Below are 57,083 nucleotides of genomic sequence, written 5' to 3'. Positions count from 1 at the left end.
GTGACCGGTTGCGACAACCTGCGCAATTGCCACGCCCTGAGTGCCCCCAGCGGCGTCGATGAAGAAGACTACAGCTCGCTGACCTTGCATATCTGGCACCAGGCCGGTCCCCAGGGGTATTTGCGTTTGCGTTTTGACCATCGCGGCGAGGCGCTGGACCTGTCCACCTTGCAGCTGGATGGCCAGCCCCTCGGCCAACCCCTGACCCAGGATTTGCACGTCGAGCTGGACGATCAGGGCGGTGATCCCGAGGTGCAGTCCTATGGCGTGATCGAGGAAGCAGCGGCGCGGCGCTGGTTGCAGCGGCTGCGCAGTGGCCAGCGCTTGCAGCTGCCGGGTGATAAGGACGCGCATGTGTCGCTGAGCGGGCTGAGTGCCTCGCTGCTGTTGATGGATGCGGTGCAGGGAAGGGTCGATAACGTGACGGCGCTGGCCCGCCCAGGCAAGGGCGCGGCCAGCGCTGTTGCCGCGCGTTTGCCGGCACCGGTGCTGGGCAAATTCCAGCCGCCAGCGGCGCTGAGCGCCAAGGAACAACGCGCGCTGGCGGCGGTTGCGGTCAAAGCCATCACCCTGACCGATACCGACCTGCCGCCCGAAGCACAAGTCGGCGCCCTGAGTGCTCAGCTCGCCATGAGCGTGGTGCGCTATGACTGCGCGGCCTACAACTGCGAGTACGCACTCAGCAGTCGTGAGCGGCTGGCACCCTACACCGAAACGGCGCTGAACATTCAGCCGTTGCCGTTGGATGGCGCTGCGCTGCAAGGTTCGGTGGGCTATGACGAAGCCACGGGCACCTTGAGTTATTTCTACAAACAGCGTGGGATCGGCGATTGCGGTGCCGGCGGCGTCTGGGTGTTTGACGGCAAGCGGTTTCAACTGCGTGAGTTGCAGATGATGCCGCGCTGCACCGGGGTCGGTTACGGCGACTGGCCGGTGTTGTGGACCACGGCGCCTGCACCCTAGCCAGCGCGCAGGCAGGCCGCCTACACTGGGCGGCCACGTGTCTTTCAAAGGATGAAGCACCATGCACGCACCGGAACCCCATATTGTCATCCAGCGCTTTACCGAGGCCCACCTTGAGGGCGTCACCGCGCTCTACAACGAACCGGCGGTGTGCCGTCAGGTGCTGCAAATGCCTTTTCAGACGGTAGAAGCGTGGCGCAAACGCCTGGTCATGGACAACGAACGGCGTTTGCAACTGGTTGCGGTGCACGGCGGCGAGGTGATCGGGCAACTGGGGCTGGAGCAGTACCTGCGCGTGCGGCAAAGCCATGTCGGCTCGTTCGGCATGGGCGTCGCCACGGCGTGGCAAGGCAAGGGCGTCGGCTCCAAGCTGTTGACGGCGGCGCTGGACGTGGCCGACAACTGGATGAACCTGCACCGGGTGGAACTCACGGTGTACGCCGACAACGAAGCCGCGCATCGCCTGTACCGTAAATTCGGCTTTGAGGTCGAAGGGCGGTTGCGTGACTACGCCCTGCGTGATGGGGTGTTCGTCGACACCCTGAGCATGGCGCGTCTGCGCACCGCGGTTTAATCCTGCAAGGCAAACACCACCGCGGCCTGCGCATGCAGCGCGGTGGTGTCCAGCAACGGCAAGTCGCTGTGTTCGGGCTTGACCAACAAGCTGATCTCCGTACACCCCAGAATGATCGCCTGCGCACCGCGTGCCGCCAGGGCTTCGATCACCCGCTGGTAGGTCCGTCGGGACTCATCGCTGATCACGCCGACACACAACTCGTCATAGATGATGCGGTGCACGGCCTGGCGCTCGTCCGCCTCCGGCACCAGCACCGTCAGGCCCTGCGCGGCCAGGCGCGAGGTGAGAAAGTCCTGCTCCATGGTGAATGCGGTGCCCAGCAGGCCAACCGTCAGGGTGCCTGCCGCCACGGCTGCCGCGCCAGCCGCGTCGGCGATATGCAGGAACGGAATCGACACCGCCGCTTCGATACGCGGCGCCACCCGATGCATGGTGTTGGTACACAGCACCACACACTCGGCACCTGCGGCTTGCAGGCGGCGGGCGGCGTCTTCCAGGATCAGTGCGGCGTCATCCCAACGCCCGGCGTGCTGAGCCTGTTCCACCGGGCCGAAGTCTACGCTGTACATCAGCAGTTGCGCCGAGCGCAGCGCGCCCAGTTGGTCGCGCACCTGTTGGTTGATAAGGCGGTAATACTCGGCGCTGGACTCCCAGCTCATGCCGCCGATAAGGCCAATGGTACGCATGGGGTGCTCCTGAAAAAGACGATAGCCCCACCTTACTCATCGGCCGTGGATTAGTCATACGCAGTTGCCGACGAAATCACCGGTGCAGTTTTAAGCCACCCGCGCAGCGGCCGCATCTGCCATGATCGGGGTTCGTTACCTGGCTCACCCAAGGAAATCCGCAATGGACGATGTACAGCAACTGGGCGAGATGCTTCGTCATTACGCCGATAGCGAAGCGCACAAGAAACAGCAATTTGACCTGCAGTCGGCGCGTTGGGCGCAAAAGCTCGACGAGGTGTTCGGGCAGATCGAGCAATGGCTGCAGCCGGTCAAAAGCGTCGGCTTGCTGGAGGTTCATCGTGAGGCGTATGTGGCCAGCGGGCCGAGCGTGCCGGTGGAGACGTCACCCTTCAGCAGCGAAAAACTGATTGTGCAAATCACCGGCAAAACCGTGGAATTCGTACCGGACGTGATGGGCGCCGGCGGCCTGATCTCTGTGGCGGTCATGGGCCTGACCGCCGCCCGCCACGGCAGCGTCTCGCTGGTGCTGCCAGCGGATAAAAACGACTGGCTATGGAAGAAAACCAACGGCCTGAAAGACCCGGACACTTTTGCTTTCGACGCCAACTTCCTCGCCTCGCAGTTACAGAGCCTGATTCCGCGCGAACGCGGCTAAGAGGTCTACTGTCTTGATGCGTGGACGCTCTGCGGCGTGCTCCAGCTTCGTGCAGCGTTTACGCGGGCGGCATTCCTGTCAAACCAACGGATGAAAAAAAGCGCTATCGCGCCAGGATTGGCTATACCTACAGCTCAGTATTTCGATGATGACTGCCAAGGAGTTCAATGATGAAACTAAGGCTAATGATCAGCACGTTGTGCGTCGCATCAATCGGCATCAGCGGCTGTGCCAGCAAGGTGACGCAACCGGACGAGTACTCGGGGTTTCTTTCCGACTACAGCCAGCTCAAGGAAGCCAAGTCGCCGTCCGGCGCCGAGGTCATGCGCTGGGTCGACCCCACGCTCAACCTGAGCCACTACCACGCGGTGTACATCGAACCGACCCAGTTTTACCCCAAGCCCCAGGCCACCGCGAAGATCCCCGACAGCACCCTCAACGGCATCAATACCTACTACAACCAGGCGCTCAAGCGTGAGCTGGCCAAGTCATTGCCCCTCGCCAACGGCCCCGGCCCTGGGGTGATTGTGGTGCGCGCGGCGATTACCGCGGTCAGCAGCAAGACTGAAGGGCTCAAGCCCTATGAGTTCATTCCGGTGGCCCTGGTGGCTGCAGCGGTCAGCACCGGCACCGGCATCCGCGACCAGGAAACCACCCTCGGCACCGAGGCGCAGTTCCTCGATGGCGCCAGTAACAAGGTCATCGCGCAAGTGGTGCGCAAGGGCACCGGCAAACCGCTGGAAAACGACGCGCAGGTGATGAAAGCCGATGACGTCAAAGGCGTGATCGATGGTTGGGCATCGGACCTGCATCAGTCCTACCTCAAGCTGCACCAAGGCAAGTAGCCCGCGTTTCAATGGCCGCCAAACCACCGTAATACGAGTTGGCGGCATCCTCCCGGTCTAACTCTGTTGCGACCGGGTAAGCGATGTTACTTGAGCGGTGTCAACGGTGGCAGTTTCCATTGACCATTACCCACCTCTGGCTTGGGCAGGTAAATGCGCAGTACTGCGTAAAACGGGCCGGGTGGGGCTGGCAACCAATTGCTCTGTTCGGCTTTCGGCGGCTCGTGGTGCTGCAAGGCCAGGGTCAGGCCGCCATCGGCGTCCCGCTTGAGGCCAGGCAGCATGCGCGAGTTGATCAGGTAGCGTTTCTTGTGGTTGGGCACCAGCAGCTTGGTCTTGCCGTCGTACATGGTCAGCGACCAGAAGGCGTCGGCGGGTGGCAGTTGGTCCTTGGCAAAGTGCAGGGTGTAGCTGTGCCGGGCGCCGTTGGCGGGTTTGCCTTCGCTGTCGACAAAGTACTCAAGGTAGGCCGCCTCATCGCTGGAGTTACCGAAAACTCTCATGTCGGCGCCGGCATAGCGGTACAGGTAGTTGTTTTGCAGGTGGTCGCGACTGCCGTACAGGTCGGCGCTGGGCACCTGATGGGTATCGATCTTGTCTTTCTTGAACGCCGCAAATTCGGCGCGGGCATCGCTGATTCCGTCCTCCAGGGCCTTGCGCTGCTCGGCGGTCAAGTCCTTGACCTTGAACGGCGCGCCCGGGGCGATACCGATCTTGGCAAAGCGTGCCAGCAGGTCTTTTTCGCTGTCCTGCGGCGCGGCAAACGCCAGCATGAAGTTCAGGTAGCGAAACAGCTGCGGGCCTTCGGTCATGGTCGCCATTGGCTTGGGCCAGTCGATCCGCGGCGCCTTGGGTGGAGCAGCTTGCTTCACGTAGCTACTCAGCGGCTGCACTTTATAGCCGTTCTGGATCTGCTTGACCTTGCTCAGGTCCTTCTCATCAAACAACTGCGTGCGGTACAGGGCGTAGGCGATGTTGCTTTCGCTGTAGACCAAGCGATCCACGTTCACCGGTTGCTGACCTTTCCAGTCGGGCCCGGCGATCATGTAGTGGCCGCCGTTATTGCCGGTGCTGCGGGTGCCCAGGTAGGCGAAATTCTGGGTGTAGAGGTCGATCAACTGCACCGAGTAGTAGCGGTTGTCTTCGATCTTGGGCAGGGTCAGCACCTGCGGCTCGCTGCGCAGGTCCAGCCACACGAAGGAGTAGGGCGTGTCCGAGTTCGGGGTCACGAACGCGGTGTCCTTGGGGGTAAAAACCTGGGCGGTATTGCCGATGCGGTTGAACGGTGCCTTGAAGTTGGCACCGCCCTTGTCGACGGCCTGGGTATAGAGCGTCTTGTACATTTCAATGACCGGGTAGCCATACAGGTAGGCTTCCTTGGCGATGGCCCGGGCCTCGCTCGGGGTTGCCGTGAAGTCGGCCCAAGCGCCGCTGCTCATCAGTATCCAGAGGCTCGCCACAAGCAGGCGCGTCGGTTTTCCAATCATGTTGTTGCGTCCTTCCAAGAGTTCTTTTCTGGGGCGTGGGATCAAAGCGCCGAGTTAACCGTTTTATTGGCCGAACGTCACGTTAATCCCTGCAAACAACGTGAACTGCGGCTGGAACGCAGGTACCAGCCCTTGGGACAGGTTATGAATGTAACGTTTTGGTACTGCACCAGCGCACCGAGCAAGCCGGGCGGCGAGGCGTCGATGGCGATGGCCGCCAGCCGGTGAATCGAACAGGCTAAGGTCGATAATGCCGAGGTGTAGCCAGTGTGAGGATCGGGACGGGGGCTCAGCGGCAGCCCATGGCGACTGGCCCGAAAGCGTCTCCGCGCTCGGGCTGTCCTTATGCGTAAACGCTGTAGGACATGTCGATTGAAATTAGCAGCTAAACCCAGATGCGCTAGCAACCTGAAGGAATTAGTTGTTTAGGCGGGAAGCATCGATTTGACTTTATCGCGCAGCTGATCGATGGAGAACGGCTTGGCAATAACCTGCATACCGGCGGATGCGTCGATGTTTTCCGCGTAGCCGCTGGCAAACAGGATGGGCAGGGTGGGGCGCAGTTCACGTACTTTGGTCGCCAGTTGCTTGCCGTCCATATCGGGCAGGCCCACGTCGGTCATCATCAGGTCGATGACTTGGCTGGGGTTTTCGACCACCTTCAAGGCCTCTTCAGCGTCCGCTGCTTCAACCACCGAAAACTCCAGTTCTTCGAGGACATCGACGATCAGCATGCGCACAATGGCGTCGTCTTCGACTACTAGGATGGTGGAGGGGGCAGCGCACATAGGGAAAATTCCTGAGGAGTTGGAGAGGTAGGTCTTAGGTTATTTAACGACCACTCTGATCCCTGAGTCTTGTCGATCCAAGTAAGTTCCCTGGAATGCCAGCATTGTGACGGCAATGCGCGCAAAAGTCGCGCAAAGCAGGCTGAGCACCCGGCAAACAGGGCTTGCCAAGCGCTTAGCCGGGTTTATCGATCAGGTGAGGTCGTACTCGGATAAATCGATATCTGAATGCCTGCGCTCTCCTGTCGATACCTCCACCTTTTCTGCCGTGTAAGCCTTACGCGGCGGCTTCGCCGCCATCTGTACGCCAGCGGCATCGAAGCGAACGGGGTTGTAGTCAGGGAGGCCCGTGTATACGCCTCGACCGTCGGGCGTCACACTCGACAGCTGATACTTCACCACTGCTTTCTTCTGACCGTTGATATTTTGCTCAATATATTCGCGCTGCTTGGCGCCGCCATTCTTGAACATGCGTGCGGCGACATCCTCTAATTCGCCACCCCCGTACATCACCCCTAAAAAGCCTTCAGTGGGCTTATGGGTAAGCCTGGCAAGTTGTGCTGCAAAGGACTGCCCTGCGCCTTCTCCGGAATGGCACATCGTCAAACGGATTTCGGTGTATTTGTTCAGGTCAACGTTGTGCGCTTTCAAAACATCCAGGATTTCATTGGGGCTGAGCAGGTTACCGTTTACATCCATGTAGGCGGAGGTTGCTCCCGGCGGAATCGCCCCGTGGGCATCCAGCGTCAGCCGGAGACCGCGTTTTGTCATGTCTTCGGACATGCCCAGGCCATTGTCCAACACTCTGAAGTTTTGCATCTCACCGCCCATCGCGATGCTTTTGGCGTTAAACATGGGCAGTGCCGGGCCGTAAGCGCGGCCGGTAATTGGATGGAAGGCATACCACTTGCCATTGCTCAGCACTGCGCCGCATTCGAAGGCCTGTTCGCCGACTTTATAAGTGCCCGTTGCGACCACCCCGAGTTCTTTGCTAGCCGCCTTGAGCAGGTTATAACTGCCGGTCGCGCCCTTGAGCTGGTTGACCGCCTGACGACCTTTGGCCAACAAGAAGCGTACACCGTTGTCGCCCAGTTTCACGGCGCCTGCCGCCACATCCCCCAAACCACTCAGGGGGTTGAGTACACCAATCGTAGCCGCGCCAACCACTTTGGCGCCCTTTAGGATCTTGGTGCCCTTAGACAGAGCGGAGTGGCCAATCTTGATGAGTTTGCCGGCGGTCCCCAAACCTGCCGTTAGAAAGCCGAATACATCCAGCGTCAGATCGAAAGCGCCGTCGCCGTAGTTTCCATTCTGGAAATTGACAATGGCCGACCTGAAGGGGACCAGGTTCAACAAAAACTCGCTGAGGGGTTTGGGGCCGCCCTGTAGTTTGTCCAGGGTCGTTTGCCCGCGGGCTTGTTCTTTTATCGCGGGGTCGTCGAGTTCAAGGTGTGCAACAAAAGCGTCGGCAATCGCATGTGCACGCAGGCTGTTGAAGCTGTTGAGCGGTACGTTGCTGACTGGCTGTTCATGGGTAAGCTCCGACGGCATGCCGGCGGGCTTGAACTCTTTGGTCGCAGAGACCACGTTGCCTTGCCTTGATTCTTGAACTTTGGCCCGGTCCAGGCTCGTTCGTTTAATAGTGCCTGCATTGAAGTTGATGGCGTAGGCCTGTGCCACGCCTCTCAGTTCAGTTTTAAGGATCAGCTCCGGTTTATGCCGACCTGGGGTCGTCCCCCATAGATCGGTGCCCAGCGTGTAGGAGCCCTCTTGATAAAAGCTGATTTTTCCAGATCGAAGGCTGTCAGGTTCCTGCAACGTGAGCTCAGTGACCAGGTGTCTGATGGTCGTGCTGACGGCGTCCTTTTTCCGTTTGATTGAGGCCGCAAATTGCTCCTCGAAAGCCACCGAGGCGTCAAATTTCAGGTTTTCGTTCAGCGCCTTGATCGGTATGCGGGGGTCGCTCGACACCAGGGGCCTCAGGTTCGGTATGCCCATCATGGCGATGTCCAGCATCGAATGCGTTCCAACCAAGCCGATTTGTGACGATTCACCGTTGTATGCATCTGTACCGAGCACCTTCGCTTCGAACAGCGCCCCCAGATCGCCAAATCGGTTCTCCAGTTCCTTGAGCGCGATTTCCTTTAGCGTCGGTATCTCCCTATTCAGTTCTTTGCTGGCGGACAGACGCGCGTCAAGTTGCTGATTGAATTCGGTTCTGACGCGCTCGATCTGCTGCGGCATGTAGCTGTCGTCGGCGTTTCTGCTGATAACACCGTTGGCGACACCCCAGTCCACCAAGGCCTTGGTTTGAGCGTATTCGGTGGCGGGCGAGCGATCCTCGGTGCCTACCGGGTAGCTCATGACTTGAGCAAAGGTCATACCGGCCACCGCGCCCGGCCGCTCGGCTTCTATGGTTTGCGCTGCGATGGTCAGGCCGGTCCAGGCTTGGCTGCCGATTGTGACGTGATCGGGGATATCTTTGATTAAATACTGCGGGTTTTCCTTGGATAACAGCAGATACGCCCCGAGTTTGGCGGAATCCGTCGTCGCCCGTCCGTAATTGATCAGTCTACGAGTCAGGTGTTCAACAACTGTTGAGGGTGAACGCCCCAAAAATGCGGGTTGCATCAGGTCGATATCATCTTCTCGGTTGCGCTGACGCGAGACGCTAGCGTCGGGATCTAACCCAATGTGAATAGCCGCCAACACATAGTCGTAAATGCTGGCGTCGGAGAATGCCCCTCCAAAAAACGTTTGCAGGGCTGTCCCCAAGGCCAAAGCCTTTGGGCTGTCGAGTAACTTTTGCAGGGCCTTGGGAGGGTCTTGCAAGTCGCTTGGCGTTACCGAACTGCCGCTCAACAGATAACCGAGCGTGCGTTTGCCATCACGCGGCAGCGGCAAGCCTGGCACACCCGTATCTGGGGAGAAGAGAAAGCTGGCGAGCCTGACCTGGTCGTTTCGCGACATCGGTATTGGCCAGGAAAGCGCTCCACCGAGATTCCCGAGAACAAGTGACGCGGCCTTTTGCTCCAACACGTGCGCTAACGCGTTGGCCTCGGCGGGGCCGCGCGGCAGTTTGAAGCCGAGGTTTTTGATTAAGGCGTCCAGGGTCAAAGGCTTGTCTTCCTTCGAGACATAGGATGATTCCGGGTTCGGCGTCAGAACATGAGTGTGCAAACTGTGTATGAACCTCGCCCTGGGCCCGGGCGGTGCACTGATCGCGCGGAGCTTGCTGGCCAGGTTGCGCAGACTGCCCTGATCGGCCAGCAGTTGCCGGATGGTCTTGACTGGGGGAGGGGAAAGCGCCTCAGCGTTGCTTTGAAGTGTTGACTCTGCTGGATTGCTTGGCGGGCTTTGCGTCGGGTTTTCAGGCGTTGCGACGATAACGTTGCTCAGGAGGCTTACGGATTGCGGTGACACGTTGGCAATGCTCATTCGGATAACCCTTTTTAGTCAGAAATGGCAGCTCGCAAAAGATCCTCCGTGGTCTTGAAGCGCGATTCTGAGTGTGGGGAGGAGGAGAATCCGTTCCTGATTCGTTACTGGCATATGTATTCTTTTGTGTAATCGAGCTGACGAATTGCGACGTAAATCAGCAGGAAACTTATAGGAATGGCGTAGGCATTTGCGCCAAATCAACGCAGAAACATAGCCCTTGCCCCTCAAGTTCGGGCAAACTCTGCGTTTTTTCCCACTTGGACAAGGCATGCCCATGACTCCCGCGTCGTCAGTCGATGAAAAGAGCTTCCGAACACTGCTCGGCCGAAATGTGGCGTTGCCTCTTGGTGTGGGCGTGCTCAGCGCGGTGTTTTTTGTCTGCCTGATCACTTATCTGCTGTCGGTGATCCAGTGGGTGGAACACACCGACCGGGTCATCAACAACCTCAATGAGTCGTCCAAGCTGACGGTGGACCTGGAAACCGGCCTGCGCGGCTTCCTGATCACCGGCGATGAGCATTTTCTGGACCCGTATGAAGTGGCCAAGCCGCGGATCATTGGCGATTTGCGCAATTTGCAGGAGCTGGTAGCGGACAACCCGCAGCAGGTGGATCGCCTCAAGCGCCTGGAGTCGCTGCAAGCTGAGTGGAACAAGTACGCGCAATCGATGATCGACCTGCAACGCCAGAGCGGCGACTACCGCGCGGCGGTGAAGGCCGGCCGAGGCAAGGGCCTGACCGACGCGATTCGCCAGGAATACGCGGATGCGGTGGCGATGGAGCAGTCGTTCCGGATCGCGCGCAATCAGGACGTCACCCGTACCACGGTGATCAGCGTCACGCTTTACCTGGTTTTTGTGCTCGGGTTGAGTGGGGTGCTGGCGTACATCGGCAGAAAAAATTTACTTGCCCTGTCAGAGAGCTACAGCGCAAACCTCGCGTCACAACAGAAGATCGCGCGGCGTCTGGAGCAGCAGGCCTGGCTGCGCAACGGCCAGACCGAACTGGCCGAACAGGTGCTGGGCCAACTGACGCTGAACATGCTGGGCCGCAATATCCTGCAGTTCTTTGCCCAGTACATGGGCTCGGCGGTGTCTGCCTTGTACGTGCGTGAAGAGCACGGCGGTCTGCGGCGCGTGGCCTCTTACGGCTTCTCGCGTGACCAGGAGCAGCTGGAGCAGTCGATCTACAGCGACGAAGGCATCGTCGGCCAGGCCGCGCAGTTGGATCGCCTGATTCGCCTGGACGATGTGCCGGTGGGTTACTTCAAGGTCAGTTCCGGCCTCGGCGATGGCCCGACACGCAGCGTGCTGGTGGTGCCGACCAGCGATGATGGGCGGGTCAATGGTGTGATCGAGCTGGGCTTTCTGCGCGCGCTGGATGACCGCGACGTGGAGTTGCTGGAGCTGATTGCCGGCAATATCGGCACCTCCATCGAGGCTGCGCGCTACCGCCAGCGTTTGCAGGAAGTGTTGGCCGAAACCCAGCAGCTCAACGAAGAGCTGCAAGTGCAACAAGAAGAACTCAAGACCGCCAACGAGGAGCTGGAAGAACAGTCGCGCATCCTCAAGGAATCCCAGGCTCACCTGGAAACCCAGCAGGCGGAGCTGGAACAGACCAACGAGCAACTGGCCGAACAGGCCCAGACCCTGGCCGACCAGCGCGACGCCATGGACCGCAAGAACATCGAGCTGAACCAGGCCCAGGTCGAGCTGGAAGACCGCGCCGATGAGCTGCAACGCTCCAGCAAGTACAAGTCCGAATTCCTCGCGAATATGTCCCACGAGCTGCGCACGCCGCTGAACAGCTCGCTGATCCTGGCCAAGTTGCTGGCGGAAAACCCGCAGGACAACCTCAGTGCCGAGCAGGTCAAGTTCGCCGAGTCGATCTATTCGGCCGGCAATGACCTGCTCAACCTGATCAACGACATCCTGGATATTTCCAAGGTGGAAGCCGGCAAGCTCGACGTGCGCCCGGAGAACTCCAGCGTGGCCCGCCTGATCGATGGCCTGCGCGGCATGTTCGAGCCGCTGGCCGCCGACCGCAAGCTGGGATTCCAGGTGCAGGTGCAGGCAGACGCGCCGTTGATGCTGTTCACCGACCGCCAGCGCCTGGAGCAAATCCTCAAGAATCTGCTGTCCAACGCGGTCAAGTTCACCGAGCAGGGCGATGTAAGCCTGTCGGTGTCCCGCGCGCCGGGGGAGGGCATTGCTTTTACCGTGCGCGATTCGGGTATCGGGATTGCCCCGGACCAGCAGGAAAGCATCTTCGAAGCGTTCCGCCAGGCTGACGGCACCACCAACCGCCGTTATGGCGGCACGGGCCTGGGCCTGTCGATTTCCCGCGACCTGGCCACCTTGCTCGGCGGCTATATCAGCGTGACCAGCGCGCCCGGCAAGGGCAGCACGTTCACCCTGGTGCTGCCGGAGCAGTACGTGGAACGCGCGGAAGACGCGGCGCCGATCGAGCAGCCGCGCCAAGTAGTGACGGCCCCGGTGCCCACGCCGGTGGCGATTTCGCCGCTGCCGCTGGCCGACCTCGCGCACATCCCGCGCTTTGTCGACGACCGCGACAAAGCGCCGTTCACCACGCGTTGCATCCTGGTGGTGGAGGACGAGCCGAACTTTGCGCGTATCCTCTTCGACCTGGCGCACGAACTGGGCTACAACTGCCTGGTCGCCCATGGCGCAGACGAGGGTTACAACCTCGCCGAAGAGTACAGCCCCGACGCGATCCTGCTGGACATGCGCTTGCCGGACCATTCCGGGCTGACCGTGCTGCAACGCCTCAAGGAGCACGCCAAGACCCGACACATCCCGGTGCACGTGATTTCCGTGGAAGACCGCGTCGAAGCCGCCATGCACATGGGCGCCATAGGTTATGCGGTGAAACCGACCACCCGCGAAGAGCTCAAGGACGTGTTTGCCCGGCTGGAAGCCAAGCTGACCCAGAAGGTCAAGCGCGTGCTCCTGGTGGAAGACGATGACCTGCAGCGCGACAGCATTGCCCGTCTGATCGGCGACGATGACATCGAAATCACCGACGTCGGTTATGCCCAGGCCGCGCTGGACCTGCTGCGCACCAACGTCTACGACTGCATGATCATCGACCTCAAGCTGCCGGACATGCTCGGTAACGAGTTGCTCAAGCGCATGGCCACCGAGGATATCTGCTCGTTCCCGCCGGTGATCGTCTACACCGGGCGCAACCTGACCCGCGACGAAGAGGCTGAACTGCGCAAGTACTCGCGCTCGATCATCATCAAGGGCGCCCGCTCGCCGGAGCGCCTGCTCGATGAGGTCACACTCTTTCTGCACAAAGTTGAATCGCAGTTGTCCCATGACCGCCAGAAGATGCTCAAGACGGCCCGCAGCCGCGACAAGGTCTTCGAGGGGCGCAAGATCCTGTTGGTGGACGACGATGTGCGCAACATCTTCGCCCTCACCAGTGCCCTTGAGCACAAAGGCGCCGTGGTGGTGATCGGGCGTAACGGCCGCGAAGCCATCGACAAACTCAATGAAGTCGACGATATCGATCTGGTGCTGATGGACGTGATGATGCCGGAGATGGACGGTTATGAAGCCACCACGTTGATCCGCCAGGACCCGCGCTGGAAGAAACTGCCGATCATCGCAGTAACGGCCAAGGCCATGAAGGACGATCAGGAGCGCTGCCTCGCAGCCGGCTCCAATGATTACCTGGCCAAGCCGATTGACCTGGATCGTCTGTTCTCGTTGATTCGCGTGTGGCTACCCAAGATGGAACGCATTTAAGTGGAGCAATGTTTCTTGGATAAAAGCAGCGATATTGAGCTGCGCCTGCTGATTGAGGCGATTTACCTCAAGTACAGCTACGACTTTCGTGATTACTCCGGTGCGTCGGTGAAGCGGCGTGTGGCCCACGCCCTGCGCCAGTTTGACTGCGCGACGATTTCGGCGCTGCAGGAGCGGGTACTGCACGACCCGGCGGCGTTCATGCAACTGCTGCAATTTCTGACGATTCCGGTGAGCGAGATGTTTCGCGACCCGTCGCACTTCCTCGCGATCCGCCAGGAGGTGGTGCCGCTGCTCAAGACCTACCCGTCGATCAAGATTTGGATCGCCGGGTGCAGCACGGGCGAGGAGGTGTACTCCATGGCCATCCTGCTGCGCGAAGAAGGGTTGCTGGAGCGCACTATCATTTATGCCACGGACATCAACCCGGCGTCCCTGGACAAAGCCAAGCAGGGTATCTTTTCCCTGGAGAATGTAAGGGCTTACACTGCCAACTATCAGCAGGCCGGTGGCCAGCGTTCGTTCGCCGAGTACTACACGGCGGCGTACGACTACGCGATCTTCGACAAAACCCTGCGTGAGAACGTGACCTTTGCCGATCACAGCTTGGCGACGGATAGTGTATTCTCAGAAACTCAATTAATTTCATGCCGTAACGTACTGATTTATTTCAATAAAAAATTACAGGATCGCGCATTCGGATTGTTTCATGAGTCACTGTGCCATCGCGGTTTCCTGGTGCTCGGCAGTAAGGAAACCCTGGATTTTTCCGCGTACAGCAAGCAATTCGAACCCTTGGTCAAGCAGGAACGGATCTACCGAAAATCATGAACGACGCGCAAGCGACCCCGATTCGCGGGATTGAAGCCATCGTCGTCGGCGCCTCCGCCGGCGGCGTCGAGGCGTTGTTGAATATTTTCGGCGAATTGCCCCAGGGCTTTGGCCTGCCGATCATTGCGGTGCTGCACCTGCCGGATGAGCGCCGTAGCCAACTGGCGCAAGTGTTCGCGCGGCGCCTGCGGATTCCGGTACGGGAAGCGCAGGATAAGGAAGTGATCGAAGCGGGTACGTTGTACTTCGCCGGGCCCGGCTATCACCTCTCGGTGGAGCACGACCACAGCCTGTCCCTGAGCCAGGAGGACCGTGTGCACCATTCCCGACCGGCGATTGATTACCTGTTTTCCTCCGCCGCCGATGCTTACGGCAAGGCGCTGCTGGCCATCCTGCTGACCGGTGCCAACCAGGACGGCGCGCGCGGCCTGGCGCACGTTAAACAGTTGGGTGGCACCACGGTCGTGCAAGACCCTGATGAGGCACGGATCGCCGTGATGCCACGGGCGGCCCTGGCCTTGCAAACACCTGATCATATTCTCACGCTGAGCCAAATTGGCTCGTTGCTGGCTTTGCTGGAATCCTCCCCATGTTAAGTAATGTCCAGGCCAAACTGCTGATCGTCGACGATCTGCCGGAAAACCTGCTGGCCCTCGAAGCGCTGATCAAGCGCGAGGATCGCCAGGTCTTCAAGGCATTGAGCGCCGACGAGGCGTTGTCCCTGTTGCTGGAACACGAATTCGCCATGGCGATTCTCGACGTGCAGATGCCCGGCATGAACGGTTTTGAGTTGGCCGAGCTGATGCGCGGCACCGAAAAAACCAAGAACATCCCGATTGTGTTCGTCAGCGCCGCCGGCCGTGAACTCAATTACGCGTTCAAGGGCTATGAAAGCGGCGCCGTGGACTTTCTGCATAAACCGCTGGATATCCATGCGGTGAAGAGCAAGGTCAATGTGTTCGTCGACCTGTACCGCCAGAGCAAGGCGATGAAGCAGCAGGTCGAAGCGCTGGAGCGCAGCCGCCGTGAACAGGAGCTGTTGCTGACACGCCTGCAGTCCGCCCAGGCCGAGTTGGAGCAAGCGGTGCGCATGCGCGATGACTTCATGTCGATCGTCGCCCATGAAGTGCGTACGCCGCTGAACGGGCTGATCCTCGAAACCCAACTGCGCAAGATGCACTTGGCCCGTGATAACGCCGCCGCGTTCACCCTGGACAAGATGCACGCCATGGTCGACCGCGATGAGCGCCAGATCCAGAGCCTGATCCGCCTGATCGAAGACATGCTCGACGTGTCGCGCATCCGCACCGGCAAGTTGTCGATCCGCCCGGGGCGTTTCGACCTGGCGCAACTGGTGCGCAACCTGGTGGAGAATTTCGCGCCGCAGGTGGCGGCTGCCGGCTCCTCCATGCACCTGGTCGCCGAGGGTCCCGTGGAGGGCAACTGGGATGAGTTCCGCATCGAGCAGGTGGTCACCAACCTGCTGACCAACGCCTTGCGCTACGGGGCCAAAAGCCCGGTGGAGGTGCGCGTATACCGCGAGCATGGCGAAGCCCGTGTGGAGGTGCGCGATCACGGGATCGGCATCAGCGAAGAAAACCAGAAACGCATTTTCCAGCAGTTCGAGCGGGTCTCTGCCAGCCAGGTAGCAGCAGGTCTGGGCCTCGGGCTGTTTATTTCAGAGCAGATCGTTGCGGCCCATGGCGGCACCATCGAGGTCGAAAGCCAGATAGGCGAGGGCGCCCTGTTCCGGGTGTGCCTGCCCCTTGAGCAGTCGCAATGAAATCGATCGTCGCCCCGACGCAACCTCTGCGTGACCCCATGGTCGTAATTGCAGCTAATGACCGGACAAAGGCTTCCCATGAGTGAAGATGCACAAGATGTCGTTCTGATCGTCGAGGACGACGAATCCATTATGTTCGTGCTGGGTGAGTACCTGGCGGGTCTGGGGTATCGCGTCTTGAAGGCGATCAATGGCAAGGAAGCCTTCGAAATCCTCGCCACCAAGCCGCACCTGGACCTGATGGTTACCGATTACCGCCTGCCCGGCGGGATTTCCGGGGTGCAGATCGCTGAACCGGCGCTCAAGGTACGCCCGGAACTGAAAGTGATTTTTATCAGCGGCTATCCGCAGGAAATCCTCGACTGCAACAGCCCGATCACGCGCAACGCGCCGATCCTGGCCAAGCCGTTTGACCTGGACACGCTGCAAGAGCATATCCAGCGCTTGTTGGCGTAAAACCCTAGGGCTGCCTGGCAGCCCTAGTTTCTGATCATCTCGCGCACCTTGGCCGTCAACAACTCAAAGGTGAACGGCTTGGTGATCAGTTGCATGCCAGGGTCGAGGAAGCCACCGCGCACGGCCGCATGCTCGGCGTACCCGGTGATGAACAACACCTTGAGGTCGGGGCGAATCTGCCGGCCGATCTCCGCCAGTTGCCGCCCGTTCATGCCCGGTAAGCCCACATCGCTGATCATCAGGTCGATGCGTTGGCTGGACTCGATGATCGGCAGCGCGCTGTCGGCATCACCGGCTTCGACAAAGGCGTAGCCCAGTTCGCTCAGCACCTGGCTCACCAGTACCCGTACCGCCGGATCGTCCTCGACGATCAGCACGGTTTCGCCGGCGTTGGCGAATGGCAGCAGGGCAGGGTCCAGACGCACATCGGCGGTAAGCTCGCCAACAAAGCGCGGCAGAAACAGGCTCACCGTGGTGCCCTTGCCCACTTCACTGTGGATGGTCACATGGCCATGGGACTGGCGCGCGAAACCGTAAATCATCGACAAGCCCAGGCCGGTACCCTGGCCGATGGGTTTGGTGGTGAAGAAGGGGTCGAACACCCGCCCGATGACGCTCTCTGGTATGCCGCAACCGTTATCGCTGACGCTCAGCTCCACGTAGTCGCCGGGGGTGAGGGTGCCATAGGCGGCGGTGAAGACGTTGTCCAGGCGCCGATTGGTGGTTTCCACCACCAACTTGCCGCCACTGGGCATGGCATCGCGGGCATTGATGACCAGGTTGAGCAGGGCACTTTCCAACTGGTTGGGGTCGGCCTCGGCCGACCACAGCTGGTCGGCGAGGCGCATTTGCAGGGTGATACTTTCGTTGATGCTGCGTTGCAGCAGCTCGCCCATGGAGGTGACCAGCTCATTGAGGTTGACCGACTTGGAGTCCAGCGACTGGCGGCGCGAGAAGGCCAGCAGGCGGTGGGTGAGGCCGGCGGCGCGGTTGGCCGAGGTGACGCCCAAGTCGATCAGGCCGTCGAGGTCGTCCAACTTGCCACGGGATACGCGGCGGCGCAGCAGTTCGAGGCTGCCGATGATCCCGGTGAGCATGTTGTTGAAGTCATGGGCGATGCCGCCGGTCAATTGGCCGACGGCCTCCATTTTCTGGGATTGGCGCAGGGCTTCTTCGTTGTGGCGCAATTGCGCGGTGCGCTCCTCGACCTGCTGCTCCAGGGTTTCCAGGGTGCGTTGCAGGCGCAGTTCGCTTTCACTCAAGTCGATCAGGCGGTCGCGGGCTTCGTATTGCCTGCGCCGGCCCCGCAGGGCGGCGCTGACCAGGCTGATCAAGGTGATCGGGTGGAAAGGGCGCTCCAGGAACGTCACGTTGCCCAGCAGGCCGCTGAGGTGGGACGAGCCGTTCTGCTCGCTGCCACCATGGTGCGTCATCAGTACGATGGGCAAGTCCGACCAGGCTGGCTGCTGGTGCAAGTGCTCCAGCAGCGGCTCCAGGTCGACGCCGCGCAACGCTTCGGCGGCAATGATCAGCAGGCCGGCGCCGTGTTCCAGCGCCTCGCACAGCATCGTCAGGTTACTGGCGACAATACCGTTGTAGCCCGCTTCGTTAAGCATCATCAGTGCCAGCGTGCCGTCACGCCCCAAGGGCGCCAGGATGATTGCGCGTTCGGAAACGCCGGGAAGGCTGGGCACTATCCCTCATCCTTGAGCAGAGGGGAGCCGGCGCCCATGTAGGTCGGGATCCCGCGCAATACGCCCTGGAAGTTGTCCAGTGGTTCGCCGACCGTGAGGCCACGGCTGCTGATGCGGTATTCACGGATAGAGGACTCGTGGGAGCCGGTGCGTTTCTTGATGATCGAAATCGCACGGCGTACCTTGCCGAGGGCCTCGAAGTAACGCAGCAGAATCACAGTGTCGGCAAGGTAAGTGATGTCGACCGGGGCCTGCATATCGCCGACCAGGCCGTGCTGCGCGACGGTCATGAAGGTCGCGGCACCGCGGCGGTTGAGATACAGCAACAGTTCGTGCATGTGCAGGATCAGCGCGTTCTCTTCCGGCATGGCGGCCTGGTAGCCATTGATGCTGTCGATGACCACGGTTTTGATCCCGCGCTCGTCGACGCAACGGCGTACGCGGTGTGAGAACTCGCCGGGGGACAGCTCGGCGGCATCCACCTGCTCGATCAGCAGGTTGCCGGTCTCCTGTAGCGCTTCAAGGTCGATGCCCATGTTTTTCATGCGCTCGAACAGCAAGCCCAGCTCTTCGTCGAAGATAAACAGTGCGGCCTTTTCACCCCGCGCCACGGCGGCGGCGGCAAAGATCATCGAGATCAGCGATTTGCCGGTACCGGCCGGGCCGAGGATCAGGCTGCTGGAGCCGGTTTCGACGCCACCACCCATCAACGCATCCATTTCCCGAATGCCGCTGCTCAGGGTCTGGCGCACGTAGCCGCCACGGTGCTCGGCCGCCACCAGGCGGGGGAACACGTGTACACCGCCGTGCATGATGGTGAAATCGTGGAAGCCGCCGCGATACTTCTGGCCACGGTATTTCACCACCCGCACCCGGCGGCGTTCGGCACCGTAGTTGGGCGTGAGTTCTTCCAGGCGGATCACGCCGTGGGCCACGCTGTGCACGGTTTTATCCAGGGATTCGGTGGTCAGGTCGTCCAGCAGCAGCACCGTGGCGTCGTAGCGCACGAAGTAATGCTTGATCGCCAGGATCTGCCGGCGATAGCGCAGCGAGCTTTGCGCCAGCAGGCGGATTTCCGAGAGGCTGTCGATGACTACACGGGTCGGCTTGACCCGCTCCACCACCTCGAAAATCTGCCGCGTGGCCTCGCCCAGTTCAAGGTCGGAGGAGTACAGCAGGCTTTGCTGGTGCTCGGCGTCGAGCAGGCTCTCCGGCGGGGTCAGCTCGAAAATATGGATATTGTCGTCCAGGTCCCACCCATGGGACTTGGCACCCTGGCGCAACTCGCGTTCGGTTTCAGACAGCGTGATGTACAGCGATCGCTCGCCGTCTTTCGCGCCGGCCTGCAGGAAATGCAGAGCGACGGTGGTTTTACCGGTGCCAGGTTCGCCTTCCAGCAGGAACAGATGGCTACGCGAAAGCCCCCCGGAAAGAATGTCATCAAGACCTTCGATGCCGGTGGCCGCTTTTTCGGATAACTGCGCGTTGGATGTAGACAAGAAGTGCCCTCAGGTCACATGCGAGTAGAGGATGCGCGGCCAAGTGGACGCGCCATGTTCTCTTGACCGTAGCGCTGTGCCACGGTTCAACCTTTCCCCCAAAATGCCCGCAGGGCGCGTCTACAGGCCTTGTTGCAGCGCAGGATCGTCGGGGTTCTGCTGCTCGAGCTGGGCCAGCAGCACCTGCACATTCTGCAGTTGGCCGCTTTCTTTCCAATAGTTGATCAGCAGCACGCGTGCCTTGCGATTGGCCGGGTGGCGCTGGAGGATTTCTTCGAGTTGGCGCTGGGCGGCTTCCAGTTCCTGCTGGGCGTGCAGGGTGGTGGCCAGGTCGTAGCGATAATCCTGGTCGTCCGGCTCAAGCTCCACCGCCTTGGACAGGCCAAGCAGCGCATAAGGGCGCTCGCCATGGTGCAGCAGCCACAGGCCGAGGGCGTGCTGCAGGTAGGCGGACTCGGGGTGCGCCGCCAACTGCCGCGCCAGCAACTGGCGGGACTCGTCGGTCTTGCCTTGTTTATCCAGTAACTCGATCTGCGCGACCCCGGCTTGCAGGTTGTCCGGTTGCAGGCGCATGGCCTGTTCCAGGGCATTCTGCGCCTCGGGCAGCAGCGCGCTGTGGATGTACAGGCGCGCCAGTTGAATCCAGCCTTCGGCGGTTTCCGGCTGCGCTTTGAGGGTTTTCACGAACTCATCCAGCACCTGTTGCAGTGGGCCGAAGTACAGCCCCAGGGTGTCGGGGGAAAGCCCGAGCAAGGCATTGGCGGCGGCAAAGCGTACGTTCTGGTCGGGGTCTTCCAGTACCGGGCCGAGCAACAGCGTGCGCTGGCCGGTGGGCACCAGGCCGACGATGCTATGGATCGCGGCCTCGCGTACCTGCGGCGACTCACTCGTCAGGTCTTTGTCGGCCAGCTTCAGCGCCTGGGGGCTCGGGTAGTTGGGCAACTCGACGTGCAACGCGGCACGGCGTTCAGGGGACAAATCCTGGCGGCCCAACTGCTGATACAGCACGCGCGCCGCGCCAGGCTCACCGTTATGCGCCTGTTTCAAGGCTTTTGCATAACCATGGGCGATGGCAGCAGGCACGGCGACCGGGGTCGCGCGGGAGAAATACCAGGTGATCAGCACAATCAACAACAGGGCGCACAGGCCGACGATGGAGTAACGGCGTGACTTTGACATGCAGGCGTCCGAAAGCTTGAGCAGCTAGAGCAAAGCCATCAGCTTCGGTCAGACCAGGGCAGGTGTCAAACCGGCTTCAGGTCAGCACGTAATCCACCGGTTCCAAGGCCGGCGGCAAGTCGGTTTCGCCGAGCGCGGCGCGCACTTCGCGCTCCAGGGTACGCAGCAAGGCGTTGCAGGGCAGGTCGTTTTCATCGAAGCCGAACGGGTCTTCGAGGTCATCGCCGATTTCATCCAGGCCAAAGAAGGTGTAGCTGACGATGGCGGTAAACACCGGTGTCAGCCATCCCAGTGGTTCGGCCATGGCAAACGGCAGAAGAATGCAGAACAGGTAGATGGTGCGGTGCAGCAGCAGGGTATAGGGGAAGGGCAGCGGCGTAGTCTTGATCCGCTCGCACGACGCCTGGACCTGGCTGAGGCTGACCAGCCGGGCTTCCAGCTGGGTGTAGCGCCATTCGCTGAGTACGCCTAGCTCGGTCAACACAGAAAAGCGCGCGCCCACTTGTTGCAAGACCTTGTCGGGCAGGTTGGGATGCTGAGGCTCCACCTCCGCCCAAGGCGCGATTGCCCGCGCTTCGTCTTCATGGCGCAGGCGCGCAATCAGGCCGTGGGCAAACCCACACAGCGCGCGCAGCAGATTGGCGCGTTCGAGCGGGTCTGTGAGTAGCTGGGTTTCACGAATCAGCGAGCGCACATCGATGATCATCTGCCCCAATTGCTTGCGGCCTTCCCACCAGCGGTCATAGCAGGCGTTGTTGCGAAAGCTCATGAAGATCGACAGCGACAACCCGAGCAGCGTGAAGGGCGTGGCGTTGACCTTGGAGAAATACGCCGGGTGCAGGGTTTCCACCAACACGATCACCGAGGCCAGCAGCGTGACCAGCAAGCTGCGCAAAGCAATGCGCTTGGCAATCGAGCCTTTGAGGGAAAACAGGATGCCCAGCAAGTTGGGTTTGGGACGCACGATCATGGCGGGGCGGGGCTTCTCAGGTGGCGCAGGCCCTCAGGTTAGAAGCTGATGCCAACGCCGTCCAATCGCTTGGGCTGACCGGCTGATCAGCCGCGTCGATGATTGGCCAAACCAGTCAGCTATATTGAAGGCTTTGACCATTGCCGCTGTCGCGCGCGGGGGCGACTATTTCGCCGATTCGGGCACAGTTCACGTCAAGGACACAATAATAATGCAGATTGAAAACAAGGTATTCCTGGTCAGCGGCGGCGCGTCGGGCCTCGGTGCGGCCACCGCTGACATGTTGGTTGGGGCCGGTGCCAAGGTGATGCTGGTAGACCTGAACGCCGATGCGGTGGCGGCCAAGGCCAAGCAGCTGGGCGAGAATGCCCGCAGCGCCGTGGCGGATATCAGCCAGGAAGCCGCTGCTGAAGCGGCGGTACAGGCTACCGTAGCGGCCTTTGGTGGCCTGCATGGGCTGGTGAACTGCGCCGGTATCGTGCGCGGTGAAAAGATCCTCGGCAAAAACGGCCCTCATGGGTTGGCAAACTTCGCCCAGGTGATCAACGTCAACCTGATCGGCAGCTTCAACCTGCTGCGCCTGGCCGCAGCGGCCATTGCTGAAACCGAGGCAAGTGCCGATGGCGAGCGCGGCGTGATCATCAACACCGCTTCGGTGGCCGCGTTTGACGGGCAGATCGGCCAGGCGGCCTATGCGGCCTCCAAAGGCGCAATTGCCAGTCTCACGCTGCCCGCCGCCCGTGAGCTGGCGCGCTTTGGTATTCGCGTGATGACCATCGCCCCGGGCATTTTCGAAACCCCGATGATGGCCGGCATGACCCCGCAAGTGCGCGATTCGCTGGCGGCTGGCGTGCCATTTCCGCCGCGCCTGGGCAAACCCGGTGAATACGCCGCGCTGGTGCGGCACATCATCGAAAACAGCATGCTTAATGGCGAGGTGATCCGTCTCGACGGTGCCTTGCGCATGGCTGCCAAGTAAGGAGATTGCCCCATGACTGATCCCATCGTGATTGTCAGCGCCGTGCGCACGCCCATGGGCGGCTTCCAGGGCGACCTCAAAAGCCTGACCGCGCCACAACTGGGCTCCGCCGCGATACGCGCCGCCGTGGAGCGGGCCGGCATTGCCGCCGATGCGGTGGACGAAGTGCTGTTCGGCTGCGTACTGCCCGCAGGCCTCGGCCAGGCCCCGGCACGGCAAGCCGCACTGGGCGCCGGGCTGGACATGGCGACGCGCTGCACCACGCTCAACAAGATGTGCGGCTCGGGCATGCAGGCCGCCATCCTCGCCCATGACGCGCTGTTGGCCGGCAGTGTCGACGTGGTCATCGCCGGCGGCATGGAAAGCATGTCCAACGCGCCTTATCTGCTCGATCGCGCACGCAGCGGCTACCGCATGGGCCACGGCCGGGTGCTCGACCATATGTTCCTCGACGGCCTGGAAGACGCCTACGACAAAGGCCGCCTGATGGGCACCTTTGCCGAAGACTGCGCCGGCCTGAATGGCTTTAGCCGCGAAGCCCAGGATGCGTTCGCCGTCGCCTCCCTGACCCGCGCACAGGATGCCATCAGCCACGGCAGCTTCGCCGCCGAGATCGTCCCGGTACAGGTCACTGTCGGGAAGGAACAGAAAACCGTGCTGCACGACGAACAGCCGCCCAAGGCCAGGCTGGACAAGATCGGCAGCCTGAAACCGGCGTTCCGCGAAGGCGGCACTGTGACGGCGGCCAACTCCAGTTCAATTTCCGACGGTGCGGCGGCCTTGTTGCTGATGCGTGAGTCCGAGGCGCACAAGCGCGGCCTCAAACCGCTGGCGGTGATCCGCGGGCATGCAGCATTCGCCGATGAGCCTGGGCTGTTCCCCGTGGCGCCGGTGGGTGCAATCCGCACGCTGATGAGCAAGACCGGCTGGACGCTCAACGACGTCGACCTGTTCGAAATCAACGAAGCTTTCGCGGTGGTCAGCCTGGTGACCATGAGCAAGCTGGAAATCCCTCACGCCAAGGTCAACGTGCACGGCGGCGCCTGCGCGCTGGGTCACCCGATTGGCGCGTCCGGCGCGCGGATTGTGGTGACGTTGCTGTCCGCGCTGCGCCAGAAAGGTCTCAAGCGTGGCGTTGCCGCCATCTGTATCGGTGGCGGCGAAGCCACCGCCATGGCCGTTGAATGCCTGTATTAAGGATGTTTTATGCTGCCCAATGACGAACAACTGCAAATCAGCGAGGCGGCCCGGCAATTTGCCCAGGAACGCCTCAAACCATTCGCCGCCGAATGGGACCGCGAGCACCGTTTTCCCAAGCAAGCCATCGGCGAAATGGCCGAGCTGGGTTTTTTCGGCATGTTGGTGCCGGAACAGTGGGGCGGATGCGACACCGGCTACCTGGCCTACGCCATGGCGCTGGAAGAAGTCGCCGCCGGTGATGGCGCCTGCTCGACCATCATGAGCGTGCATAACTCGGTGGGCTGCGTGCCCATCCTGACCTTCGGCAACGACCAGCAGAAAGAGCAATTCCTCAAGCCGCTGGCCAGTGGCGCCATGCTCGGCGCATTTGCACTGACCGAGCCGCAAGCCGGCTCCGATGCCAGCAGCCTGAAAACCCGCGCGCGCCTTGAGGGCGACCACTACGTACTGAATGGCTGCAAGCAATTTATTACCTCCGGGCAGAACGCCGGCGTGGTGATCGTGTTTGCCGTGACCGACCCGTCAGCGGGCAAGCGCGGGATCAGCGCATTTATCGTGCCCACCGACGCGCCGGGCTACACCGTGGCGCGGGTTGAAGACAAACTCGGCCAGCACGCGTCCGATACCTGCCAGATCCTGTTTGAGGATGTGAAGGTGCCCGTCGCCAACCGCCTGGGCGAGGAGGGCGAAGGCTACAAGATCGCCCTGGCCAACCTGGAAGGGGGGCGCGTGGGCATCGCGTCGCAGTCGGTCGGCATGGCGCGCGCCGCCTTTGAAGCCGCCCGCGACTACGCCCGCGAACGCGAAAGCTTCGGCAAACCGCTGATCGAGCACCAGGCTGTTGCGTTTCGCCTGGCCGACATGGCCACGCAAATTGCGGTCGCACGGCAGATGGTGCATTACGCCGCCGCGCTGCGCGACAGCGGCAAGCCGGCGTTGGTGGAAGCTTCGATGGCTAAGCTGTTCGCCTCGGAAATGGCCGAAAAAGTCTGTTCGGCCGCCTTGCAAACCCTGGGCGGTTACGGTTACCTGAGCGACTTCCCCCTGGAGCGGATCTACCGCGATGTGCGGGTCTGCCAGATTTACGAAGGCACCAGCGATATTCAGCGCATGGTCATTTCACGCAATCTTTAAGGAGCCGATACATGAGTTACGACACCCTTTTGCTCGAAGTGCAGGGCCGCGTCGGGCTGATTACCCTGAATCGCCCGCAGGCGCTGAACGCGCTGAATGCGCAACTGGTCAGCGAGTTGAACCAGGCGTTGGACGGCCTGGAAGCCGACCCGAACATCGGCTGCATCGTGTTGACCGGCTCGAAAAAAGCCTTCGCCGCCGGCGCCGATATCAAGGAAATGGCCGAGCTGACCTACCCGCAGATCTACCTGGACGACCTGTTCAGCGACAGCGACCGCGTGGCCAACCGGCGTAAGCCGATCATTGCCGCGGTTAACGGCTTCGCCTTGGGCGGCGGCTGCGAGCTGGCATTGATGTGCGACTTTATTCTGGCCGGTGACGGCGCCAAGTTCGGCCAGCCGGAAATCAACCTCGGCGTGCTGCCGGGCATGGGCGGCACCCAGCGCCTGACCCGCGCGGTAGGCAAGGCCAAGGCCATGGAAATGTGCCTGACCGGGCGTTTTATCGATGCGGTGGAAGCCGAGCGCTGCGGGATTGTGGCGCGCATCGTGCCGGCCGATGAGTTGCTGGAAGAGGCCTTGAAGGTCGCCACGCTGATTGCCGGCAAGTCGGTGCCGATCAGCATGATGGTCAAGGAGAGCGTGAACCGCGCGTTTGAAGTGAGCCTGTCGGAAGGCGTGCGCTTTGAGCGCCGGGTATTCCATGCCGCGTTTGCGACGCAGGATCAGAAGGAAGGCATGGCGGCGTTTGTGGGCAAGCGGGCGGCGGAGTTTAAGGACAGATAGGGTTTTAGTCGGTGTTTGGGTAACGGCTGATATGGTTCCCGCTCTTACAGCGGATCCCTTTTGAAAAGAGCCCAAAAGTAACCAAAAGGCTCTTGCCCCATCACTCGGCACCTCGCTCACGCTTCGGCGTGCCCGCCCGCAGACTGTAGAGCAAAAGCGCGGTTTGTGGGCTGGCTTGGCGCCTTGAACCTGACCGGAGTTACGTCTGTTGATTGCGGTCAAAATGTGGGAGGGGGCTTGCGCCCGATAGCAGTGGGTCAGTCACAGATGCATTGGCTGACACACCGCTATCGGGAGCAAGCCCCCTCCCACATTTGAACCGAGTACGGCCTCAAGGATCAGGTCGGCTGCCAGGCCGCCTCGCTTGTCTGTGTTTTTGATCCGGCCCTTACATCCTTTGCGCTGACGAAGTCAGCGATCTTTTGATCTGAAGCTTTTGATCGTGATCTTGATCTTAGACGCCCCATCAAAACACGCTGGCCGAACGCAGGCTTTGGAGCGTGGGCAACCCGGCAGGACGCCGGGTTAGCCGCGCTGGGCCAAGGATGGCCCATCGCGGCGGCCCACGCTCCAAAGCCGGAGTGAGGGCACACCGAGCATGAGCGAGGTGCCGAGTGTTGGGGCAAGAGCCCTTTGGTTACTTTGGGGCTCTTTTCCAAAGTGACCCGCCGTAAGGGCGGAACCAATATCAGCCATCACCCAAATAACGGATATACCCCCCCATCAAAGCTGATAATTCCTCAACTCCCGAGCAATCACCATCCGCTGAATCTCACTAGTCCCCTCATAAATCTGCGTAATCCGCGCATCCCGGTAGTAACGCTCCACCGGATAATCCTCCAAATACCCATACCCCCCATGAATCTGCATCGCTGAAGAACAAACCTTCTCCGCCATTTCCGAAGCAAACAGCTTGGCCTGTGACGCCTCCGACAAACATGGCTTGCCCGCCGACCGCAGGCGCGCGGCGTGCAGGATCAGCAGGCGCGCAGCATTCAAGCGGGTTTGCATATCCGCCAGCAGGTTGGCCACGCTCTGGTGCTCGATAATTGCCTTGTCGAACTGCACCCGTTCGCGCGCATAGGCCAACGCGGCCTCAAACGCCGCTCGGGCGATACCCAGTGCCTGGGCCGCAATACCGATGCGCCCGCCCTCCAGGTTCGACAGGGCGATAGCCAGGCCTTTGCCACGCTCACCCAACAGGTTGGCCTCGGGCACTGTGCACTGGTTGAGGGTGACGGCGCAGGTGTCCGACGCGCGAATGCCCATCTTGTGTTCGGTGCGGTCGACCACAAAGCCCGGGGTGTCGGTAGGCACCAGGAACGCCGAGAGGCCTTTCTTGCCCAGGGCCGGGTCGGTTACGGCAAATACGATCGCCAGCTTGGCGCGCTTGCCATTGCTGACAAATTGCTTGGCGCCATTGATCACCCACTGGCCGTCGTGCAGCTCGGCGCGAGTGCGCAGGTTGTGGGCTTCGGAACCGGCCTGCGGCTCGGTCAGGCAGAAGCAGCCAATCGCCTGGCCGCTGGCGAGGTCAGCCAGCCAGGTGTGTTTCTGCGCATCGCTGCCGTAGTTGAGAATCGGCCCGCAACCGACTGAATTATGGATACTCATCAGCGCACCCGTGGCGCCATCGCCGGCTGAAATCTCTTCAACCGCCAGCGCATAGGCCACGTAGTCGACATAGGTGCCGCCCCATTCTTCGGGCACCACCATGCCCAGCAGGCCGAGTTCGCCCATCTTCGCCACCAGCGCGTCGTCGATCCAGCCGGCTTTCTCCCAGGCCTGGGCGTGGGGCGCGATCTCGCCCCGCGCGAAGTCGCGTGCCATGTCGCGGATCATTACTTGTTCTTCTGTGTATTCAATGTCTTGCATGATTTAGTTCGCAACCTGCTCGAAGTTATGGAAGAAGCTGTCGACATGGGTGTTGTCCAGCCCATGGAGCGTCGGCGGGTTCCAGCGCGGGAGCTTGTCCTTGTCGATGATCAGCGCGCGAACCCCTTCAATCAGGTCGCCACGCTCGAACCATTGATGGTCCAGGTGCAGCTCCAGGGCAAAGCAGCGTTCCAGCGGCAGGCGACGGCCGCGTCGCAGCATTTCCAGGGTCACGGCCATGGCCAGGGGCGAGCGGGTCTGCATGAGGTGGGCCGTGTTGAGAGCCCATTCATGGCTGTCGGCAACGGTGACTTGCTGCAGTTGTTCGACGATGCTGGGCACATCGGGCAGGGCGAAGAAATGGTCGATGGCCGGGCGCAGGGCCGCCAACGGCGCGTCGGGCAGCTGCTGCACGGCCAGTTTGGCGAGTGCACCCTGCAAATCCTTGAGGGGCGACTCGTGCCAGTGCAGGTGGTCGAGCGCGTGGTCCAGGGCCTGGAGTTTATGACTGTCTAGGTACCAGTCCGCCAGGCCGCAGTACAGCGCGTCGGCCGCGCGGATCTGCACGCCGGTGACGCCGAGATAAATCCCCAGCTCGCCGGGAATGCGCGGCAGGAAATAACTGCCACCGACGTCCGGGAAATACCCGATCGCAACTTCGGGCATGGCCAGGCGGCTGCGTTCGGTGACCACGCGCAGATCCGCGCCTTGCGCCAGGCCCATGCCGCCGCCCAGGACAAACCCGTCCATCAGTGCCAGTACGGGTTTGCGGTAATGATGGATGGCCAGGTCCAGGGCATATTCTTCGACGAAGAAATCCTGGTGCAGGCTGTCGCCGTGTTTGAAGCTGTCGTAGAGGGAGCGGATGTCGCCGCCGGCACAGAAGGCCTTTTCGCCGGCACCGCGCAGGACCACGGCGTGCACCTCGGGGTCGTCAGCCCAGGCCTGCAACTGCTGCGTCAGGCTGCGCACCATGCCCAGGGTAATGGCATTGAGCCCGGCGGGGCGGTTGAGGGTCAGGTGGCCAATATGGTTACGCACGTGGGCCAGTACGTCGTGCTGCGGTACATCGGCGCTGCTTGCTTGGGATGAAACCTGAGCAGTCATCTGTAACTCCCTGCTTTTATTGTTCTTTATCTAGATGTTCGCGGACGAACCATCGCCTGATCGTACCAGTGCAAATTTGCCCCGTACAACCCGGAATCGTGCAGGTCGTTGTTGCATTTATGCAGCAGGTTGAACCCCGGCTCAGGGTGCCCGGCTGGCCAGCACCTCACCGATGCTGCGGCGCCTGGCGTGGCCTTCGGCGGCGTGGATCAGTTGCTCCAGCTCCGTGGGGGCCACGTCGTAGAACTGTTCCATGTCGGCCAGTGCCAGTTTCAGGTCGGCAGCGGTGATGGCAGGGTCTGGACCGGCCTTCGCGACAGGCAGGATGACCGCCGGGGCTTGCGCTGCGCCCTTGGGGTAGCGGGTGCGTGTGGCGTTGTTGTAGGCCAGCGCGCAGGTCAACAGCGCGCCGGCACCGAGCAGCACGGCGCCCAACTCATGCCAGCCCAACGCGGCGGAGGCGGGGTCGGCAAGTACCAGGGTCATGGCTAGGCCACCGGCCGGTGGGTGCAGGCAGCGCAGCCAGCACATCAGCACCACGGCCATGCCGGCCGCCAGGCATGAGCCACCCAGCGTACGCCCGAGCACGCGAGCCACGAGCAAGGCCACCACCCCGGCGCACAGGTAGCTGCCGATGATCGACCAGGGCTGCGCCAGCGCGCCGGATGACACCGCAAACAACAACACGGCAGACGCCCCCAGGGGGCCGAGTAAATGCAGCGCCACCTCCATGCCAAATACCTGGGCACACAGCCAGACACTGAACAGCGTACCCAGGGCCATGCCAATGGCGGCACGGCTCCATTCTGTGGGGCGGGTGTTGATAGCAGCAGGTAACCAGCGAGCAAGCATCGAAAGGCAATCCATAAACGGCAGGCAAAAAAAAGGCTTGTCTGGTTGCCCGGAAAAGCCCTTTGAAAGTTCCAACATTTGGGGGAAGGAACCTGCGCAGTGTGCCGCGTCAGCCCCCGTCGCGCCAATGCATATTAATGAGGCTCACCTACAAAAATAATGGAGTGAAGCACGGTGCGATCAAGGCGGGATGGGGCTATTGAGCTTTCCCAGCACGCGGTTGTCGGTGTCTTCGTTGATCAGGCGTTTGCGCAGGTTGGCCTGCAGCCCAGGGTCGCTGCCCAGCGGCCCGTTCAGCGCGACCAGGGCATCGCGCAGTTCCATCAGCCGATGCAGCGGCGGCACGGGCAGATAACCGACGTGCACTTCATCGAGCGGGTCTTCATCGCGGGCGAGGGCCGCGCAGGTGTCGCGTGAACTGTCATCTGGCACGGCATCGTCCTCTTATGCAGTAAACCGCAGTGGCTACGGCGGCTCAGCGCGTCCTTGTTGTTATCCATAACCCGTGGCGGTAGAGGGCTACCGCACATGCCAATCGAGTTTACCGTTGGGTTCCGTCGCCGGGAAAGAGAAATGGCACCAGCCATTACGCATAGCTACGTAGGAGTTTTCTGCGCAGGAGGCGTCAAGGTCGCGGGGTTTGGGCCAGGTGCAGTAATACGTAGGGGTTTCTGTCGAACTCACCGGTCAGGGTCGGGGTGAGGGTGCGAAAGCGCGGGTCTTTCAAGGCGACAAAATCCGCCTCGCTCATCACCAGCCAGGCGGGCCCTTGCAGCGGGGTGAGGTCAGCCGGCTGCTGGGTGAACAGCGGGACCTGGTCACAGTCGAGGTTGACCATGTACTTGATCGCCTTGGCGTCTTTGCCCAGACCGTGCAACACCACCGGCGCGCGCTGTTGCAGTACCTGGTCGTGCACCTGCAGCGTAAAGGTGCGGGTGTCATAGAGCGTGCGTTGCAGCGGCTCGACCACGCCGATATACGTGGCCCACACCGCCACCACGGCGACGAGTGCCGGCGCCAGCGGCCGCAGTCGCTTCCTGCAGGCCGCCAACAGGGCCACCAGCTGAAGCGCGCCGAGCACGCCGAACACCAGCCCGAGCTGGCTCAACGGTTGCGGATAGTGGTGGCGCGCGACCACCAACGCAGCGATCAAGAGGGCTGGCAGCGCCGTCCAGATAACCAGCATCAGCCCCCGCAACCCGGCAAACAGTCGGCCTTGGGTGACATGGAAGGGATACGCCGCAATGATCGCCGCCATGGGCAGCATCGGCAGTACATAACGCGCCTTCTTGGCCTGCGGGATCGACAGGCCGAGCATCACCAGCAAGCCCGCGGCCGCGCAATACAGCACCAATTGCAACGCGGGCGATGGCGCGCGCCGCCCACCAGCAGCTACCGCCAGCAGCACCAACAGCGCCATGGGGTAGGCCATGGCGTAGTTGCCCAGTGAGCTGGTGAAGTAATACAGCACGCCGCTGCTGCCTTCGCTACCGTCCATGCGTCCCAGGAACTGCATGCGGATCACGTCCTGCATGAAGCTTTCACCGCCACTGAGCTTGGCCATCAGTAGCAGCAAGCCGACACACGCCAGCAGCAGCGCCAGGGCCAGCGAGCCAAAACTGAACAGTGGGCGCCACTGCCGGTTGACCAGGTAATAGCTGCACAGCACGCCCGTAGGAATGACCAGGCCAATCGGCCCGCGAATCGCGAAACCGAGGATCAGCAGGAGGTACAGCCAATGCAGGCGTTTACCCGCGCCCCAGTGGTCATGGGCATAGCCCAGGTAGAACACCGCCAGGGTAATGGCGGCGAGCATTTGATCGAGGGACACCGAGCGGGTTTCGCTGATAAAGGTACTGCTCAGCAGCAGTATCGCAATGCTCAGCAGGCCCCAGCGCTGGGAATGCGCCGCGGTGAGGCGGTACACCAGGGTCACGATCACCGCACTGGCCATCGCCGTGGGCAGCCAGGCCGTCAGGCTGGTGACCTGGCCCAGCGGCAACGACAGCAGCCAGGTCAGCAGGGTTGAGGTGGCGAGGTAATCGGCGTAAGGCTGGCCGTAGGTGGTGGGGAAAAACCCCGGCCCGTGGCGCAGCATTTCCTGGGCAAACAGCACAAAACGTGAGTCGAAACCGATGATCGCCTGGTGCCAGTTGCCGGCGATAAACAGCAACAACGCCAGCACGCCCAAGGCGAGGGACTGGCGGCGGATCGTAGGGCTTAGCAGCGGCGGTTGTGCGGTGTTCACGTATCAGGCTTCCACAACCTGTGGCACCCATTGCTGTTGGGGAATCGGCAACTGGCAGGAATCCCCGCGGCCCATCGGGAAGTACTGGAAGCCTTTGCGCGACAGGCGCTCGCCGTCATACAGGTTGCGCCCGTCGAAGATCACCGGGGTGTTCAGGCGCTGGTGGATCAGGTCGAAGTCAGGCGCTTTGAACTGCTGCCATTCCGTGCACACGATCAGCGCGTCAGCCCCCACCAGCGTGGACTCCGGGGTGCCCATCAGCATCAGGCGGGTTTCGTCGCCGTAGAGGCGCTGGGTTTCCTGCATGGCTTCCGGGTCGAATGCCCGCACACTGGCGCCGGCAGCCCACAGCGCTTCCATCAGCACGCGGCTTGGCGCGTCACGCATGTCGTCGGTGTTGGGCTTGAACGCCAGGCCCCAGAGGGCGAAGGTCTTGCCGCGCAGGTTGCCCTGGAAAAACGCGTTGACCCGTTCGAACAGCTTGCTCTTTTGCCGCTGGTTGATCGCTTCCACGGCTTCGAGCAGGTCGCTGGAGCAGTTGGCCTGCTTGGCGCTGTGGATCAGGGCGCGCATGTCCTTGGGAAAGCATGAGCCGCCGTAGCCGCAACCGGGGTAGATGAAGTGGTAGCCGATGCGCGAGTCGGCGCCGATGCCCAGGCGCACGGCTTCGATGTCCGCCCCCAGGTGCTCGGCCAGCTCGGCGATCTGGTTGATAAAGCTGATCTTGGTCGCCAGCATGCAGTTGGCGGCGTACTTGGTCAGTTCTGCGCTGCGCAGGTCCATGAAGATGATGCGGTCGTGGTTGCGGTTGAAGGGCGCGTAGAGCTCACGCATCACCTCGCGCACGTCTTCGCGCTCGCAGCCGATGATGATGCGGTCCGGGCGGCGGCAGTCGGCAACGGCCGAGCCTTCCTTGAGAAACTCCGGGTTGGAGACGATATCGAATTCCAGCTGCCGGCCAGCCACACGCAAGGCTTTTTCGATGTGGGCGCGCAGGGTGTCGCCGGTACCGACCGGTACGGTGGATTTTTCCACCAGGATCACCGGTTCGCTCCGATGCCGGGCCACGGCATCGCCCACCGACAGTACGTATTTGAGGTCGGCCGAGCCGTCTTCATCCGACGGGGTGCCCACGGCGATAAAGAGTACTTCGCCATGCTCGACGGCAAGCTTTTCATCAAAGGTGAAATGCAGGCGGCCGCTTTCCAGGTTCTCCTTGACCATGGCCGCCAGCCCAGGCTCGAAAATGCTCACGTGGCCTTGTTGCAGCTGTTTGACCTTGTGCTGGTCGACGTCCATGCAGATGACATCGTGCCCGACTTCGGCCAATACAGTGGCCTGTACCAGGCCGACATAACCACTACCAAATACACTGATTTTCATGGGGCATTCCTGGGGCTTGCGGCGCTAGCACGGCGAGAGTTGATAACCAGCACCCCAAGGATGACCAAGGCCACCCCGAGGGTTTTTGACAGCGAAAAAGGTTCGTTGAACACCGGCAGGCTGGCGGCCAGCAGGTACACCAGCGCGTAGCTGATGCTCAGCAGCGAATAGGCCCGGCCCAGCGGCAGGTGCTTGAGCGCGCCGAGCCAGCACAGCATCGATAACGCATAGGCGAAGATCGCGAGCGCCACCACGCCAAGGGCACCGAGGTCGATGTGCGCGCTGAGCCATTCGTTGGGCAGTGGCAAGCGCGTCATGCTCCAGCGCATGCCCAACTGGGCGGCGCTGACCAGCGCCACGCTGCCCAACGCCAGGGCGAAGCCGGTAGCGCGGCTCATACGTGGCGCCCCAGCAGCACAACGCCGGCAATCACCAGCGCCACGCCCAGCCAGTGGCGGCGGTCGATCGGCTCATGAAACACGAAGCGCGCCACCAGCGTGACCAGCACAAAGTTCAGGCTGAGCATCGGGTAGGCGATGCCGACTTCCAGGCGCTGCAACACCAGCAACCACACCAGCAGGCCCAGGCCCAGGCACAGCAGTGCCGCCCACAGCCACGGCGAGCGCAGTTTCTGCGCCCAGCCGCCGGGCAGGTCACGCCAGCGTTCTACGGCGAACTTCTGCGCCACCTGGCCCATGCAGGTCAGCAGGCAGGCGGCGAGCAACAGCAGCAGGGTGATCATTGAGCAACCTGCGGGAAGATCAGAATCACCAGGTTGCCTTGCTCATAGCGCTGACCGTCAGCGGGCAGCAACGCCACTTCGGCCATTTCGTCGTCACCTTTTACGCGCATCACCACGCCGACCGAGCCTTTTTTGCGCGCCGTGTTCATCCACTTGCGGATGTGCCGGGTGTCGACCTTGTGATGGCTGGCGTCCGGGTAGCCGAGGCCGTATTTCACTTCGCCGACAGTGTTGTACAGCGTCACGTCCGGGCGTTGCAGGCGCCACGACAAGGCGGACGCCGCGCCCAGGTCATTGCTCAACAGCGCGCCGGCGGGTTGCAGCTCCGGCAGGTGGTCGATGATGAATTGATCCGGGGTCTTGTTGTACACCACCGAGTGGGGCAGGGCGGCGGGCAGCAACGCGACCAGCAGCCAACCGCCGATCGCCGGCGCGGCCCACGCCTGCAGAGGCCGCGCAGCCTGCAGCAGGTTGACGATGATCCAGGCGAACAGGAAGGTGAACACCAGCACCAGGCTGAGGGTTTCATGATCGTGCTCGTACACGGGCTTCTTGAGTTGGAACCACGTCAGGGCGAGCAAAACCACCACGCCCAGGACCAGGTTCAGCCAGCCGTTGATGCGCAAGACGCGGCCACGGCCTTGGGCGCGTTTGTCCGCCAGGGTCGAGCCCATCAGCAAGGCCATGGGCAACAGGCACGGCATGATGTAGGCGGGCAGCTTGCCTTTGGCCAGGCTGAAGAACGCCAGTGGCATCAGCAGCCATAGCAGCACAAAGCCGATTTTGGCGCTGCGTTTGTCGCGCCATGCCTGCTTGAAGGTCGCGGGCAGCAGGGCCATCCACGGCAGGCAGAACACCACCAGCAGCGGCAGGTAATACCAGAGTGGTTCGGAGTGTTGCGCATCTTCGCCGGCAAAGCGCTGGATATGCTCGTGCCAGAAAAAGAAGTTCCAGTAGTCTGGCTCTTGCAGGTGCACGGCCAGCGCCCAGGGCAAGCTGACCAAAATCGCGACCGCAACGGCGACCAGGCCGTAGCCCAGCAGTTCGCGAAAGCGTTTTTGCCAGATCGCGTAGGGCAGGGCGATCAACACCGGCAACAGCCACGCCAGAAACCCCTTGGTCATGAAGCCCATGCCGCAGGCAAAACCCAGTGCGGCCCAGGCGGCCAAGCGACCCTTGTGGGTTTTGCAGTCGAAACAGAACCACAGCGCCACGCCGGTCAGGTTCACCCAAAAGGTGAACTGCGGATCGAGGTTGGCGTACCCGCCCAGCGCAGCGACGCTGACAAAACTCATGTAGAGCACGCTGCTGACCAGGCTTTTTTGCGGGTCGTTCCACAGGCGGCGCGACACCAGGTACACCAGCAGGATGCTCAAGCCGGTGCTCAAGGCCGAGGCAAAGCGCACGCCGAACAGGTTCTGGCCGAAGATCGCCTGGCCCAGCGCGATCATCCAGTAGCCGGCGGCCGGCTTCTCGAAGTAGCGAATGCCCATGAAGTGCGGCGAGGCCCACTTGCCGGTCAGCAGCATTTCCTGGCTGATCTGCGCATAGCGGGTTTCATCCGGAATCCACAGGCCGTGGGTGGCCAGCGGCACCAGGTAAAACAGGCCAAAGGCCAACAGGAGCAGGGGCAATGCCCAGCGCCGGATCATGCCTGTTGCACTCCGAGCCAACCTTCACGGCCACTCAGGGCGCCGCGCACCAGTTGTTGCTGGGGCAGGGTGGTCAGGTCGGCAGGCAACAGCGCGCCCAGCGGGGTGAAGTCGATGCCGCGCTGCCCTGCCTGGGCGAGCAACTGGCGAAAATCATTGGCCATCAGAATCCCTTCTACTTCTGCGTGGATCGTGTAGACGTTGAGTGCCGACGCGGTAAACCGGTCAAGTATGAAGTGGTTGAAGTCGTTGGCAGCCACCACCGGCCCGACGACTTCGTCGAAGGTCGGCAGGTTTACCGGAATTTGTGGCGTACCGGCGCTGCCATCGGCCAATGTCGGCCGAAACAGGCTGGTACCCCGGCAATCGCTGTTGTAGCGAAAGTTGAACCCTTGCTTGGCCTGCACCACGCGCTCGTCGGCGCGCCAACCGGCGGCAGCCGAACAGTCGACGCGTTCACCGAGGATGTCACTCAAGGTGTCGACCCCGCGGCGAATCTGCTCCACCAACTGGGCCTCGCTCCAGCGCCCGGTATTGGCTTGCCAGCCATGGTGATCCCAGGCGTGCAAGCCAACCTCATGCCCAGCGGCCTTGGCCTGGCGCATCAAATGCCCCAGGTCACGGCCGATCGGCTTGCCCGGCCAGGCGGTGCCGGCCAGCAAAATGTCCCAGCCATACAGGCCGGCGGCGTTGGAGCGCAGCATTTTCCACAGGAACTGCGGGCGGATCAGGCGCCACAAGTGGCGCCCCATGTTATCCGGCCCGACACTGAAGAAGAACGTCGCTTTGAGCCCGGCTTCATCCAGGGTGTCGAGCAGCCGTGGCACCCCTTCACGGGTGCCACGGTAGGTGTCGACGTCGATGCGCAGACCTGCCTGCATTACTTCTTGTCCGCGATTTCGAGCATCGCTTCACGCAAGAAGAAGTCCAGCGTGTTGCCGATGGTTTCGCTCATTTCTACGGTTGGCTCCCAGTTCAGCAGGCGCTTGGCGTTGGCGATGCTTGGCTTGCGGTGCGCCACATCCTGGTAACCAGTGCCGTAGAACGCTTTGCTCTCGACATCGCGGAACCCGGCGAATGGCGGGAAGTTGCTGCGCAGTGGGTGGGCTTCGAACTGGCGCAGCAGCTCTTCGCCCAACTGGCGGATACTGGCTTCGTTTTCCGGGTTGCCGATGTTGATGATCTGGCCGTTGCACGCATCGTTGTCGTTATCGATGATGCGCGCCAGGGCTTCGATGCCGTCGGCGATGTCGGTGAAGCAGCGTTTCTGCTCGCCACCGTCGAACAGGCGAATCGGGGTGCCTTCCACCAGGTTCAGGATCAGTTGGGTGATCGCGCGGGAGCTGCCGATACGGGCCGAATCCAGGCGGTCCAGGCGCGGGCCCATCCAGTTGAACGGACGGAACAGGGTGAAGTTCAGGCCCTTGGCGCCGTAAGCCCAGATCACGCGGTCCAGCAGTTGCTTGGACACCGAGTAGATCCAGCGTTGCTTGTTGATCGGGCCCACCACCAGGTTGGAGGTGTCTTCGTCGAAGTACTTATCCTGGCTCATGCCATAGACTTCGGAGGTCGACGGGAAGATCACGCGCTTGTTGTACTTGACGCAGTAGCGCACCAGCTTGAGGTTTTCTTCGAAGTCCAGCTCGAACACGCGCAGCGGGTTGCGGGTGTATTCGATCGGCGTGGCGATGGCCACGAGCGGCAAGACCACGTCGCACTTCTTGATGTGGTACTCGATCCACTCGGTGTGGATGCTGATGTCGCCTTCCACGTAATGAAAGTGCGGGTGGCTGCGCAGGCGCTCGATGGCGTCGGAGCCGATGTCCAGGCCGTAGACTTCATAACGGTCGTCACGCAGCAGGCGCTCGGACAGGTGGTTACCGATAAAGCCGTTCACACCGAGGATCAGCACCCGCGTACGACGCGGCTTGCGGCCCGACTCGGCGCCGCGCAGCACCGAACCGTCCACCAAACCGAGTTCATTGGCCAGGGACGGGCCGGCCAGGTACAGGCCGTTGTCGTTGCGCTGGCCGAACTGGATCACCAGCGAGTCTTCGCCGCAGGCAATGCGCAGTGGGTTGACGCTGATCACACGGCCTGGCGCCAGGCCTTCGTTGCCCTTGACCACTTCGCTTTGCCACACGATCAGTTTGTGCTCGCCCACGGCGCAGAAGGCGCCCGGGTACGGTTGCGTCACGGCGCGGACCAGGTTGAACAGTTCTTCAGCCGGTTGCTTCCACTCCAGCTTGCCATCCGCGGCGGTACGGCGGCCAAAGTAGGTGGCCTGGCTTTCGTCCTGGGCGGTTTCCGGCAGTTTGCCTTCGGCCAGCGACGGCAGGGCGTCGCGCAGCAGGTTGCTGGCGGCGTCGCGCAGCTTGGCGTGCAGGGTCAGGCCGGTGTCGCTGCGCTCGATGGTGACTGTTTGCTGGGCCAGGATCGCCCCGGCGTCGGCACGCTTGACCATGCGGTGCAGGGTCACGCCGGTTTCGGTTTCACCGTTGACCAGCACCCAGTTGGCCGGTGCGCGGCCACGGTATTTGGGCAGCAGCGAGCCGTGCAGGTTGAACGCGCCCTTACCGGCGGTGGCCAGCAGTTCGTCGCTCAGCAGGTTGCGGTAGTAGAAAGAAAAGATGAAGTCCGGCTTGAGCTTGGCGATACGCTCGACCCACAGCGGGTGGTTGGCGTCTTCCGGGGCATGCACCGGGATGCCGTTGCGTGCGCACAGTTGGGCGACGGAGCCGTAGAAATTGTTTTCCTTGGGGTCGTCCGCATGGGTGAAGACGGCAGCAATTTCGTAACCCGTATTGAGCAGCGCTTCAATGCCTGCACAACCAATATCGTGGTAGGCGAATACAACAGCTTTTGAACTCATGACTGGACCTGATCGCAAGAAGTAGAGGTATGGGAGGACGTCAGGCCGTCAACGACGACCACGGGAGCCGGCGCTGCCGGTTGGTTGCGCAGCACTTTTTCAATAAAGAATCGAGGGCGAGCGCGCACATCGCTGTACATGCGTCCCAGGTATTCACCCAGCAGGCCCATGCCGATGAACTGGCCGCCGGTGAACACGAACAGCACCGCGAACAGCACGAACATGCCGTCGCCGGCCCATTCGGCGCCAAAGGCCAGGCGCAGCACGATCAGCGCAAAGGCGAACAGCATGCCGAGTGCGGCCAGGCTGAAACCGACAATGGACAGCAGGCGCAGCGGGGTGGTGGTCATGCAGGTCAGCAAGTCGAACATCAGGCTGATCAGGCGCATGGCGCTGTATTTGGATTCGCCGTGCTCACGCTCGGCGTGGTGCACCAGGATCTCGGTGGTGTGACGGGCAAAGCCGTTGGCCAGGATCGGGATAAAGGTGCTGCGCTCACGGCAGGCGAGCATGGCGTCGACGATGGTGCGGCGGTAGGCCCGCAGCATGCAGCCGTAGTCGGTCATGGCCACGCCGGTGGACCGTTGCACGGCGAGGTTGATCAGGCGTGAAGGCCAGCGGCGAAACGCCGAGTCCTGGCGGTTGTTGCGTACCGTGGCGACCACGTCGTAGCCCAGCGCAGCTTGCTCTACCAGGCGCGGGATTTCTTCGGGCGGGTTCTGCAGGTCGGCATCAAGGGTAATCACCACCTCGCCCCGGCACTGCTCGAAACCGGCCATGATCGCCGCGTGTTGGCCGTAGTTGCGGTTGAGGATCACCGCGACCACGTGGCTGCCGTCTTCAGCGGCGGCGTCTTCGAGCAGTTGCGCCGAGTTGTCGCGGCTACCGTCATCCACCAGGATGATTTCGTATTCGTAGGCCAGCTGCTTGCAGGCTGCGCGTGTGCGGCGGAGCAATTCAGGCAGGCTTTCTTGTTCGTTGTAGACCGGGATAACGATCGACACACAATGAATAGGGTAGGGTTTCAAAGATTCAGGACCTCGGGGGTTAGAACAACTTGGCGCTTGAAAACAGCAGCAATCATGGGGCGTATATCGTGCCCGCTGATAAAAAAACGGCGCTAAAGGTGACGCATAATCAACAGGTTAGCCGGTGTAGCGCAGTTTGCTCTGAAGTTTCACGATCAAGATTAAGCGTAAAAATGTGGAACAGATATGAAAGGCAGATGAAAAACTCGTTTATTTGGCAGGTAGACAGCTAGGGTTCAGCTAAGTAACTAAGGCATTAAAGCCTCTAGTTGCCTGGCGCAATAGGAACGGTCTGTAGGCCGTTTGGTTCAACGGTGCAGGGGCCCCGCAGGCGATAAATTTTATTCAACAATCTTCTCTGCAATGCGCCTCAAGTGCCGGTAAAGTAAGCCGTCTCTTGCCAGGGTAGTCGGATGAATAGCGTGCAGCTTTTACGCGGCCAGTTGCGGCCAGTGTTGATGGGGTTGTTGATGAGCGTCGCGTGCATCACCACGGTGCGGGCCGACGAGACGGTTGCGCTGACCAGCATCGACCAGGTGCCGGACGGTGTCGAAGTACGCGGCAGGCAGATCGCTGCGTACACCTGGGACGATCGCCAGGGCAAAAACCTGTTGGTGCTCGCCGAGCAAGTCAGCGAGCGCGATGACGACGGCACCCAGTCGGCATTTGTGTACGCGGCCCAGTACCTGATGGATGGCAATCGTCCCAAACGCGTGTGGATGCTCTACGACGATGTACAGCATTGCGAGTTCGACGCCTCCCTGCGCTTCGACATGGCCGCGACCAAGGTCACCGACCTGAGTGGCGATGGCATCACCCAGGCCACCGTGGGCTATTCGCGCACCTGCACCAGCGATGTCAGCCCGAATGAATTCAAGCTGATCATGCATGTGGGCAAGTCGCAGAAATACCGTCTGCGGGGTGTCGACCGGGTCGGTGCCAGTTGGTGGGACGAAGAGGCCGGGGCACTGCGCGGCATGCCGCTGCCCAAGGACTGCAGCGTGGCTGGCCAGCAGGCGTTGGTCAGCCAGTACAAGGAGCAGGGCACCGAGTTGCCCTTGCCGGGTTGCTATGGCGATGAAAAGGATTTTGCCAAGGCCCCGGAGGCGTACGTGACCTTCATGCGTCAGCACTGGTTTGCGCTGATGCAGAAGCAAGACGCCGAGTGGAGCCAGACCCAGACGCAATCCCAGGGGCCAACCGAGGAGGAGGATACGGCCCCGTGATTTGGTGCGAGCGCCTGTCATGGGGTAGACTCGGGCCTCGCCAATTCACTAAATACCTCGAATAAACAATGGCTTGGTTGAGGTATTTAATCCAAAGGCTGATCTCCCTTGACTGAGTCTATCCGCAACCCGCTGACCCTTTATCTCACCCGCCTGGCGCCCTCCAGCCAACTGACCATGCGTTATGTGCTGCAGGACGCCGCCGACCGCCTCGGCTTCGAAGACATCAACCTCGAAGAGATCGACTGGCACCTGCTGCAACCCGAACACGTCATCGCCCTGGTAGCCGCCCTGCGCGAGGATGGCTATGCGCCGAACACCTCGTCGCTGTACGTGAACGCGGTGCGCGGCGTGATGAATGAAGCGTGGCGGTTGAGCCTCATCAGCCAGGAACACTTGTTGCGCATGCGCATGGTCAAGGCAGCGTCCGGTAGCCGCCTGGGCCAGGGCCGCAACCTGCGGCGCACGCTGATCCGCGAAATGATGGACGTTTGCGCCGCCGACCCGCGCCCCCAGGGCCTGCGGGACGCAGCGGTGATCGGCATCCTGTACGGCTCGGGCATGCGCAAGTCGGAGTCGGTCAACCTTGACCTGGCGCAGATCAACTTCGACGAGCGCAGTTTGCGGGTGATCGGCAAGGGCAACAAGGAGCTGATCAAGTACGCCCCCGACTGGGCGTTCGCCAAGTTGCAGGCGTGGTTGGCGTTCCGGCGCGAGCAGCTCAAAGAGGGCGAGCAGGACGACAGCTTCCTGTTCAACCGCATCCGCCGTGGCAGCCACATCACCCGTGAGCGCATCACCAAGCACGCAATCTATTACATCGCGCGGCAACGGGGCGAGCAGGTGGGGGTAAAAATCATGCCGCACGATTTTCGCCGCTCGTTCATCACGCGGGTGATCGAGGAACATGATCTGTCGATTGCGCAAAAACTGGCGCATCACACCAATATCCAGACCACCGCCAGCTATGACGTGCGCGACGACAATGAGCGGCGTAGGGCGGTGGACCGGTTTGACCTGTGACTGCGTGAACAACCTGGATCAAATGGGGGCGCGGGCTGGCCCGATCCCCCAATGGTGTTTTTGCAGGCGTCAGAGTATGGGTTTGCCGCCGGTGACGGCGTAACGCGAACCGGAGATGTAGCTGCCTTCATCCGAGGCCAGCAGCACATAGATCGGCGCTACCTCCACCGGCTGGCCAGGGCGGCCCAGTGGGGTTTCGCTGCCGAAGCTCTGTACGTCGTCGTCGGGCATCGTCGAGACGATCAGCGGGGTCCAGATCGGGCCGGGCGCGACGCTGTTGACGCGAATGCCCTTACTGCCGAGCAACTGCGCCAAGCCACCGGTGAAGTTGGCAATTGCACCCTTGGTGGCCGCATAGGCCAGCAGGGTTGGCTTGGGCATGTCGGAGTTGACCGAGCTGGTGTTGATGATCGAGCTACCGGCTTTCATATGCGGCAGCGCGGCCTTGCAGATACGGAACATCGCGGTGATGTTGATATCGAAGGTTTTGACCCACTCTTCATCCTCGATTTCTTCGAGGGTTTCGTGGCTCATCTGGAACGCGGCATTGTTCACCAGCACGTCGATGCGCCCGAACTGTTCGACGGTTTTGTCCACCAGCGCCTGGCAGGTGGCCTTTTGCGCGATGTCACCGGGCAAGAGCACGCATTGACGACCCGCTTCTTCGACCCAGCGTGCGGTTTCTTTGGCGTCCTCATGCTCGTCCAGGTAAGCGATGGCCACGTCGGCGCCTTCACGGGCAAAGGCGATGGCAACCGCGCGGCCTATACCACTGTCGGCACCGGTGATCAGCGCGATCTTGTTGGCCAGTCGGCCCGAGCCTTTGTACGTCTGCTCGCCACAATCGGGGTAGGGCTCCATTTTTTTCTGGGTACCGGGCACGGCTTGGGCCTGAGGCGCGAAGGGCGGGCGAGGGTAGTCAGTCATTTTCAATCTCCATAGCTGTTCAAGGATGCTATGGGATTAGTAGTTGCGCGCCCGCCGATAGTTGTAATGGATGCCCGTGAGGCCCGACGAATGGTTGGCCCGGGCTAGACGCCGCGCTGCGCGCCCGAAAGGTGTGCCGGCAGGCGCCGTAATGTCCACATGACCGTGAGCATTGCCGCGACCGCACACAGTGCGATGCCGATCAACATCGGCGCTGGCGTATGGTCGGCAAACACCCCGACCAGGGTCATGGACACCGCAGCCGTGATCATCTGAATCGCGCCGAGCAGCGCCGAAGCGGAGCCCGCGACGGCGCCATGCTCCTCCAGCGATAACACCCCGGCCGCCGGCAACAGCAAGCCGAGGAACCCGAAGCCGATAAACAGCAGCGTCATCATCAGGGCCAGGCTGTCGACCCATACGGTGGTGATTGCCAGCAACGCCATGATTGCGGCGACGGCCACCACTGACCAACGAATCAATGGCGCCAGGCCAAAACGCGCACTGAGGCGCGCCGTGAGTTGGCTCATGGCAAAAAACGACGCCGCGTTCAGCGCAAAGCACAGGCTGAACTGGGTCGGGGTCAGGCCGAAGTACTCGATGTATACGAACGGCGCGCTGCCGATAAACACGAAGAACGTGGCCAGGCCAAAGCCGCACACCACCGACAAACCGATAAAGACCGGGTCACGCAGCAGTGCGCCGTAGCTGCTGAACGCGCTGCCCTGGGTCTTGCCCAAACGGCGCTCGGCGGGGTGGGTTTCCGGCAGTTGGACGATGGTCATCCCCAGGCACAACACCGCCACAACGGCGAGCACGGCAAATACTTCGCGCCAGCTCCACAGCGAAATCACCAGGCTGCCGGCCAGCGGCGCGAGGATCGGCGAGACGCTCATCACCAGCATCAGCAACGCCATCAGGCGGGCCGCTTCGTGGCCGGTGTAGAGGTCGCGCACGATCGCTCGGGGGATGACCATGCCCGCGCACGCGCCAAACGCCTGCACCGCACGAAAGCCAATCAGCACCTCGATGGTCGGCGCCAACGCACAGCCGACGCTGCCGATGGCAAAGATCACCAACCCTGCGTAAATCGGTGGCTTGCGCCCGAACACATCACTGAGCGGCCCGTAGAACAGTTGGCACACGCCAATGATCATGAAAAACACCGTAAGGCTCATCTGCACAGCCGCCGGCGAGGCCTGCAAACTGGCGCCCAGGGTGGGCAGGGCCGGCAGGTAGATGTCGATGGCAAAGGGGCCGACGGCGGTGATCAAACCCAGCAGCAGGGCGAGGTGAGCAATACTTCGAGACATGAGCGGTTCCGGGCAGAGCAGAAGCCGGTCAGATTAAGGGATCTGTACAGATCCGCAAACTTAGTCTTCATTAACCGAAGATTCTTGCCGATAACCTTGGCAGTGACGCGTGAGCGGTTGGGTTCCAGCCGGCGGTCCAGGTAGGGGGATACCAGCATGACGATCAGAGTGCGCTTGATGCTGTTGATTGCGACCGGACTGCTTACGGCGCTGGTCATGAGCCTGACCGGCTACCTGGGCAATACGCGCATGGGCGCCGCCGTGGAGGCCAATGAGGTGAGCATGACCATGCTGCGCAACCACATGGAAGCCGACATGATGCACGACGCCCTGCGCGCCGACGTGTTGTCGGCGCTGTTGGTGGGCCTGGGGAAAAGCACCAGTACCAAGGCCGAGGTCAGCAGTTCGCTCAAGGAACACGCTGAGCACTTCCGCCAAGTGCTGGGGGACAACCTGAAGCTGCCGTTGGACGATACGCTCAAGGCCAGCCTGGAAAAGATCCGGCCCAGCCTGGACACTTATGTGAGTACGGGCGAGCGCATTGTCACCCTGGCTCTGGACAATCCCGAGGCCGCGCGCAGCGAACTGGAGACGTTCAACGCCGCTTTCAGCACCCTGGAAGATCAGATGGCGGCGCTCAGTGAGCTGATCGAGAGCAACACCGAACAAAGCAGCATCGGTACCCGGCAGACCATCAGCACGGCCAACATCACCCTCGGCGCGGTATTGATCGCCAGCCTTGTTCTGCTGCTGGCTCAGGGTCGCTGGGTGATGCTGAGCATCATGGGCCCGCTGCAGACCGCCAGCCACATTGCGGCCAGCATCGCCCGGGGCAACTTGAGCGAGCCGATTGTGGAGCCCAAGCGCAAGGACGAAGCCGGCGCGTTGATCCGCAGCCTGGCCACCATGCAACGGGACCTGCGCGGCATGATCGAAGTGGTGCGCGGCAATGCGCATGGCGTCAACAGCATGAGCGAACAGTTGAGCCAGGGCTGCCATGAAGTCGCCGGCAGCAGCCAGCAACAAAGCGCCGCCGCCAGCACCATGGCCGCTGCAGCCAGTGAAATGACCGCCAGTATCGAGGAAATCACGCGGCATGCCGGTCGCGCACTGGACATGGCCAACCAGGCGCAAGCCTTGGCCACGGACGGCGGCAAGGTGATTCACCAGGTGGTTAAGGATATGGATGGCATTGCCCGTTCAGCGCAGCAGTCGGCCCAGGTCATCCGCACGCTGGACAAGGAGTCCGAGGCCATTTACAGCATTATCCAGGTGATTAAAGGCATTGCCGACCAAACCAACCTGCTGGCCCTGAACGCCGCGATCGAAGCCGCCCGCGCCGGGGAGCAGGGCCGAGGTTTTGCGGTAGTCGCCGATGAAGTCCGCAGCCTGGCCGGGCGCACGAGCGCCTCGACCCAGGAAATTGCCAGCATGGTCGGGCGTATCCAGCAAAACACCCGCGAGGCGGTGACCAGCATGGAGGAGGGCGTCGCTCAAGTGGACAAGGGCATGGCCGTGACCGCCGAGGTCGAGCGGGCTATCCGTGAAATCCTGCAGGCCACCCTGAGTACCACGGAGTTGGTCAACGATATTTCGCGCACGATCGGCGAACAGAGCCTGGCCAGCAATGAAATCTCGCATCAGGTGGAGATGATTGCGGGCATGTCGGAAAACAACAGCCGGGTAATAGGGCAGACAGCCTCGACAACCGATGAGCTGGCGGGGTTGGCGGGGAAGTTGTCGCAATCTGTCGATCGGTTTCAGCTTTGATTGCGTAACTTGTTGATTTAACTCAACTAAATAGTCATTTAGTTGAGTAAAGTCTCAAGCGCCTAGCGTTGAAGGAGGAGGTTAACGCACCTCTTTGGCGCTGTCGCCCCAAACCACGGTCTTGTTCACGTAATAGCCGGCAACCAACCACTGGTTGCCATCTTCACGCAACACGACTTTTTCCTTGACGCTCGTCACGGCATACGTGGAGGGAAACTCTACAACGGCATAGCGCCCGGCAGGTGCATCCGGCATCTGATCAGTAAAACCCATGCTCACCGGGCCGTGCTCCTTGAGCGTTCCGAGCCCAAGTCGCAGGCCTTTGACAGCGTTGCTCCAGACGAACTCAGACGTCATGGCCTTGAACACCGGGCTGAGCAGCGTCCAGGTTTCATCGACTTTGCCCTCATCAAGCAAGTGTATAAAGCGGCCAGCCGCCTCAAAGACGCGCTGCTGATGCTCAGGCGTGCCTGGGTCCGTCAGCGTGACCGGCTTGGGCGGCGCCTTGTTGAAACTGACGTCGCAACCGGCCATCAAGATACCGCAGCAGAGCATCACAATGAGTCGCTTCATGCAGACCTCGAAGGGAGATGGCATCCATGCGGTCGAGTAAAGTTGAACACTCAAGCTAATGCCATTCATGAGGGGGCTGAATGCAGGATTTCTGCAAATCAATTTGAGAGGAGTTTGCCTGGTGAAATCTGCTGGGCAGCTGGTGCTGAGCACGCAATAGGATATTGCGCATAATGTATATTATGTTAAATCATGTATCAGGCTACCGCACGCCTTTGCTACATAACCTAGGTGACCAACAGAAATGAGAGCAAATGTGTGACGGTCGCGATTTGAAGAGACTTTCCCATCCTAAGAGCTTTGGCCGCTACTACCAGTTTGAGATGACCTCAGACTCAAGCGGTAGCTGCAAGGCATCCCCGTCCAGGCTGCAACCGCAGATTGATCAAGAGCAAGGTTTTCGCCCGCATATAAAAGCCATGCGTTTAGTGTCTAGCGGCGAGAATACCAGCGGCGCCACGATCTCCTGCTCACCGGAGCTGTCGGTCAGCGGCGCAGAGCCCGCCATCGAAATATGGGATGCGGCCTTCATGACCCAACCGTCCACATTCGTATCCCCCGAGCTGCTGACCATCGTCACCTGCGGCTTAGCGCCGTCGGACTTGAAGCGATAGGACAACTTCACGCTCTTCGCTGCGCCCGTGGCATTGACCGCATCGAAAACCTCTCGCACCGCCATGCGGCGGTTCTGCTCCTTGAGAAACCCCGACATCCAGAGTTGCTGATACCGCACTCCCTGCGCGTCACTCAGTGGCTGGCCCTGCTTGCGCAAACGGCTCATCGCCTCCCAGGCGCTATCACCAAAGCGCTCGGTCGAATCCAGGTAGAGCGCCAAGGCACCGGGCAAATCCTGCGCCCCCCCTTTGCCCTCCTCCATCAAGCGCCCTAGTGGCAGCGCGGCATTCTTGCCCGAGAGGCGATAGAACGCCCGCGCCTTGGCGTAATCCACCGGCTCGCCTTCACCGCGTTCGGCCATTTGCCCCAGCAGAATATTGGTGACGGGATTGAGCTTGGCAGACTCGACAAACAGCGCACGGGCCTTGGTGAAGTCCTGATCGACGCCGTATCCACCCTCTTTATACATCTTGCCCAACGCGGCCTTGCACATGGCGTTTCCGTAGTCGGCAAAGCGCTCGATGTAACTGAGGTTGTCGCGTTCGAACGGTTTTTTACCCGCGATCAACATGCACCGCATGCTAACCAGCGAGGAGTCGTAATCGGCGGGCCGGGTCACGCTCTGGCAGCCGCTGATTGCAGCAAAAAGCATCAGAAGGGTCAGGGGTTTGAACATGGCGTCCTTGCATCCGTTGAACAGGAAAGGACGCGATTATGCCATTGATCAAACAGAGGCGCCGTCAGGGCACACCCTTGACGACTGCTTTGCTACGACGACACCAGTTGCTTATGAACATCTGACATCGCCCACTTGTTAAATCACGTATCAGGCTACCGCACGCCTTTGCTACACAACCAAGGCATTGATCTCTGCAACCACCTGCATCGTCGCCGCTTCAACGGTTCCTTCATTCCGGCACAGCACCCAACCGTGATCTGCAACCGCGCGCTCGAACGCGTGAGTACAGGCAACCTGTTGTGCCAGTTCATGGATGACCGTACTGCTCAGCCCACGCCGGCGTGTGGCCGCCCTTGCCCATGAAATGTCGGGTGCGGTCACCACGCCGACGTGCAGGTCTGGCACGCGTACGTTTCGATCCATGTTCATTTGCAGGATCTCTGCAAACGGGATTGTTCGGCGAAATGCGGCGTCAGACGGATACCAGCGATCAATCAAGATGATGCTGTCGGATGGCTGTTCAGGCAGCACGTGCTGGGATATCCACGCGCGGCTGTCAGCAAAGCGCTGGCAAATCGTGCGCTCCAATTCCTGTGTGGGATGCCTGGCGAGTTGATTCACGAGCAGCATGGTTTGCGCCCTGGAGGGATCGCATTTTCGCTCACACAGCCGGATCACCTTCTTATGGTCTGCCCGCAACACCTGGGTAATGGCTTCCAACAGTGTGGTTTTACCGACGCCCTTGGGCCCATCCAGAGAAACAAACAGCGCACGATTCATTCTTCACACTTCAACAGGTACACGGTTTTGTCCGCTGGGTTCGTTGCAATTGCACCGCGCGATTGTACTCACTGGCACACCTGATTACAGGCCAAACTATGCCCTGGCTGCATACCCCATTCTTAAACGTCATAATCCTACGTTTTCCTACATGGTAATCTCACACGTCTACCAATAGGCTTTGATCGAATGTCGACGATGGCCAGCACCAGGAAAGATCATGCCGAAAAAGTCCCACTCAGCCCTGCGCCGTAATTTCCGTGAATTGCTTGCAACGCCAACGTGCGTTGAAACCGCTTCTGTATTCGACCCGATGTCTGCACGTATCGCCGCTGACCTGGGTTTTGAGGTTGGCATCCTGGGAGGCTCCGTCGCCTCGTTGCAGGTATTGGCAGCGCCCGATTTTGCGCTGATCACGCTGAGTGAGTTCGTTGAGCAGGCGACCCGCATCGGCCGCGTCGCGCAACTGCCGTTCATTGCCGACGCCGACCACGGCTACGGCAACGCCCTGAACGTGATGCGCACCGTCGAAGAGCTTGAGCGCGCCGGTGTGGCAGCGCTGACCATCGAAGACACCTTGCTGCCCGCGCAATTTGGGCGCAAGTCCACCGACCTGATCTCCATTGACGAAGGTATCGGCAAAGTCCGGGCCGCCCTGGAAGCCCGTGTCGACCCTGAACTGTCGATCATCGCGCGGACCAACGCCGGCGTGCTGCCGACCCAAGCGGTGATCGAGCGCACCCTGGCCTATCAAAACGCCGGTGCAGACGGGATTTGCATGGTCGGTGTCAGCGACTTCGAACACCTGGAACAGATCGCGGAGCACCTCACCGTTCCGCTGATGCTGGTGACTTACGGCAACCCCAAGCTCAATGACAGCCAACGCCTGGCCAGCCTGGGCGTACGCGTGGTGGTCGCCGGCCACGGTGCTTACTTCGCCGCCATCAAAGCCACTTACGACAGCCTGCGCGCCCAACGCCAGTTGACCCACAGCACGTCGAACCTCAGCGCGACCGAACTGACGCACACCTACACGTTGCCGGAAAGCTACGTGGCGTGGGCGCAAGAGTTCATGGATGTAAAAGAGTAATACCCGGGCGGAACGAGGGGGCCACCCCCCTCCTCCACACCGCGCTACCTCCGGCTATCAGCCCACCCAACCGACAGCGGCTTTGGGAATCACTTCAGATTCATCCAGTTTCGACGCAAACATGCTCACTGCCTGCACCGCATCACTGGTGCTGGTGCGGATCTGCAGGATCACCGAGCCTGCCTGGTCCGCCAGGCTGACGCCACGCTGGGCGCCTTCCTGGGTCGCGTTCATGCTGGTCACCGCGTCGCGGGTTTCGGAAAGGATCATGCCGATCATCTCAGCGATTTCCGCTGTCGAGCGGCTGGTGCGTCCCGCCAACTGCCGAACTTCATCGGCCACCACCGCAAAACCACGACCCTGATCACCGGCCCGCGCGGCCTCGATAGCGGCGTTCAGCGCTAGCAGGTTGGTCTGGTCGGCAATGCCGCGAATAGTATTGACGATGGCGGTGATCTGCTCGGAACGATCGCCCAACTGCCCGACCAGGCGCGCGGATGCGCCAATGTTGTCGGCGATACGGCGCATTTCCGTGGCCGTTTCCTGGATCACTTGGGTGCCGTGTTCGGCGAAGCGCTCGGTCTCCGAGGAAATATGATAGGCCCGCGAGGCGCCGCGAGAGTCCTCTTCGAACTTCTCCACGCGCTCGGTGATGTCGCTGGCAAACTTGACGATCTTGATCAGCGTGCCATCGCCGTCGTACACCGGGTTGTAGCTGGCTTCCAGCCACACCACGCGGCCATGCTTGCCGAGGCGCTTGAATTGCCCGGTGAAGAACTCACCGTTATTCAGGCGGCGCCAGAAGTCTGCGTATTCGCTGCTGTTGATCAGCGTGGGCTCGCAAAACAGCTGGTGCTGTTTGCCTTTGATTTCCGCCAGCGAATAGCCCATCACATTCAAAAAGTTGGAGTTGGCATCCAGCACCTGGCCACGCAGGTCGAACTCAATCACCGCCATCGCGCGATCGAGTGCGACCAGCTTGCTGCGGGTAGCGGCTTCTTGCGAGACTTTTTCGGTGACATCCAGCGCGTACTTGACCACTTTCAACACCTTGCCGCCTTCATCCAGCACCGGGTTGTAGCTGGCTTCCAGCCAGATAGTCCTGCCCTTGGCGTCCACCCGCTTGAAGGTGCCCGACACAAACTTGCCGGCCTTGAGCTCAGCCCAGAACTGGCTGTAGGCCGGGCTGTTGGTGAGTGACGGCAAGCAGAACTCGCGGTGGGTTTTACCCGCCAGCTGCTCGCGGCTGTAGCCCAGGGTCTTGAGGAAGTTGTCATTGGCCCGCAGCACTGTGCCGTTCAGGTCGAATTCAACCACCGCCATGGAGCGCTCAAGTGCGCCAATCAGTCCTTTGTATTCGGTAACGTCGGCCGTCCTGGCCGCCAGTTCTGATTTAAGTGCAGTGTTGAACATGGCGCCCCCTCAGGCATGCGAATAACCGGTTACTTGACTCGCTATCGGCGGGGAAATACGCGACTTGACTCAGCTGCAATGTTTATTTTCTGACGTCAATCGACTGCCTCAACCGCTCGCGCATGCCCGTGCTGGCTGCCGGGCCTGCCTGCAACACGCACTGGTCCCACGGCACCACGTTGCCGTCGGCGCTCGCCATCATCGGCTGCAGCAACTGGCCGGTATCACGGTCAACCACCTCCACGCTGACACCCTCCTCGGCGTAATGCCGATTGCCCCACGCCACCAAGGCCATCAGCACCACGCGAAAGTCTTCGCCCTTGGCCGTGGGCACGTATTCGTAGCGCGGTGGGCGCTCACTGTAGGGAAGGCGCTGCAACATGCCGGCGTCGACCAAGGCATTCAGGCGGCGCGTCAGCATATTCGGCGCAATGCCCAGGCTGCGCGAAAACTCGTCGAAGCGGCGCAGGCCGTGTAACGCGTCGCGCATGATCAGGATGCTCCACCACTCCCCTACCCGGTCGAGGCTACGGGCGATGGGGCATTCGTCGCTGGTAAGGGACTTGCGTTGCATGCGGCTTCCTGTGTGTCGGTGCAAAGTTGCGTAGCGCCATGTTACTTTCATGATGATAGTAACGTCCATAGGGCTTGTACCCTCAACGCAACCGGAGTCGATTGATCATGAGTAAGCGTATCGTTGTGACGGGCATGGGCGCACTGACGCCGCTGGGCGCTGACGTCGAGTCAACCTGGCAGCGCTTGTTGGCCGGGCAATCGGGCATTCGTCAGCTGCCGCAAGCATTGATCGGCGACCTGGCGATCAGCATCGGCGGTCAGGTGCAGACTGTGCTGCAAGACCCGCAAGCCGGGTTTGATCCCGACCGACTCTTGGCTGCCAAGGAACAGCGCAAGATGGACCGCTTCATCCTGTTCGCCCTGGCAGCGGCCGATGAAGCCTTGAAACAGGCCGGCTGGGCGCCGAAAACCGTCGAAGAGCAGGAACGCACCGCCACCATTATCGCGTCGGGCGTGGGCGGCTTTCCGGCCATCGCCGATGCGGTGCGCACCACTGACAGCAAGGGCCCACGGCGCTTGTCGCCGTTCACCATTCCGTCGTTTCTGAGCAACATGGCCGCCGGGCATGTGTCGATCAACTACGGTTTGAAAGGCCCGCTGGGCGCACCGGTCACCGCGTGCGCGGCGGGTGTGCAGGCCATCGGGGACGCGGCGCGGATGATCCGTGCCGGTGAAGTCGATGTAGCGGTGTGCGGCGGTGCCGAGGCGGCGATCCATCGGGTCAGCCTCGCCGGGTTTGCCGCAGCGCGGGCCTTGTCCAGCGACTTCAACGACAGCCCGGAGCGCGCCTCGCGGCCCTTCGACCAGGCGCGCGATGGCTTCGTGATGGGCGAAGGCGCTGGCATTCTGGTCATCGAATCGCTCGAGCACGCCCTGGCGCGCGGCGCGCAGCCGATTGCCGAACTCGTGGGGTACGGCACCAGTGCCGATGCCTATCACATGACGGCCGGCCCGGAAGACGGCGACGGCGCACGCCGGGCCATGTTGCAGGCCCTGCGTCAGGCGGGTATCGAGGCGTCCCAGGTGCAGTACCTGAACGCCCATGCCACCTCGACGCCGGTGGGCGACAAAGGCGAATTGGCCGCGATCAAGACAGTCTTCGGCGCCAGTGGCCAGCCGGCGATCAGTTCGACCAAATCCGCCACCGGCCATTTGCTCGGTGCGGCAGGCGGCATCGAAGCCATCTTCACCGTGCTTGCCCTGCGCGATCAGGTCGCTCCGGTGACCCTCAACCTTGAAAACCCCGACCCCCTCGCCGAAGGCCTGGACCTGCTGCGCGGGACCGCACGGCCGATGCCAATTGAGTACGCGCTGTCCAACGGCTTCGGCTTTGGCGGCGTGAATGCCAGCGTGCTGTTCCGCCGCTGGGTGTAACCCGCGGTTTGCCCCTGCGGTGATTTTCGGGGACCATGGGCGCCTTCTGTTACAGCCAAAAAGAGGCGCCCATGGCCAACCACGACCTGTCCTACACCCCCGATCCGGATGCCGATTCGATTTCTTCCGACGTGATCGGCTTCAACGGCATCCTCGTCTCTACCCAGATCCCCACGCATGCCGATGGCAGCCTGGAACTGGGCGATATCACCGCGCAAAGCGAATGCACCCTGCAAGCCTTGAAAGTCGCCCTGGAAAAAGCCGGCAGCTCGATGGACCGGGTGATGCACCTGACCATTTATCTGACTGATATGGCCGACCGCGCCGCCTTCAACGAGGTCTACAAACGCTTCTTCGCCAAGCCCTGGCCCGTGCGCGCGGCAGTTGGCGTGGCCGCATTGGCGGTGGAAGGCATGCGCGTGGAAGTCACCGCGATGGCCGCCCAAGCCTGAAGTGATGCCGGTCAGGCATTTCACAGCTACAATGCGCGCCTCAACCGTGACAAGCCTGACTAAAAAAACTATGTCCTTGCCCAAGCACCACCTTGAATTGCTCAGCCCTGCCCGCGATGTCGCCATCGCGCGCGAGGCGATCCTGCATGGCGCCGATGCCATCTACATCGGCGGCCCAAGCTTTGGCGCGCGCCATAACGCGTGCAACGAGGTGAGCGATATCGCTCAACTGGTCGAATTCGCCCGCCGTTACCACGCGCGGGTGTTCACCACCATCAACACCATCCTGCATGACAACGAGCTGGAACCCGCGCGCAAGCTGATCCATCAGCTCTACGACGCCGGCGTCGACGCGTTGATCGTGCAGGACCTGGGCGTGATGGAGCTGGATATTCCGCCCATCGAGCTGCACGCCAGCACCCAGACCGACATCCGTACCCTGGGCCGCGCTAAGTTTCTCGACCAGGCCGGGTTCTCGCAGTTGGTATTGGCCCGTGAGCTGAACCTGCAAGAGATCCGCGCCATCGCCGACGAAACCGATGCCGCCATCGAGTTCTTTATCCACGGCGCCCTGTGCGTTGCGTTTTCCGGGCAGTGCAATATCTCCCACGCGCAGAACGGCCGCAGCGCCAACCGTGGCGATTGCTCCCAGGCTTGCCGCCTGCCGTACACCTTGAAAGACGACCAGGGCCGCGTCGTGGCCTTTGAAAAACACCTGCTGTCGATGAAAGACAACAACCAGAGCGCCAACATCCGCGCCCTGGTCGAAGCCGGCGTGCGCTCGTTCAAGATCGAAGGCCGCTACAAGGACATGGGCTATGTGAAAAACATCACCGCCTATTACCGCCAGCGCCTCGACGATGTCCTCGAAGACCGCCCGGACCTGGCGCGCGCCTCCAGTGGCCGCACCGCGCATTTCTTCCTGCCCGACCCGGAAAAAACCTTCCACCGTGGCAGCACCGACTACTTTGTCACCGACCGCAAGATCGACATCGGCGCCTTCGACACCCCGACCTTCACCGGCCTGCCGGTGGGTGTGGTGGAAAAAGCCGGCAAGCGCGACTTGCAGGTGGTCACCCATGAGCCGCTGTCCAATGGCGACGGCCTCAATGTATTGATCAAGCGTGAGGTGGTGGGTTTCCGCGCCAACATCGCAGAAGCCAAAGGCGAGTTCGAGGAAGATGGCCAGAAGCGCTACCGCTACCGCGTCGAGCCCAATGAAATGCCGGCTGGCCTGCATCAGTTGCGCCCGAACCATCCCCTGAACCGCAACCTGGACCATAACTGGCAACAGGCGTTGCTCAAGACCTCGGCCGAGCGCCGTATCGGCCTGACGTGGGTTGCGCGCCTGTGCGAAGCGCAGCTGGAGGTCACCGCCACCAGCGAAGAAGGCATCCGCGCCAGCGTCACCCTGCCCGGCCCGTTCGGCGTGGCCAACAAACCGGAACAGGCGCTGGACACGCTGCGCGATCTGCTCGGCCAGCTCGGCACCACCGAATACCACGCCACCCACATCGAGCTGGATGCGCCGCAGGCGTTCTTCATTCCCAACTCGCAGCTCAAGGCCCTGCGCCGCGAAGTGATTGAAGCCCTGACCGCCGCCCGTGTCGCCGCCCACCCGCGTGGCGGGCGCAAGGCCGAAACCACGCCGCCGCCGGTGTACCCGGACGCGCACTTGTCGTTCCTGGCCAACGTCTACAACCAGAAAGCCCGCGACTTCTACCATCGCCACGGGGTGGAGCTGATCGATGCGGCCTTCGAAGCCCATGAAGAAACCGGCGAAGTGCCGGTGATGATCACCAAGCACTGCCTGCGCTTCTCGTTCAACCTGTGCCCTAAACAGGCCAAGGGCGTGACGGGCGTGAAGACCAAGGTGGCGCCGATGCAATTGATCCATGGCGATGAAGTGCTGACCCTCAAGTTCGACTGCAAACCCTGCGAGATGCACGTGGTGGGCAAGATCAAGGGGCATATCCTGGGTCTGCCGCAGCCTGGCAGCGGTGTGGGCCACTTCAACCCGGAAAACATCATCTTCCAGGGCACGCACTAACCCTGCGGGAGCGGGGCCACCACCAGCCCCGCTGCAACCCTGCAGCCGCCAGCAGAATCGCGGCAACGCCCAGCCATTGCAGCCAACCCAGGCGATGCCCGAATGCAATCCAGTCCACCAGGATCGCCGCAATCGGGTAGATGAACGACAACGCGCCGGTGATGGCGGTCGGCAGTTTCTGGATCGCTCCGTACAGCAACACGTACATCAAGCCGGTGTGTACCACGCCCAGCGTCACCAGGGCGGCCCAGGCCTGGGTCGCAACCGGCACGCTGTTCCACGGCACCAAAGGCGCAAGCAATACCGCGCCGGTGGTCACTTGGATCAGCGCCATCAAATGCGGCGGCACCGCCTTCAAACGCTTGATGATCAGTGCGGCAGTCGCATACAGGAAGGCTGCGCCCAGCGCTAACGCAATACCGCTGAGGTAATCGCCTCCGCTGCTTTGCTGCTCGCCATGGGCCGTGACGATCGCCAGCATGCCCACAAAGGCCAGGCTCAGCCACGCCAGCTTCTGCAGGGTGATCTTTTCGTCCAGAAACACCGCCGCCAGCAGCACCAACATGAACGGCTGCACGTTATAGACCGCTGTGCTGATGGCGATGGACGCGCGGGAATAGGACTCAAACAACAGCAGCCAATTGCCGACGATGGCCACGCCGCTGAGCATTGCCAACCCAAGCTTGGCCCAACTGAGCAGGTCCAGGCGCAGGTAACCCAGTACCGCGCAGACCAGCAACAGCGTCAGCGCGCCGATCACGCAGCGCCAGAACACCACTTCGATCACCGATACACCCGACACCAGCACAAACCAGCCGATGCTGCCCGAGATCAGCATGGCGGCGACCATTTCCCACGACCCGCGACGGATAGATGTGTCCACGTTTGATGCTCCTCAAATGAGGCTCAAGTATGGCAATCTGCTCGGTAGCGGCTCCAGCGCTTAAATAAGGCCAGACAGCCGAATCACCTTTTCTTATTAGGCTGACACCATGATTGACACCATCGACCAGCAACTGATCGCCGCCTTGATGGACGACTCGCGCCTGTCACTCAAGGCCCTGGCGGGCATCACCGGGCTGTCCTCGCCCAGCGTTGGCGAGCGCTTGCGACGCCTGGAGGAGCGCGGCGTGCTCACCCACTACACCGTCGACATCGACCCCAAACATTTCGGCTACCTGCTGCAGGCCATCGTGCGGATTCGCCCGTTGCCCGGCAAGTTGCAGGAGGTGGAGCGCCAGATCCAGGCCATCCCCGAGTTCACCGAATGCGACAAAGTCACCGGCGAAGATTGCTTCATCGCACGCCTGCACGTACGCACCATGGACCAGTTGGACGCCCTCCTCGACCGCCTCAACGCCTATGCGGAAACCAACACCGCGATCGTCAAGAAAACCCCGGTGAAGCGACGATTGCCGCCATTGGCTGACTGATACCGGTGATCGGTTGATCAAGTACCCTGGCAAGCCCTTTCTTTATCAAACAGGCTTGTAGCCTGGTTGTGCCAGGTAGTCTTCCTGTGGCTTGCAGCCTGATTGTTTCAAATAGGCTTCATGTAGCTTGCAGTCTAGTTGTGCCAGATAGCCTTCCTGTGACTTGCAGTCTAGTTGTGCCAGATAGCCTTCTTGTGGCGAGCGGGCTTGTTGTGGCTTTCCTTCTTATTTTGGCGTTCTGGCGTCGCTGTCTCCTGGTTCGCCTGCTCATCCTCTCGTCCACTGGTCCTGTGGCGCTCCGTT

General features: G+C 61.4%; 48 protein-coding genes and 3 pseudogenes (1 of these 51 running past the window's edge). 22 read left to right on the top strand and 29 right to left on the bottom strand.

Translation table 11 applies throughout. The features are described from left to right. On the top strand, positions 1–963 hold the 3' portion of the coding sequence (locus tag GIW02_RS12720) for a DUF1176 domain-containing protein (protein WP_236415801.1). Its footprint begins 108 nt before the window's first position; 963 of the gene's 1,071 nt are visible here — the last part of the coding sequence; the start codon falls outside the window, past its left edge; it ends in the stop codon at positions 961–963. A gap of 61 nt (positions 964–1,024) precedes the next feature. After that, positions 1,025–1,537 (top strand): GNAT family N-acetyltransferase, encoded by a 513-nt coding sequence (locus tag GIW02_RS12715; RefSeq protein WP_236415799.1) that lies wholly within the window; start codon positions 1,025–1,027, stop codon positions 1,535–1,537. Here GIW02_RS12715 and GIW02_RS12710 read toward each other — a convergent pair. Next, a complete protein-coding gene (locus GIW02_RS12710; protein WP_236415797.1) occupies positions 1,534–2,226 on the bottom strand; it encodes an aspartate/glutamate racemase family protein in 693 nt (230 codons plus the stop codon). The two genes, GIW02_RS12715 and GIW02_RS12710, sit on opposite strands and share 4 nt — an antisense overlap. 163 nt (positions 2,227–2,389) lie before the next feature. Between GIW02_RS12710 and GIW02_RS12705 the strand changes: the two genes are divergently transcribed. Then, positions 2,390–2,884, top strand: coding sequence for a hypothetical protein (locus GIW02_RS12705; RefSeq protein ID WP_236415795.1), 495 nt, complete (start codon positions 2,390–2,392; stop codon positions 2,882–2,884). Between the two features lie 170 nt (positions 2,885–3,054). Next, entirely contained in the window at positions 3,055–3,729 is a 675-nt protein-coding gene (locus GIW02_RS12700; protein WP_236415793.1) for a DUF3313 domain-containing protein, read from the top strand. 86 nt (positions 3,730–3,815) lie between these two features. Here GIW02_RS12700 and GIW02_RS12695 read toward each other — a convergent pair whose 3' ends face one another. The 3 genes from GIW02_RS12695 to GIW02_RS12680 form a co-directional block, all read right to left on the bottom strand. Continuing rightward, on the bottom strand, positions 3,816–5,216 hold the full coding sequence (locus GIW02_RS12695) for a DUF1254 domain-containing protein (RefSeq protein ID WP_236415791.1): 1,401 nt from the start codon (positions 5,214–5,216) through the stop codon (positions 3,816–3,818). Positions 5,217–5,641: 425 nt separating this feature from the next. Next, positions 5,642–6,004, bottom strand: coding sequence for a response regulator (locus tag GIW02_RS12685; RefSeq protein WP_236415790.1), 363 nt, complete (start codon positions 6,002–6,004; stop codon positions 5,642–5,644). 192 nt (positions 6,005–6,196) lie between these two features. After that, entirely contained in the window at positions 6,197–9,442 is a 3,246-nt protein-coding gene (locus tag GIW02_RS12680) for a hypothetical protein (protein WP_236415788.1), read from the bottom strand. A 277-nt stretch (positions 9,443–9,719) separates the two neighbouring features. On the opposite strand from GIW02_RS12680, the gene GIW02_RS12675 reads away from it, so the two are divergent. From GIW02_RS12675 to GIW02_RS12655, 5 genes are all read left to right on the top strand, one after another. Beyond that, entirely contained in the window at positions 9,720–13,217 is a 3,498-nt protein-coding gene (locus GIW02_RS12675) for a response regulator (protein ID WP_236415809.1), read from the top strand. Beyond that, positions 13,218–14,048: a CheR family methyltransferase gene (locus GIW02_RS12670; protein WP_456361659.1), complete on the top strand. Its 831-nt coding sequence runs from the start codon at positions 13,218–13,220 to the stop codon at positions 14,046–14,048. It abuts the gene before it with no gap. Then, positions 14,045–14,644 (top strand): chemotaxis protein CheB, encoded by a 600-nt coding sequence (locus tag GIW02_RS12665; protein WP_236415784.1) that lies wholly within the window; start codon positions 14,045–14,047, stop codon positions 14,642–14,644. Before GIW02_RS12670 ends, GIW02_RS12665 begins: the two co-directional genes overlap by 4 nt. Continuing rightward, complete coding sequence (locus GIW02_RS12660; protein WP_236421885.1) at positions 14,638–15,831, top strand: hybrid sensor histidine kinase/response regulator; 1,194 nt, start codon at positions 14,638–14,640, stop codon at positions 15,829–15,831. Before GIW02_RS12665 ends, GIW02_RS12660 begins: the two co-directional genes overlap by 7 nt. Positions 15,832–15,909: 78 nt before the next feature. After that, the gene (locus GIW02_RS12655; RefSeq protein ID WP_101270558.1) at positions 15,910–16,287 is read left to right on the top strand and encodes a response regulator; all 378 of its coding nucleotides are present in this window, start codon (positions 15,910–15,912) and stop codon (positions 16,285–16,287) included. A 23-nt stretch (positions 16,288–16,310) separates the two neighbouring features. Here GIW02_RS12655 and GIW02_RS12650 read toward each other — a convergent pair whose 3' ends face one another. The 4 genes from GIW02_RS12650 to GIW02_RS12635 form a co-directional block, all read right to left on the bottom strand. Continuing rightward, positions 16,311–17,981: an ATP-binding protein gene (locus tag GIW02_RS12650; RefSeq protein ID WP_236416128.1), complete on the bottom strand. Its 1,671-nt coding sequence runs from the start codon at positions 17,979–17,981 to the stop codon at positions 16,311–16,313. Further along, positions 17,981–19,480, bottom strand: a complete 1,500-nt coding sequence (locus GIW02_RS12645; RefSeq protein ID WP_236416126.1) for an ATPase domain-containing protein — start codon at positions 19,478–19,480, stop codon at positions 17,981–17,983. The genes GIW02_RS12650 and GIW02_RS12645 overlap by 1 nt, the downstream gene beginning before the upstream one ends. A 120-nt stretch (positions 19,481–19,600) precedes the next feature. Further along, positions 19,601–20,659, bottom strand: coding sequence for a tetratricopeptide repeat protein (locus tag GIW02_RS12640; protein WP_236416108.1), 1,059 nt, complete (start codon positions 20,657–20,659; stop codon positions 19,601–19,603). A gap of 76 nt (positions 20,660–20,735) precedes the next feature. Beyond that, a complete protein-coding gene (locus GIW02_RS12635; protein WP_236416106.1) occupies positions 20,736–21,629 on the bottom strand; it encodes a bestrophin family protein in 894 nt (297 codons plus the stop codon). 211 nt (positions 21,630–21,840) lie between these two features. Between GIW02_RS12635 and GIW02_RS12630 the strand changes: the two genes are divergently transcribed. The 4 genes from GIW02_RS12630 to GIW02_RS12615 are packed head-to-tail and all read left to right on the top strand — an operon-like array spanning position 21,841 to position 25,727. Beyond that, a complete protein-coding gene (locus tag GIW02_RS12630; RefSeq protein ID WP_236416104.1) occupies positions 21,841–22,608 on the top strand; it encodes an SDR family NAD(P)-dependent oxidoreductase in 768 nt (255 codons plus the stop codon). 12 nt (positions 22,609–22,620) lie between these two features. Then, a complete protein-coding gene (locus tag GIW02_RS12625) occupies positions 22,621–23,805 on the top strand; it encodes an acetyl-CoA C-acyltransferase (protein WP_236416102.1) in 1,185 nt (394 codons plus the stop codon). 9 nt (positions 23,806–23,814) lie between these two features. Continuing rightward, a complete protein-coding gene (locus GIW02_RS12620; RefSeq protein ID WP_236416099.1) occupies positions 23,815–24,942 on the top strand; it encodes an acyl-CoA dehydrogenase in 1,128 nt (375 codons plus the stop codon). Between the two features lie 11 nt (positions 24,943–24,953). Further along, positions 24,954–25,727 carry an enoyl-CoA hydratase gene (locus GIW02_RS12615; protein WP_236416087.1) on the top strand — a complete coding sequence of 258 codons (774 nt, stop codon included), beginning with the start codon at positions 24,954–24,956 and terminating at the stop codon, positions 25,725–25,727. A gap of 723 nt (positions 25,728–26,450) precedes the next feature. Here GIW02_RS12615 and GIW02_RS12610 read toward each other — a convergent pair. The 12 genes from GIW02_RS12610 to arnC all read right to left on the bottom strand — a co-directional run bounded on the left by GIW02_RS12610 (position 26,451) and on the right by arnC (position 39,486). Then, positions 26,451–27,602 (bottom strand): acyl-CoA dehydrogenase family protein, encoded by a 1,152-nt coding sequence (locus GIW02_RS12610; RefSeq protein ID WP_236416086.1) that lies wholly within the window; start codon positions 27,600–27,602, stop codon positions 26,451–26,453. 3 nt (positions 27,603–27,605) lie between these two features. Next, on the bottom strand, positions 27,606–28,709 hold the full coding sequence (locus GIW02_RS12605) for an enoyl-CoA hydratase/isomerase family protein (RefSeq protein ID WP_236416083.1): 1,104 nt from the start codon (positions 28,707–28,709) through the stop codon (positions 27,606–27,608). Between the two features lie 141 nt (positions 28,710–28,850). Next, on the bottom strand, positions 28,851–29,561 hold the full coding sequence (locus GIW02_RS12600; protein ID WP_236416081.1) for an HPP family protein: 711 nt from the start codon (positions 29,559–29,561) through the stop codon (positions 28,851–28,853). 180 nt (positions 29,562–29,741) lie between these two features. Then, positions 29,742–29,993, bottom strand: coding sequence for a type VI secretion system contractile sheath small subunit (locus GIW02_RS27275; protein WP_456361662.1), 252 nt, complete (start codon positions 29,991–29,993; stop codon positions 29,742–29,744). Positions 29,994–30,186: 193 nt separating this feature from the next. Beyond that, positions 30,187–31,809 (bottom strand): phospholipid carrier-dependent glycosyltransferase, encoded by a 1,623-nt coding sequence (locus tag GIW02_RS12590; protein WP_236416079.1) that lies wholly within the window; start codon positions 31,807–31,809, stop codon positions 30,187–30,189. A gap of 3 nt (positions 31,810–31,812) precedes the next feature. Continuing rightward, positions 31,813–33,192 (bottom strand): UDP-glucose dehydrogenase family protein, encoded by a 1,380-nt coding sequence (locus GIW02_RS12585; RefSeq protein ID WP_236421884.1) that lies wholly within the window; start codon positions 33,190–33,192, stop codon positions 31,813–31,815. Next, complete coding sequence (arnF, locus tag GIW02_RS12580; RefSeq protein ID WP_236418527.1) at positions 33,189–33,590, bottom strand: 4-amino-4-deoxy-L-arabinose-phosphoundecaprenol flippase subunit ArnF; 402 nt, start codon at positions 33,588–33,590, stop codon at positions 33,189–33,191. Before arnF ends, GIW02_RS12585 begins: the two co-directional genes overlap by 4 nt. Beyond that, complete coding sequence (arnE, locus tag GIW02_RS12575) at positions 33,587–33,934, bottom strand: 4-amino-4-deoxy-L-arabinose-phosphoundecaprenol flippase subunit ArnE (protein ID WP_236418528.1); 348 nt, start codon at positions 33,932–33,934, stop codon at positions 33,587–33,589. The genes arnF and arnE overlap by 4 nt, the downstream gene beginning before the upstream one ends. Beyond that, positions 33,931–35,586 (bottom strand): lipid IV(A) 4-amino-4-deoxy-L-arabinosyltransferase, encoded by a 1,656-nt coding sequence (arnT, locus tag GIW02_RS12570; RefSeq protein ID WP_236418529.1) that lies wholly within the window; start codon positions 35,584–35,586, stop codon positions 33,931–33,933. The genes arnE and arnT overlap by 4 nt, the downstream gene beginning before the upstream one ends. Then, positions 35,583–36,467 (bottom strand): 4-deoxy-4-formamido-L-arabinose-phosphoundecaprenol deformylase, encoded by an 885-nt coding sequence (gene arnD / locus GIW02_RS12565; protein WP_236418530.1) that lies wholly within the window; start codon positions 36,465–36,467, stop codon positions 35,583–35,585. The genes arnT and arnD overlap by 4 nt, the downstream gene beginning before the upstream one ends. Then, positions 36,467–38,458 carry a bifunctional UDP-4-amino-4-deoxy-L-arabinose formyltransferase/UDP-glucuronic acid oxidase ArnA gene (gene arnA, locus GIW02_RS12560; protein WP_236418531.1) on the bottom strand — a complete coding sequence of 664 codons (1,992 nt, stop codon included), beginning with the start codon at positions 38,456–38,458 and terminating at the stop codon, positions 36,467–36,469. Before arnA ends, arnD begins: the two co-directional genes overlap by 1 nt. Next, positions 38,455–39,486 (bottom strand): undecaprenyl-phosphate 4-deoxy-4-formamido-L-arabinose transferase, encoded by a 1,032-nt coding sequence (gene arnC, locus GIW02_RS12555; RefSeq protein WP_236418532.1) that lies wholly within the window; start codon positions 39,484–39,486, stop codon positions 38,455–38,457. Before arnC ends, arnA begins: the two co-directional genes overlap by 4 nt. 413 nt (positions 39,487–39,899) lie before the next feature. Here arnC and GIW02_RS12550 point away from each other — a divergent pair, with 413 nt between their 5' ends. Both GIW02_RS12550 and GIW02_RS12545 read left to right on the top strand, forming a co-directional pair. Further along, positions 39,900–40,712 (top strand): M949_RS01915 family surface polysaccharide biosynthesis protein, encoded by an 813-nt coding sequence (locus tag GIW02_RS12550; RefSeq protein ID WP_236418533.1) that lies wholly within the window; start codon positions 39,900–39,902, stop codon positions 40,710–40,712. 108 nt (positions 40,713–40,820) lie between these two features. Continuing rightward, a complete protein-coding gene (locus tag GIW02_RS12545) occupies positions 40,821–41,735 on the top strand; it encodes a tyrosine-type recombinase/integrase (RefSeq protein WP_236418534.1) in 915 nt (304 codons plus the stop codon). A gap of 69 nt (positions 41,736–41,804) precedes the next feature. Here the strand turns inward: GIW02_RS12545 and GIW02_RS12540 are convergent, their stop codons facing one another. Beyond that, entirely contained in the window at positions 41,805–42,662 is an 858-nt protein-coding gene (locus GIW02_RS12540) for an SDR family oxidoreductase (RefSeq protein ID WP_236418536.1), read from the bottom strand. A gap of 104 nt (positions 42,663–42,766) precedes the next feature. Beyond that, a complete protein-coding gene (locus GIW02_RS12535; protein ID WP_236421883.1) occupies positions 42,767–43,975 on the bottom strand; it encodes a multidrug effflux MFS transporter in 1,209 nt (402 codons plus the stop codon). Positions 43,976–44,131: 156 nt separating this feature from the next. On the opposite strand from GIW02_RS12535, the pseudogene GIW02_RS27270 reads away from it, so the two are divergent. Together GIW02_RS27270 and GIW02_RS27265 are read left to right on the top strand one after the other, a co-directional pair. Beyond that, positions 44,132–44,887: pseudogene (locus tag GIW02_RS27270) on the top strand (MCP four helix bundle domain-containing protein); the annotation flags it as partial. After that, positions 44,882–45,745 carry a methyl-accepting chemotaxis protein gene (locus tag GIW02_RS27265; protein ID WP_456361663.1) on the top strand — a complete coding sequence of 288 codons (864 nt, stop codon included), beginning with the start codon at positions 44,882–44,884 and terminating at the stop codon, positions 45,743–45,745. The pseudogene GIW02_RS27270 and the gene GIW02_RS27265, both read left to right, overlap by 6 nt. Before the next feature lie 81 nt (positions 45,746–45,826). On the opposite strand, the gene GIW02_RS12525 is transcribed toward GIW02_RS27265, so the two are convergent. The 3 genes from GIW02_RS12525 to GIW02_RS12515 form a co-directional block, all read right to left on the bottom strand. Continuing rightward, positions 45,827–46,318, bottom strand: a complete 492-nt coding sequence (locus tag GIW02_RS12525; protein WP_236418473.1) for a DUF4019 domain-containing protein — start codon at positions 46,316–46,318, stop codon at positions 45,827–45,829. A gap of 385 nt (positions 46,319–46,703) precedes the next feature. Beyond that, positions 46,704–47,609 carry an SEL1-like repeat protein gene (locus GIW02_RS12520; RefSeq protein ID WP_236418474.1) on the bottom strand — a complete coding sequence of 302 codons (906 nt, stop codon included), beginning with the start codon at positions 47,607–47,609 and terminating at the stop codon, positions 46,704–46,706. Between the two features lie 171 nt (positions 47,610–47,780). Continuing rightward, positions 47,781–48,392, bottom strand: a complete 612-nt coding sequence (locus GIW02_RS12515) for a dTMP kinase (protein WP_236418475.1) — start codon at positions 48,390–48,392, stop codon at positions 47,781–47,783. Positions 48,393–48,612: 220 nt separating this feature from the next. On the opposite strand from GIW02_RS12515, the gene GIW02_RS12510 reads away from it, so the two are divergent. Continuing rightward, positions 48,613–49,482 carry an isocitrate lyase/PEP mutase family protein gene (locus tag GIW02_RS12510; RefSeq protein ID WP_236418476.1) on the top strand — a complete coding sequence of 290 codons (870 nt, stop codon included), beginning with the start codon at positions 48,613–48,615 and terminating at the stop codon, positions 49,480–49,482. Positions 49,483–49,539: 57 nt separating this feature from the next. On the opposite strand, the pseudogene GIW02_RS27260 reads toward GIW02_RS12510, so the two are convergent. The 3 genes and pseudogenes from GIW02_RS27260 to GIW02_RS12495 form a co-directional block, all read right to left on the bottom strand. Continuing rightward, a pseudogene (locus GIW02_RS27260) lies at positions 49,540–50,016 on the bottom strand (methyl-accepting chemotaxis protein); the annotation flags it as partial. A gap of 111 nt (positions 50,017–50,127) precedes the next feature. Next, a pseudogene (locus GIW02_RS27255) lies at positions 50,128–50,805 on the bottom strand (PAS domain-containing protein); the annotation flags it as partial. A 172-nt stretch (positions 50,806–50,977) separates the two neighbouring features. Next, complete coding sequence (locus GIW02_RS12495) at positions 50,978–51,469, bottom strand: winged helix-turn-helix transcriptional regulator (RefSeq protein ID WP_236418477.1); 492 nt, start codon at positions 51,467–51,469, stop codon at positions 50,978–50,980. Between the two features lie 107 nt (positions 51,470–51,576). Here GIW02_RS12495 and fabF point away from each other — a divergent pair, with 107 nt between their 5' ends. From fabF to GIW02_RS12480, 3 genes are all read left to right on the top strand, one after another. Beyond that, the gene (gene fabF, locus GIW02_RS12490) at positions 51,577–52,845 is read left to right on the top strand and encodes a beta-ketoacyl-ACP synthase II (protein ID WP_236418478.1); all 1,269 of its coding nucleotides are present in this window, start codon (positions 51,577–51,579) and stop codon (positions 52,843–52,845) included. 71 nt (positions 52,846–52,916) lie between these two features. Beyond that, positions 52,917–53,297: a RidA family protein gene (locus GIW02_RS12485; RefSeq protein ID WP_122538568.1), complete on the top strand. Its 381-nt coding sequence runs from the start codon at positions 52,917–52,919 to the stop codon at positions 53,295–53,297. Positions 53,298–53,367: 70 nt separating this feature from the next. Then, positions 53,368–55,347, top strand: coding sequence for a peptidase U32 family protein (locus tag GIW02_RS12480; RefSeq protein WP_236421882.1), 1,980 nt, complete (start codon positions 53,368–53,370; stop codon positions 55,345–55,347). Here GIW02_RS12480 and GIW02_RS12475 read toward each other — a convergent pair. After that, a complete protein-coding gene (locus GIW02_RS12475; RefSeq protein WP_236419776.1) occupies positions 55,325–56,230 on the bottom strand; it encodes a DMT family transporter in 906 nt (301 codons plus the stop codon). The two genes, GIW02_RS12480 and GIW02_RS12475, sit on opposite strands and share 23 nt — an antisense overlap. Positions 56,231–56,339: 109 nt before the next feature. Between GIW02_RS12475 and GIW02_RS12470 the strand changes: the two genes are divergently transcribed. Beyond that, positions 56,340–56,780 (top strand): Lrp/AsnC family transcriptional regulator, encoded by a 441-nt coding sequence (locus GIW02_RS12470; RefSeq protein WP_236419774.1) that lies wholly within the window; start codon positions 56,340–56,342, stop codon positions 56,778–56,780. The last annotated feature ends 303 nt before the right edge of the window (positions 56,781–57,083 follow it).

The sequence above is a fragment of the Pseudomonas syringae genome (genome assembly GCF_021606685.1).
In the GTDB taxonomy this organism is placed as follows: domain Bacteria; phylum Pseudomonadota; class Gammaproteobacteria; order Pseudomonadales; family Pseudomonadaceae; genus Aquipseudomonas; species Aquipseudomonas syringae_R.
The sequence above is the reverse complement of the archived record's forward strand: the minus strand, read 5'-3'. Positions and strand labels throughout refer to the sequence as shown.

Excerpts from the sequence above, each read along its gene's own strand:
- GIW02_RS12665 (WP_236415784.1), top strand. The coding sequence starts at position 14,045 with ATGAACGACGCGCAAGCGACCCCGATTCGCGGGATTGAAGCCATCGTC.
- GIW02_RS12470 (WP_236419774.1), top strand. The coding sequence starts at position 56,340 with ATGATTGACACCATCGACCAGCAACTGATCGCCGCCTTGATGGACGAC.
- fabF (WP_236418478.1), top strand. The coding sequence starts at position 51,577 with ATGAGTAAGCGTATCGTTGTGACGGGCATGGGCGCACTGACGCCGCTG.
- GIW02_RS12605 (WP_236416083.1), bottom strand. The coding sequence starts at position 28,709 with ATGACTGCTCAGGTTTCATCCCAAGCAAGCAGCGCCGATGTACCGCAG.
- GIW02_RS12640 (WP_236416108.1), bottom strand. The coding sequence starts at position 20,659 with ATGTCAAAGTCACGCCGTTACTCCATCGTCGGCCTGTGCGCCCTGTTG.
- GIW02_RS12715 (WP_236415799.1), top strand. The coding sequence starts at position 1,025 with ATGCACGCACCGGAACCCCATATTGTCATCCAGCGCTTTACCGAGGCC.
- arnA (WP_236418531.1), bottom strand. The coding sequence starts at position 38,458 with ATGAGTTCAAAAGCTGTTGTATTCGCCTACCACGATATTGGTTGTGCA.
- GIW02_RS12600 (WP_236416081.1), bottom strand. The coding sequence starts at position 29,561 with ATGCTTGCTCGCTGGTTACCTGCTGCTATCAACACCCGCCCCACAGAA.
- GIW02_RS12525 (WP_236418473.1), bottom strand. The coding sequence starts at position 46,318 with ATGAAGCGACTCATTGTGATGCTCTGCTGCGGTATCTTGATGGCCGGT.
- GIW02_RS12630 (WP_236416104.1), top strand. The coding sequence starts at position 21,841 with ATGCAGATTGAAAACAAGGTATTCCTGGTCAGCGGCGGCGCGTCGGGC.
- GIW02_RS12710 (WP_236415797.1), bottom strand. The coding sequence starts at position 2,226 with ATGCGTACCATTGGCCTTATCGGCGGCATGAGCTGGGAGTCCAGCGCC.
- arnT (WP_236418529.1), bottom strand. The coding sequence starts at position 35,586 with ATGATCCGGCGCTGGGCATTGCCCCTGCTCCTGTTGGCCTTTGGCCTG.
- GIW02_RS12675 (WP_236415809.1), top strand. The coding sequence starts at position 9,720 with ATGACTCCCGCGTCGTCAGTCGATGAAAAGAGCTTCCGAACACTGCTC.
- GIW02_RS12660 (WP_236421885.1), top strand. The coding sequence starts at position 14,638 with ATGTTAAGTAATGTCCAGGCCAAACTGCTGATCGTCGACGATCTGCCG.
- arnD (WP_236418530.1), bottom strand. The coding sequence starts at position 36,467 with ATGCAGGCAGGTCTGCGCATCGACGTCGACACCTACCGTGGCACCCGT.
- GIW02_RS12485 (WP_122538568.1), top strand. The coding sequence starts at position 52,917 with ATGGCCAACCACGACCTGTCCTACACCCCCGATCCGGATGCCGATTCG.
- GIW02_RS12635 (WP_236416106.1), bottom strand. The coding sequence starts at position 21,629 with ATGATCGTGCGTCCCAAACCCAACTTGCTGGGCATCCTGTTTTCCCTC.
- arnE (WP_236418528.1), bottom strand. The coding sequence starts at position 33,934 with ATGATCACCCTGCTGCTGTTGCTCGCCGCCTGCCTGCTGACCTGCATG.
- GIW02_RS12510 (WP_236418476.1), top strand. The coding sequence starts at position 48,613 with ATGCCGAAAAAGTCCCACTCAGCCCTGCGCCGTAATTTCCGTGAATTG.
- GIW02_RS12495 (WP_236418477.1), bottom strand. The coding sequence starts at position 51,469 with ATGCAACGCAAGTCCCTTACCAGCGACGAATGCCCCATCGCCCGTAGC.
- GIW02_RS12685 (WP_236415790.1), bottom strand. The coding sequence starts at position 6,004 with ATGTGCGCTGCCCCCTCCACCATCCTAGTAGTCGAAGACGACGCCATT.
- GIW02_RS12540 (WP_236418536.1), bottom strand. The coding sequence starts at position 42,662 with ATGACTGACTACCCTCGCCCGCCCTTCGCGCCTCAGGCCCAAGCCGTG.
- GIW02_RS12480 (WP_236421882.1), top strand. The coding sequence starts at position 53,368 with ATGTCCTTGCCCAAGCACCACCTTGAATTGCTCAGCCCTGCCCGCGAT.
- GIW02_RS12615 (WP_236416087.1), top strand. The coding sequence starts at position 24,954 with ATGAGTTACGACACCCTTTTGCTCGAAGTGCAGGGCCGCGTCGGGCTG.
- GIW02_RS12700 (WP_236415793.1), top strand. The coding sequence starts at position 3,055 with ATGAAACTAAGGCTAATGATCAGCACGTTGTGCGTCGCATCAATCGGC.
- GIW02_RS12610 (WP_236416086.1), bottom strand. The coding sequence starts at position 27,602 with ATGCAAGACATTGAATACACAGAAGAACAAGTAATGATCCGCGACATG.
- GIW02_RS12520 (WP_236418474.1), bottom strand. The coding sequence starts at position 47,609 with ATGTTCAAACCCCTGACCCTTCTGATGCTTTTTGCTGCAATCAGCGGC.
- GIW02_RS12705 (WP_236415795.1), top strand. The coding sequence starts at position 2,390 with ATGGACGATGTACAGCAACTGGGCGAGATGCTTCGTCATTACGCCGAT.
- GIW02_RS12585 (WP_236421884.1), bottom strand. The coding sequence starts at position 33,192 with ATGAAAATCAGTGTATTTGGTAGTGGTTATGTCGGCCTGGTACAGGCC.
- GIW02_RS12680 (WP_236415788.1), bottom strand. The coding sequence starts at position 9,442 with ATGAGCATTGCCAACGTGTCACCGCAATCCGTAAGCCTCCTGAGCAAC.
- GIW02_RS27265 (WP_456361663.1), top strand. The coding sequence starts at position 44,882 with ATGCAACGGGACCTGCGCGGCATGATCGAAGTGGTGCGCGGCAATGCG.
- GIW02_RS12535 (WP_236421883.1), bottom strand. The coding sequence starts at position 43,975 with ATGTCTCGAAGTATTGCTCACCTCGCCCTGCTGCTGGGTTTGATCACC.
- GIW02_RS12550 (WP_236418533.1), top strand. The coding sequence starts at position 39,900 with ATGAATAGCGTGCAGCTTTTACGCGGCCAGTTGCGGCCAGTGTTGATG.
- GIW02_RS12620 (WP_236416099.1), top strand. The coding sequence starts at position 23,815 with ATGCTGCCCAATGACGAACAACTGCAAATCAGCGAGGCGGCCCGGCAA.
- GIW02_RS12695 (WP_236415791.1), bottom strand. The coding sequence starts at position 5,216 with ATGATTGGAAAACCGACGCGCCTGCTTGTGGCGAGCCTCTGGATACTG.
- GIW02_RS12655 (WP_101270558.1), top strand. The coding sequence starts at position 15,910 with ATGAGTGAAGATGCACAAGATGTCGTTCTGATCGTCGAGGACGACGAA.
- GIW02_RS12625 (WP_236416102.1), top strand. The coding sequence starts at position 22,621 with ATGACTGATCCCATCGTGATTGTCAGCGCCGTGCGCACGCCCATGGGC.
- GIW02_RS12515 (WP_236418475.1), bottom strand. The coding sequence starts at position 48,392 with ATGAATCGTGCGCTGTTTGTTTCTCTGGATGGGCCCAAGGGCGTCGGT.
- arnF (WP_236418527.1), bottom strand. The coding sequence starts at position 33,590 with ATGAGCCGCGCTACCGGCTTCGCCCTGGCGTTGGGCAGCGTGGCGCTG.